The organism is Nocardioides sp. S-1144 (genome assembly GCF_005954645.2).
Lineage (GTDB): Bacteria > Actinomycetota > Actinomycetes > Propionibacteriales > Nocardioidaceae > Nocardioides > Nocardioides dongxiaopingii.
The window spans coordinates 1,766,044-1,823,714 of sequence record NZ_CP040695.2; the positions used below are offsets into that span (position 1 = coordinate 1,766,044).

Below are 57,671 nucleotides of genomic sequence, written 5' to 3' on the forward strand. Positions count from 1 at the left end.
GGTGTCGGCCCCCAGCACGCGCACCTCGCGGCGAGCGGGCGGGCGACCTACGTCCCGGTCACCGACAAGGCGGCCATGGAGGCGATGGCCCTGCTCTCGCGCACCGAGGGCATCATCCCGGCCATCGAGTCCGCCCACGCCGTCGCCGGCGTGATGGAGCTGGCCCGCGAGCGCCCCGGGCAGACGATCCTGGTCAACCTCTCGGGCCGCGGCGACAAGGACATGGGCACCGCCCTCGAGTACTTCGGCCTGGGCCGGGCGACGCCGGTCGCGGATCCCCAGAGCGCCACCCCGGAGCAGCAGTGAGCACCGCGCGCGCCTTCGCCAGGGCCCGCGAGGAGGACCGCGCGGTCCTGCTCGGCTACCTGCCGGCCGGCTTCCCCGACGTCGACGGCGGCATCGAGGCGCTGCGCGCCATGGTCGACGCCGGCTGCGACGCGATCGAGGTCGGGCTGCCCTACAGCGACCCGGTCATGGACGGACCGACCATCCAGGCCGCCGCCCAGCAGGCCCTCGAGCTCGGCTTCCGCACCTCCGACGTGCTGCGCACCGTCGAGGCGGTCGCGGCCACCGGCGTCCCGACCGTGGTGATGACCTACTGGAACCCGGTCGAGCGCTACGGCGTGGAGCGCTTCGCCACCGACCTCGCGAACGCCGGGGGAGCGGGCCTCATCACGCCCGACCTGACGCCCGACTACGCCCCGGAGTGGATCGCCGCGGCCGACGAGCGCGACCTCGACAAGATCTTCCTGGTGGCGCCGTCCTCGACCGAGGAGCGTCTCGCCCTGACCACCGCGGCCTCCCGCGGCTTCGTCTACGCCACCGCCGTGATGGGCGTGACCGGGGCCCGCGCCACGAGCAGCGACCTCGCCGGCCCCCTCGTCGCCCGCACCCGCGCCTCGCTCGCCGAGGGCCGCGACCTGCCGGTCGGCGTCGGGGTGGGGGTCGGCACGGGCGACCAGGCCGCCGACGTCGCGGCCTACGCCGACGCGGTGATCGTCGGGTCGGCCTTCGTCCGCACCCTGCTCGACCACGCCGGGGACCGCACCGCCGGGCTGCGCGCCCTGTCGGCGCTCACCGCCGAGCTCGCCGAGGGGGTGCGCCGTGCGCCGGCCCGTGCGTAGCCGCCCGGCCGCCGTCGCGCTCGTCGTCTCGCTCGCGCTGGGCCTCGGGCTGGGCGCGTGCGGCGGTGACGACGACGCCGCGCCGTTCTCGGGCAAGGTGCTCCAGAACCCCTACGACGTGCCGGCCACCGAGCTCGTCGACACCGACGGCGACGCCTACTCGCTGGCCGACAGCACCGACAAGCGGCTGACCCTGGTCTTCTTCGGCTACGTCAACTGCGTCGACGTCTGCCCGGCCGTGCTCACCAACCTCGCCTCGGCGATGACCCGCCTCGACGACGCCGACCGCGACGCCGTCGACGTCGTGATGGTCACCAGCGACCCCGACCGCGACACCCCCGAGGCGCTGCGCTCCTACCTCGACCAGTTCGACGACGACTTCATCGGTCTCACCAGCGACTTCGACACCATCGTCGAGGTCGGCAGGGCGCTCGCGGTCGGGATCGACCGCAAGGACCCCGGTGGCCACACCACCCAGGTGATGGGGGTCGACCCCACCGACCAGGCGCCGGTCTACTGGGACGCCACCACCAGCCCGTCGCAGTACGCCGCCGACATCCACTCGCTCCTCGAGGAATCCTGATGCTGCCGATGACGTTCCCGCACCCGCCCGGCGACGGGGTCTGGAACCTCGGGCCGCTCCCGCTGCGCGGCTACGCGCTGTGCATCATCCTCGGCATCGTCGTGGCGATCTGGATCGGCGAGCGCCGCTGGGTGGCCCGCGGTGGCCGCCCGGGCGACGTCCAGGACCTCGCGGTGTGGGCGGTGCCGTTCGGCGTCGTCGGCGCCCGGCTGTACCACGTGGCCACCGACTGGGAGAAGTACTTCGGCGAGGGCCGGAACCCGGTCACCGCGCTGTACGTGTGGCGCGGTGGCCTCGGCATCTGGGGCGCGGTCGCCCTCGGTGCCCTCGGCGTCTGGATCTGGTCGCGCCGCCGCGGCATCCGGATCACCGCCCTGATGGACACCCTCGCACCGGCGGTGATCGTGGCCCAGGCCATCGGCCGCTGGGGCAACTGGTTCAACCAGGAGCTGTTCGGCAAGCCCACCGACCTGCCGTGGGCCCTCGACGTCACCGACGACATCGCCCGCGACAACGGCTACGCACCGGGCACGACGTTCCACCCGACGTTCCTCTACGAGTGCGTCTGGAACCTCGGGGTCTTCGGCCTCCTGCTGTGGGCCGAGCGCCGCTTCAAGCTCGGCTACGGCCGCGTCTTCGCGCTCTACGTCATGGGCTACACCCTGGGCCGGGGCTGGATCGAGTACCTGCGCGTCGACGCCGTCCAGCTCGACGACGTGCTCGGCCTGCGGTTCAACGTGTGGACCTCGATCGTGCTGTTCGTCGCGGCCGCGGCCTACTTCGTGTGGAGCAGCCGCCGGCACCCCGGCCGCGAGCCCTCGGTCTACCTGCCCGGCCGCGAGCCGGCCCCCGAGGCCGACGAGGCGGGGGAAACCGCCGCGGCCGGCGAGGCCTCCGGCGTCGAGGCGCCCGAGGACGACGAGAAGCCCGCCGACGACGCGGAGCCCGCCGACGCGCAGCCCGCCGACGCGGAGCCTGCCGACGCGGACGGCTCGACCAGGCCCGACCGCCCCTGACGCCGACCCGTCAGTGATCACTGACGGGTCAGCGTTGTCCACGCCCGGGGGACGTCGGCGCGGGCCGCGTAACGCGGTGGTAATCTCTGGACCTCCGCCGCGTGGGCCAACGATGTCCCTGCGTCCACACACGTTCCGCGTTCGCTCCACCGATGCGCGGTACCACCGACGGGAGAACTCCAGTGCCGTACCAGCACGCGTTCCCGCCGCCCCAGGGGCTTTACGACCCGGCGCACGAGAAGGACGCCTGCGGCGTCGCGTTCGTGGCCACGCTTACGGGGGAGGCCTCGCACGACATCGTCGCGAAGGCCCTGACGGCGTTGCGCAACCTCGACCACCGCGGTGCTGCCGGCGCGGAGGTCAACTCCGGTGACGGCGCCGGCATCCTGCTCCAGGTGCCCGACGCGTTCCTGCGCGCGGTCACGGCCGAGGCCGGCTTCGAGCTGCCCCGGCCGTCGTCCTACGCCGTCGGCATCGCCTTCCTGCCCGGCGACGAGGAGCACGTGGCGGACACCCGCGCCCAGATCGAGACGATCGCCGCCGAGGAGGGCCTCGCGGTCCTCGGGTGGCGCGAGGTGCCGACCGACCCGTCGAGCCTGGGCAGCATGGCGCTCTCGGTGATGCCGACCTTCAGCCAGCTCTTCGTGGCCGGCGCCGGCCAGCGGGTCACCGGCATGGCCCTCGAGCGGCTGGCCTTCTGCCTGCGCAAGCGCGCCGAGCGCGAGACCGACGTGTACTTCCCGTCGCTGTCGTCGCGCACCCTGGCCTACAAGGGCATGCTCACCACCGACCAGCTCGACCAGGTCTTCCCCGACCTCGTCGACGAGCGGATGGCCTCCGCGCTGGCCGTCGTGCACTCCCGGTTCTCGACGAACACCTTCCCGAGCTGGCCGCTGTCGCACCCGTTCCGGTTCATCGCCCACAACGGCGAGATCAACACCGTCATGGGCAACCGCAACTGGATGCGGGCCCGCGAGGCGCTGCTGTCCTCGGACCTGATCCCCGGCGACCTCGACCGGCTCTTCCCGATCTGCACGCCCGGCGCGTCGGACTCCGCCTCCTTCGACGAGGTGCTCGAGCTGTTGCACATGGGTGGCCGGTCGCTGCCGCACGCGGTGCTGATGATGATCCCGGAGGCCTGGGAGAACCACACCGAGATGGACGCCAAGCGGCGCGAGTTCTACTCCTTCCACTCGGCCCTGATGGAGCCGTGGGACGGTCCCGCGTGCGTCGTGTTCACCGACGGCTCCCAGATCGGTGCGGTGCTCGACCGCAACGGGCTGCGCCCCTCCCGCTACTGGGTCACCGACGACGGGCTCGTCGTCCTGGCCTCCGAGGTCGGCGTCCTCGACCTCGACCCCGCCACGATCGTCCGCAAGGGCCGGCTGCAGCCGGGCCGGATGTTCCTCGTCGACACCGACGAGCACCGGATCATCGAGGACGAGGAGGTCAAGACCGAGCTGGCCGCCGAGCACCCGTACGGCGAGTGGCTGCACGCCGGCCTCATCCACCTCGACGACCTCACCGAGCGCGAGCACGTCGTGCACACCCACGCCTCGGTCACCCGGCGCCAGCAGATCTTCGGCTACACGACCGAGGAGCTGCGGGTGCTGCTGGCGCCGATGGCCACCACCGGGGGCGAGGCGCTCGGCTCGATGGGCACCGACTCGCCGATCGCGGCGCTGAGCGCGAAGCCGCGGCTGCTGTTCGACTACTTCGCCCAGCTCTTCGCGCAGGTCACCAACCCGCCGCTGGACGCCATCCGCGAGGAGCTCGTCACCTCGCTCAACGGCACCATCGGCCCGGAGGCGAACCTGCTCGAGCCGCAGCCGGCGTCGTGCCGCCAGGTCGTGCTGCCGTTCCCGGTCATCTCCAACGACGACCTCGGCAAGATCCGCCAGATCAACCGTGACGGCGACATGCCCGGCTTCATCACCCACGTCGCCCGCGGCCTCTACGAGGTCGCCGGCGGGGGGACCGCCATGGCCGCGCGGATCGAGGAGATCTGCCGCGAGGTCAGCGGCGCGATCGCCGAGGGGGCCCGCGTCATCGTGCTCTCCGACCGCCACTCCGACGCCGACCTGGCGCCGATCCCGTCGCTGCTGCTCACCGGTGCGGTGCACCACCACCTGGTGCGCGAGAAGACCCGCACCCAGGTCGGGCTGCTGGTCGAGGCCGGCGACGTCCGCGAGGTGCACCACGTCGCGCTGCTCGTCGGCTACGGCGCCGCGGCGGTCAACCCCTACCTGGCCATGGAGTCGGTCGAGGACCTCGCCCGCGAGGGCTACTACGTCAAGAACGAGCCCGAGCAGGCCGTCGCCAACCTCGTCAAGGGGCTCGGCAAGGGCGTGCTCAAGGTGATGTCGAAGATGGGCGTCTCCACCGTCGCCTCCTACACCGGCGCCCAGATCTTCGAGGCCGTCGGCATCTCCCAGGACGTCGTCGACGCCTACTTCACCGGCACGACGTCCAAGCTGGGCGGCATCGGCCTCGACACCATCGCCGAGGAGGTGGCCCGCCGGCACGCGACGGCCTACCCCCGCGGCGGCGTGCTGCCGGCGCACCGCGAGCTCGAGGTCGGCGGCGAGTACCAGTGGCGCCGCGACGGCGAGCCGCACCTGTTCAACCCCGAGACGGTCTTCCGGCTCCAGCACTCCACGCGCAGCCAGCGCTACGACATCTTCAAGCAGTACACGCAGGCCGTCGACGACCAGGCCGGCGAGCTGATGACGCTGCGCGGGCTGTTCCGCTTCAAGGGCGCCCACGTCACCGGCCGCGACCCGATCCCGATCGAGGAGGTCGAGCCGGTCAGCGAGATCGTCAAGCGCTTCTCGACCGGCGCGATGTCGTACGGCTCGATCTCGCAGGAGGCGCACGAGACGCTGGCCATCGCGATGAACCGGCTGGGCGCGAAGTCCAACACCGGTGAGGGCGGCGAGGACTCCGAGCGGCTCCACGACCCCGAGCGGCGCAGCTCGATCAAGCAGGTCGCGTCGGGTCGCTTCGGCGTCACCTCGGAGTACCTGACCAACGCCGACGACATCCAGATCAAGATGGCGCAGGGTGCCAAGCCCGGCGAGGGCGGCCAGCTGCCCGGCAACAAGGTGTACCCGTGGGTGGCGAGGACCCGGCACTCCACGCCGGGCGTGGGGCTGATCAGCCCCCCGCCGCACCACGACATCTACTCGATCGAGGACCTCGCCCAGCTCATCCACGACCTGAAGAACGCCAACCCGGCCGCCCGGGTGCACGTCAAGCTGGTCTCCGAGGTCGGCGTGGGCACGGTCGCCGCCGGCGTCTCCAAGGCGCACGCGGACGTCGTCCTGATCTCCGGGCACGACGGCGGCACCGGCGCCTCGCCGCTGACGTCGCTCAAGCACGCCGGCGGTCCGTGGGAGCTCGGCCTGGCCGAGACCCAGCAGACGCTGCTGCTCAACGGCCTGCGCGACCGGATCGTCGTCCAGGCCGACGGCCAGCTCAAGACCGGGCGCGACGTCGTCGTCGCGGCGCTGCTCGGAGCCGAGGAGTTCGGCTTCGCGACCGCGCCGCTGGTGGTGTCGGGCTGCATCCTGATGCGCGTGTGCCACCTCGACACCTGCCCCGTGGGTGTCGCCACCCAGAACCCGGTGCTGCGCGAGCGCTACAGCGGCAAGGCCGAGTACGTCGTCACCTTCTTCGAGTACGTCGCCCAGGAGGTGCGCGAGATCCTTGCCGAGCTCGGCTTCCGCACCCTCGAGGAGGCGGTCGGCCAGGTCTCCGCGCTCGACACCGTCGAGGCGGTCCAGCACTGGAAGGCCGCCGGTCTCGACCTGTCGCCGATCCTGCACGAGGTCGACCACGCCCAGTTCCCCGACCAGGCGCGCCGCAACACCGGCGCGCAGGACCACGGCTTGGAGCGCTCGCTCGACGTCACCACGCTCGTCCCGCTGGCCGAGGCCGCGCTCGAGCGCGGCGAGCCGGTGCGCGCCCAGGTGCCGATCCGCAACGTCAACCGCACCGTCGGCACCATCCTCGGCCACGAGGTGACCAAGCGGTACCGCGGCGAGGGGCTGCCCGAGGGCACCATCGACCTCACCTTCACCGGCTCGGCCGGACAGTCGTTCGGCGCGTTCCTGCCGCGGGGGATCACCCTGCGCCTGGAGGGCGACGCCAACGACTACGTCGGCAAGGGGCTCTCCGGCGGGCGGATCGTCGTCCGCCCCGACCGGGCGGCGACGTTCAACAGCAACGAGCAGATCATCGCCGGCAACACGATCGCCTACGGCGCGACGTCGGGGAGGGTGTTCCTGCGCGGTGGCGTGGGGGAGCGGTTCGCCGTGCGCAACTCCGGTGCCTGGCTGGTCACCGAGGGCGTGGGCGACCACGGCTGCGAGTACATGACCGGCGGCCGGGTGGTCGTGCTGGGCAAGACCGGGCGCAACTTCGCGGCCGGCATGTCCGGCGGCGTCGCCTGGGTGCTCGACCTGAAGGAGTTCCGCGTCAACCAGGAGCTCGTCGCGCTCGGCCCCGTCGAGGGCGAGGCCGCCGGCGAGCTCGAGCAGCTGGTGCGCGAGCACCTCGAGGAGACCGGCTCGCCGGTGGCCCAGGAGCTGCTGGCCGACTGGCCCGCGGCGCTGGCCCGCTTCACCGAGGTGATGCCGCGCGACTACCGCACCGTCCTGGAGGCCAAGGCGAAGGCCGAGGCCGAGGGACTCGACGAGCAGCAGACCGCCGACGCGATGATGGAGAGTCTCCATGGCTGACCCGAAGGGCTTCCTGAAGCAGGGCCGCGAGGTGGCGGCCCGCCGCCCCGTCGAGGAGCGCGTCCAGGACTGGAACGAGGTCTACCCGGGCTCGGCCGGGCGGGCGCTCCTGCCGATCATCACCCAGCAGGCGGGCCGCTGCATGGACTGCGGCATCCCGTTCTGCCACCAGGGCTGCCCGCTCGGCAACATCATCCCCGAGTGGAACGACCTGGTCTGGCGCGACGACTGGGAGGGCGCCATCGAGCGCCTGCACGCGACCAACAACTTCCCGGAGTTCACCGGACGCCTGTGCCCCGCGCCCTGCGAGACCGCCTGCGTGCTCGGGATCAACCAGGACCCCGTGACCATCAAGAACGTCGAGGTCTCGATCATCGACCGGGCCTGGGAGTCCGGGCTGGTGCGCCCGCAGGCCCCGGAGTGGCTCTCGGGCCGCACCGTCGCCGTCATCGGGTCGGGCCCGGCCGGTCTCGCCGCCGCCCAGCAGCTGACCCGCGCCGGCCACACGGTCGCCGTCTACGAGCGGGCCGACAAGATCGGCGGCCTGCTGCGCTACGGCATCCCCGAGTTCAAGATGGAGAAGAAGCACCTCGACAAGCGGCTCGAGCAGATGCGGCGCGAGGGCACCGTCTTCCGCACCGGCATCGAGGTCGGCACCGAGGAGTCGGGGCTGACCACCGAGAAGCTCCGCGACCGCTACGACGCCGTCGTCCTGGCCATGGGCTCCACCGAGGCGCGCGACCTGCCGGTGCCCGGTCGCGAGCTGGGTGGCATCCACCAGGCCATGGAGTTCCTGCCGCAGGCCAACCGGGCCGCGGTCGGCGACCCGGCGACCACCGACGGCTCCGAGCAGGTGGTGGCGACCGGCAAGAACGTCGTCATCATCGGCGGCGGCGACACCGGTGCCGACTGCCTCGGCACCTCGACCCGGCACGGCGCGGCCTCGATCACGCAGCTGGAGATCATGCCGGAGCCGCCGAGCACGCGGCCCTCGGGCCAGCCGTGGCCGACGTACCCGATGACGTTCCGCGTCTCCTCGGCCCACGAGGAGGCCGGCGAGCGCGTCTACGCCGTCTCGACCAAGGAGTTCCTCGGCGACGCCGACGGCAACGTCCGCGCGCTGGTCCTGGTCGACGTCGTCTTCGAGGGCGGCCGGCTGGTCGAGATCGAGGGCTCCGAGCGCGAGATCCCGGCCGAGCTGGTGCTGTTCGCCATGGGCTTCGTCGGGCCTCAGAAGCAGGGCCTGGTCGAGCAGCTCGGCGTCGACCTCGACGAGCGCGGCAACGTCGCGCGCGACCAGCACTACATGACCTCGGTCAGCGGTGTCTTCTCCGCCGGCGACTGTGGCCGCGGGCAGTCGCTCATCGTCTGGGCCATCGCCGAGGGCCGGGCGGCGGCCGCCGCCGTCGACACCTACCTGACCGGCTCGACGGCGCTCCCGGCGCCGATCCCGCCGACCGCGCGACCGTTGGTGGTCTGAGCCACCCCGGCCGAGCCCGCGAGGCCCCGACCACCGGTCGGGCCTCGCGGGCACGGGCGGCGGGCTCGTGGCGCGCCGGATCGCCCCGCGGTCGCCCCGAGTTTCACGACTCGCCACGATCGCCACCCCGAATCGTTCTTGGATCGTTCCAAGACCGAGTAGGGTAGGCACGTGCGTAGAGCAAAGATCGTCTGCACCCTGGGTCCGGCCACGAGCTCCGAGCGGAGGATCCGTGAGCTGGTGTACGCCGGCATGGATGTCGCCCGGCTGAACATGAGCCACGGCACCCACGCCGACCACGCCGAGTCCTACCGCCTCGTCCGCGAGGCCGCCGACGCCTCGGGTCGCGGCGTCGGGATCTTCGCGGACCTGCAGGGCCCCAAGATCCGGCTGGCGACGTTCGCCGAGGGCTTCGCGATCCTCGAGCGCGGCCAGCGGTGGACCATCACGACCCGCGAGGTCCCCGGCGACGGCGACGTCGGCGGGACGTCGTACCAGGGCCTGCCGGGCGACGTGCGGACCGGCGACCCGATCCTCATCGACGACGGCAAGGTGCGCCTGCGCGTGCTCCAGGTCGACGGCACCGACGTCCACACCGAGGTGCTCGTCGGCGGCCGCGTGAGCAACCACAAGGGCATCAACCTGCCCGGCGTGGCGGTCTCGGTGCCCGCGATGTCGGAGAAGGACATCGCCGACCTCCGCTTCGCGCTCAGCCTCAGCGTCGACTTCATCGCCCTGAGCTTCGTGCGCGACGCCAAGGACGTCGAGGACGTGCGGCGGATCATGCGCGAGGAGGGGCAGGTGCTGCCCGTCATCGCCAAGATCGAGAAGCCGCAGGCCATCGAGAACCTCGACGAGGTCATCGAGGCCTTCGACGGCTTCATGGTCGCCCGCGGCGACCTGGCCGTCGAGTGCCCCCTCGAGGACGTGCCGTTCCTGCAGAAGGAGATCGTGCGCAAGGCCCGGCTGAACGCCAAGCCGGTCATCGTCGCGACCCAGATGCTCGAGTCGATGATCACCAGCCCGGCGCCCACCCGCGCCGAGGCCAGCGACGTCGCGAACGCCGTCCTCGACGGCGCGGACGCGGTGATGCTGTCGGGCGAGACCAGCGTCGGCGACCACCCGATCCACGTCGTGGAGACGATGGCCCGGATCATCACCTCCACCGAGAACCACGCGCTCGAGCAGGTCGAGTCCGGCCAGATCACCGCGATCGCCTGGGACCCGCACACCCGCGGCGGCGTGATCGCCAAGGCGGCCGAGGAGGTCGCGGCCCGCGTCGGCGCGAAGTACGTCGTCGCCTTCACCCAGAGCGGCGACTCGGCCAAGCGGCTCGCCCGGCTGCGCAGCGCGATCCCGACCCTCGCCTTCACCCCCGAGAACCGGGTGCGCTCGCAGCTCTCGCTCACCTGGGGCGTCGAGACGTTCCGGACCGTGGCGGTCGACCACACCGACGAGATGGTCCGTCAGGTCGACGAGCAGCTGCTCGCGATCGGCCGGGTCGAGGAGGGCGACCTCGTCGTCATCGTCGCGGGTAGCCCGCCCGGCATCCCCGGCTCCACGAACGCGCTGCGCATCCACCGGATGGGCGACGCGATCAACGAGGCCGCCCCGGCCTACCGCCGCCAGGGCTGACCCCGGCTGCCGGCCCCGCGAGGGACCGTCAGGGCGCCCAGTCGAGCGTCGAGTCGTAGGCCGCGACGTCGCACAGCGCGTCGGGCGGCTGCACGAGCAGCGGCTGCGCCAGCGTCCTCTCGTGGGCGCCGCCGGCGTCGGTGTAGCGCACGACGACGCCGTCGAGGTGCCCGGCCGCGGCGGGGTCGGTGAGCTGCACGGCCACCAGGACGGCGTGCTGCCCGTCGCCGGGTGCGAGTCGCAGCCCGGGCAGGTCGCGGCGGGTCTCCCAGGTGGCGAGCGAGTCGGCGAGATCGGCGTTCGGCAGCGGGGGGTAGTCGAGGACGACGCCCTGCACCGTGCTCCGGCCGGCGAACGCGACGGCGGACTGCTCGATCACCTCGAGCCCGACGGAGCGGTCGAGGTCGACGCCGTCGAGCACCGTCGCGCTGCTCGGCGTGAGGCTGCCGGGCAGGAGGATCAGCTGGCCCTCGGGGTCGGCGACCGCGCACTGCGCCCGCTGACCCGGTCCGGACGGCGCCGCGGTGGCCGGGTCCGGCGGCGACCCGGTGCCGTCGTCCGCGGCACAGGCCGCGAGCGCCAGCAGCGACACCACGGCGACGGCGACGGTGCGGTCCACCGCGCCAGCATAGGAGCCGGCGGTCACGCCGCGTCAGGTCTTCGGGCCGATCAGCTCGTCGAGCCGCGCGACCGCCTCGCGCCGCGAGACGCTGATGCAGTTCCAGCGACTCTGCCGCCACGGCACCTCGACCAGGTCCAGGCCCCAGCAGCACAGCTCGCGGATGTCGGCGCTCACGTTGGTGAACTGCCAGCGCGGGTAGTCGTAGCGCTTGAGCCCACCGGCCACCGGACGTGTCGCCCAGTTGCGCACACGGCAGCCGTCGGAGTGGAAGAGGCCGCGGAGGAAGGCAGCAGGGTTCGCCTCGACCACTCGTCTTTGCCAGTCGTCCAACACGATCGGCCGGTCGTGCTTGCGGCCTGGTCCGTGCTGCGGGAACAGGCACGGCCAGTGCTTCCAGGACACTGTCGTCACCACGGCGCCGGGGACGTCCCGGGTGTGGGGTCGCCCGCCGGGTTTGACGATCGACATGATGTCGCGCAACCGAGCGTTGTCATCCCGGTACTGACGGTCGTTGACGACGTGCAGGTTGTGGACGCCACGTCGGCCGAGGGTGATGTGACCGTCGCCGAGGTACCAGCCCAGCAGCTCGGCGTACTCCGCGTCGGCCAGGATGCCGTTGCCGCAACGGGGGCAGTCGGGTGCGAGGTGGGTCTGCCCGCGCAGCTGTCCCTGGCGCTGGTAGAGCCGTCGCCACCTCCGGATCGTCTTGACGGCGACTCCGTGCTTGGCGGCGTTGTCGGCATCGCGCATGCCAGCATCGGAGTCGCGAAGCGCCGACTCGACGGTGGACCAGGGGCGAACGTGGGGCACACGTCGATGGTGGCTGGCACCACCGACACTGGTGCCGGGTGCGGGACTTGAACCCGCACGCCCAGAGGGCAACGCCTTTTGAGGGCGCCGTGTCTGCCGATTCCACCAACCCGGCCAGCGCACGAAACCCTAGCCCACGGCGGTCGGGCCCGGCGCATTGCTCAAACACGATTAAGTAACTATACTTTGGGACTCCATCACCAGACCGCCGGGAGCACGCCGTGTGGAACCTCTTGGGCTGGGCCGCGGCCAGCAACGAGCACGCGATCGAGAACGCCCGGGCCGGAGCCACCGCGTGCGGACGGCGCCGGGTCGAGCGGGCCGAGGTCGCGCACTACCTGGCCTCGCGGACGCCGCCCGCCGGGCCCCACGTCGGGACCTACGGGTCGGAGCACCCGGCCTGAGGCCGCGCCGACCCCGACCACCGATAGGTTGGGGCCGTGAACCAGCCCACCGTCGTCATTGCCGAGGACGAGACCCTCATCCGGATGGACCTCGCCGAGATGCTGACCGACGAGGGGTACGCCGTCGTGGGTCAGGCCGGCGACGGGGCGCGGGCCATCGAGCTCGCCACCGAGCACCGGCCCGACCTGGTCATCCTCGACGTCAAGATGCCCGTCCTCGACGGGATCGCGGCCGCCGAGGCGATCGCGGCGAAGCGGATCGCCCCGGTCGTCATCCTGACCGCGTTCTCGCAGCGCGAGCTCGTGGAGCGCGCCCGCGACGCCGGGGCGATGGCCTACCTGGTCAAGCCGTTCACCCAGTCCGACCTGGTGCCGGCGATCGAGATGGCGCGGAGCCGGTTCGCCGAGCTGTCGCTGCTGGAGGCCGAGGTCAGCGACCTCACCGAGCGGCTCGAGACCCGCAAGGCGGTCGACCGCGCCAAGGGCGTGCTGCAGAAGGAGCTCGAGCTGTCCGAGCCCGACGCCTTCCGCTGGATCCAGAAGACCGCGATGGACCTGCGGCTCTCGATGCGCCAGGTCGCCGACGGCGTCGTCGAGCACGGAGTTCCGGGCCGTTCCTGACCCTCGACGGCAACTTGTCCTGCCTCGGGCGCTTCGACACGGAAAGATCACGAATCCGACAAGCCGTGGCGACGTGCTGCGCACGGGGGCGCTGCCGTAATAGGTTGTGCCTCGTCGTCGGCATGAGCCACGACCTGTGATGACTCCGGAGGCCCCATGAAACCCCTTAGCAAGAAGGCGCGACTCGGGATCGTCGCCGTTGCCAGCACGCTCGTGCTCGCCGCGTGTGGCGGCGAGGACGACAGCGACGGCGACGACACGCCGTCCGGCGGCGAGTCGAGCTCGAGCGCGGGCGGCGAGTCGAGCGCTCCGCCGGCCGAGGCGGCGGGGATGCAGCTGTACTTCGTCGACGGCAACACCGCCAACTACACCGAGGACTTCGACCCGGGCACCCTCGAGGGTGTCAAGGCGACCTACCCGGGCGCCGAGCTCGGCGACGACTTCCGCCAGCGGCTGCTCGGCGTCGACAAGAAGCTCAAGGACTTCACCTACGGTCCGGAGTCCTACGACGCCACGATCGTGGCGGCCCTCGCCGCGATCGCCGCGGGCGACGACTCCGGCACGGCGATCGGCTCCAACATGGCCGACGTCACCGGCGGTGGCGAGAAGTGCACCGAGTTCAAGGCGTGCGCCGACCTGCTCGCCGACGGTACCGACATCGACTACGACGGTGTCTCCGGCCCGATCGACCTCAACTCGACCGGCAGCCCGTCGGCCGCGACGATCGGCATCTTCGAGTACGGCGCGGACAACAACTACGCGCCCGTCAACTTCGTGACCGGCCAGATCCCCGACGCGGCCGACGTGAAGCCCGACCAGGAGATCGCCAGCGTCAAGAAGGGCGACGGCAAGTTCGTCGTCGGCATGCTGCTGCCCTCGAGCGGTGACCTCGCCTTCCTCGGACCCCCGGAGTTCGCCGGCGTCGAGCTGGCGGTCAAGGAGATCAACGAGAACGGTGGCGTCAACGGGTCGCAGGCGACCTCGATCCGCGCCGACTCCGGTGACGGCACGCCGAACATCGCCCCGTCCGAGACCGACAAGCTCCTCTCCGGTGGCGCTGACGTCGTCATCGGTGCGGCGTCGTCCTCGGTCTCGCTGTCGGTCATCGACAAGATCACGCAGGCCGGTGTCGCCCAGATCTCGCCGGCGAACACCTCCACGGCCTTCGACACCTACGCCGACAGCGGCCTGTACTTCCGTACCGCGCCGTCCGACGTGCTCCAGGGCCAGGTCATGGCCTCGACCCTGATCGAGGACGGCAAGCAGAGCGTCGCGATCCTGGCTCGCCAGGACTCCTACGGTGAGGCGCTGGCCGAGAACGTCCGCTCGTTCTACGAGGAGGCCGGCGGCAGCGTCGTCTCCTACCAGCTCTACTCGCCGGAGGCGGCCAACTACAACGCCGAGGTCCAGGCGATCGCTGCGGAGGACCCCGACGCGATCATCCTGATCAGCTTCGACGAGACCAAGAAGATCGTCCCGGCGCTCATCCAGGCCGGCCTCGGACAGGGCGAGTGACCTCTCCGCGGTAGACACACCTTCTGAGGAGGGCCCCGGGTGCTTCGGCACCCGGGGCCCTTTCTCGTTCCCCGGGCCCGGAGATGGCCACGGGGAGCCCCCAGGCGCTGCGCGGCCCGGCCACGGGACCGCGGTGCCCGCACCGGCGACCCAGGGGCGCCGTTCCAAGAGCGGGTCGCCGGCCGGCGACCCGCTCCGGTGGCCCGGGGCTCGGGGCCCTGGAACGGCAACAGGCCCCCGGTGCAACCGCACCGGGGGCCTGCTGGGTGGTCGCGCTGCGCGGGCAGCCGACCGGGGTCGAGCGGGTTACTTCTTGGCCAGGGTCCCGAGGTAGAGCTCGATGACCTTGGGGTCCTTGGCGAGCTCGGCGCCGGTCGCGGTGTAGGCGTTGCGACCCTGGTCGAGGACGTAGCCGCGGTCACAGATCTGCAGGCACCGGGCGGCGTTCTGCTCGACCATGACGACGCTGACGCCGGCCTTGTTGATCTCGCGCGTCTGCAGGAACACCTCGTCCTGCATGGCGGGGGAGAGCCCGGCCGACGGCTCGTCGAGCAGGAGCACCGACGGCTCCATCATCAGGGCGCGGCCCATCGCCACCATCTGCCGCTCGCCGCCGGACAGCGACCCGGCCCGCTGCCCGCGACGGGCTCCGAGCTGCGGGAAGATGTTGGTGACGAACTCGAACCGGCTGGAGTACTTCGAGGGGGCCTGGTAGCAGCCCATCTGGAGGTTCTCGGCGATGGTCAGGCTCGGGAACACGTTGTTGGTCTGGGGCACGAAGCCGATGCCCTTGCTGACCAGCGAGTCGGCCCGCTCGTTGGTGACCTCGTCACCGCGCAGCGTCACCGAGCCGGTGTGCACCTTGACCAGGCCGAAGAGCGCCTTGAGCAGGGTCGACTTGCCGGCGCCGTTCGGGCCGATGATGCCGACCAGCTCGCCGGGGTGGCAGTAGAGGTCGGCGCCGTTGAGGATGTTGACGCCCGGCACGTACCCCGCGATGAGGTCGTCGGCACGCAGGACGGCGCCGTCGGCGGCCGCGAGGTGCTTGGCCCGCGCCTCGGCGGCGCGGGCGTCGGCGTCGGTCTGCTTCTCGAGAGCCATGCTCATCGCTCCAGTTCTTCGGTGGTGGAGGCGCCCGCGGAGCCGTGCTCGGCCTCGATCTCGGCCTCGACCTCGAGCGCGACCACCTCCGGGTCGAGCTCGGTGATGTCGACGTCGTGGTGCGCGCCGAGGTAGGCGTCGATGACGCGCTGGTCGGCCATGACGGCGTCGGGCGGGCCCTCGGCGATGATCTGGCCCTGGGCCATGACCACGACCCAGTCGGAGATGTCGCGGACCATGTCCATGTCGTGCTCGACGAACAGGACGGTCATGCCCTCCTCGCGCAGCGACTTCACGTGCCCGAGCAGCGACTGCTTGAGCGCGGGGTTCACCCCGGCCATCGGCTCGTCGAGCATGACGAGCTCGGGGCCGACCATCAGGGCGCGGGCCATCTCGAGGAGCTTGCGCTGACCGCCGGAGAGCGCGCCGGCGAAGTCGTCCTCCTTGGCGTCGAGCTTGAACCGGGTCAGCAGCTCACGGGCACGCCCGGTGACCTCCTTCTCCTGGTCGCGCCAGAGGAAGGGCAGCCAGCCGGCCCACATCTTCTCGCCGAGCTGGCCGGTCGCGCCGAGGCGCATGTTCTCCAGGACGGTGAGCTTCGAGAGCACCTTGGTCAGCTGGAAGGTCCGGACCATGCCGAGTCGGGCGACCCGGCTGGCCGAGACGCGCTTGAGCGAGCGGCCGTTGAACCAGCGCTCGCCGGCGTCGGGTCGGTCGAAGCCGGTCAGCAGGTTGAAGAACGTCGTCTTGCCGGCGCCGTTCGGGCCGATCAGCGCGGTGATGACACCGCGCTGGATCTCCAGGTGGGCGACGTCGACGGCCTTGAGGCCGCCGAAGGTGCGGGTGATCCCCGTGGCCACCAGGATCGGGTCGGGCTTGGCCACCCCGGGGTCGGTCGACAGCCCGGCCAGTCCGGCCAGCCCTGCCTTGGCGTCGCCCGCCGCCCGGTGGGACGGGGTCTTCCCGAGCGGGTCCTTCTCGGGCGAGTTCTTGTCGAGCGTGCGCTCGTCGCGGTCAGCGGGCATCGATCGCGATCTCCTTCCGGTCTCCGAAGAGTCCCTGCGGGCGGTAGATCATCAGCAGCATCAGCACCAGGCCGACCACTGCGAAGCGGATGTTGCCGATCCGGTTGCTGTCGAGCAGGTCGCCCGGGACGATGTCGGACAGCTCGGAGAGGGCCACGGACATGAACGACAGCACGCCCCAGAAGAGCACGGCGCCGACGGCGGGGGAGAGGACCCGGGCCGCACCACCGAGGATCAGCATGGTGAAGGCGATGAAGGTGAAGTCGGTGTTGAAGGTGTCGGGCTGCACCGAGGCCAGGCCGAGGGCGCCGACGAAGCCGCCCATCGCCCCGATCATGCCGCCGAGCACGAGCGCCTGCATCTTGTAGCCGTAGACGTTCTTGCCGAGCGAGCGCACGGCGTCCTCGTCCTCGCGGATGCTCTTGAGGACGCGGCCCCACGGGCTGCGCATCAGGAGGAAGACCAGGGTGCTGACCAGCGCGACGATGATCCAGCCGACGATCATGACCCACAGGTCGTTGGCGCTGAAGGAGAGGAAGGTGCCCTCCATGTCCTGGAACGGGTTCCAGGACCGGAAGGTCCCGGTGAAGCCGCTCACGCCGTCACGGGCGTGGAAGTACTCCTTGAACGAGGTGCTGAACAGGAGCCGGAGGATCTCGGCGACCGCGATCGTGACGATCGCGAGGTAGTCGGCCCGCAGGCGCAGGGTGGGCACACCCATGACCAGCGAGAGCACGACCGAGGCGGCGAGCCCGAGCAGGATCGCGGGGATGAACGGCACGCCGAAGGAGACGATCATGACCGCCATGGCGTAGGAGCCGGCGGCCGCGAACGCCGCCTGGCCGAAGTTGAGCAGACCCGTGTATCCATAGTGGATGTTGAGGCCCATCGCCGCGAGCACGTAGGAGATGGCCACAGGGGCGAAGGCGTCGTGGAGCGGTGTGGTGATGAGGTCCATTGCGTTCGTCCTTTCGCCTCAGCCGACCCGTTCCCGGCGGCCGAGCAGGCCTTGGGGACGCACGAGCAGGATGACGATGAGCAGGAGCAGGGCTCCGGCGTTCTTGAGGTCGGAGGGGATGACGAGCGTCGACAGGTCGATCAGGACGCCGATGATGAGGGCGCCGAGCAGCGCGCCCCAGACCGAGCCGAGGCCGCCGACGCAGCACGCGGCGAACAGCAGCAGCAGCACGAGCTGCCCGATCTGGTAGGTGACACCCAGGGTGAAGCCGAGGAAGACACCCGACAGGGCGGCCAGCGCCGTGCCGACGATCCACACCAGCGAGATGACGCGGTCGACGTTGATGCCGGTGGCCGCGGCCAGCGCGGGGTTGTCGGAGACGGCGCGGGTGGCCCGGCCGATCCGGGTGAACTGGAGCACCAGGAGCACGACGGTGAGCACCACGATGCAGGTGATCGCGATGGCGATGTCGCGGTTGGTGTAGGTGAACAGGCCGAACGCGTCCTTGCCCTCGGGCGTGTAGTAGTCCTGGTAGGTCTCGGTGCGCGACCCCGTGAGGTAGGCGTAGACGTTGCGCAGGAAGAACTGCAGGCCGATGCTGACGATCATCGCCGCGATCAGGCCGACGCCGCGCTTGCGCAGCGGCTGCCAGAGCACGGTGTTCTGGAGCCAGCCGAACCCGAGCGCCAGGACGACCACGGCCGGCACCGCCCAGATGAACGGCAGGCTGATGTCGTTGTCGGTGAAGGGCAGCGGGATGCCGGTGCTGACGAAGAACGCGGCCATCGCGCCGAAGGTGACGAGCTCGCCGTGGGCGAAGTTCGTCAGCCCGGTCGTGCCGAAGACCATCGAGAGCCCCAGGGCGGCCATCGCCAGGATCAGGCCGAACAGCAGACCGCTGTAGACCAGCCCGGCGACCCGGTCCCACTTGGTCTCGACGTTGCGCCCGTCGGGTCCGATGAGGAACGTCGTGTTGAGCTCGGTGAGCGAGCCGGTCAGGGTGTTGGTGGTGCTGGCCCCGTCACGCATCTCGACGCCGTCGGGCAGGGTCTCGGGGTCGAGGGCGACGGTGACCGGACCGATGCCGGCCTCGAAGTCGATCGTGAACGCGCCCGACTCGTCGGTCTCGCCCTCGAACTCGACGCCGTCGCAGTTGGTGACCGTGATCGCCACGCCGGGCACGGGTGCGCCGTCGTCGGCGGAGTTCACGAGGACACCCGACATCGTCTTCGGGATGGCGGTGCCGTCGCAGGCCGCGGACGCCGGCGAGGCCGGGCCCGCCAGCACGAACAGCGCGAGGAACGCGCCGAGCGCCACGACGGCGGCAAGTGGTCGAGCGAGAACGCCCCGGGACGGGGTCTGACGGTTCGGCATGTGGCTCCTGTCAGCGGGTCGGGTGGGCCCGACGAGCTGGTCCCTGGTGTGGTGGGTCGGCGGATCATATCCATGGAACGCCCGCGCGTCGCCCGACCGAGGGGCCACGTTACCCACCTCGGGGCCACAGGGTGACCAGTTCGAGGTAACGGCACGGGCACGGTCCGGTCTCGGACCAGCGGGTCCGGGGCCGGCGAGGAGGAGTCTGACAAGGGGAGCGCGGGGGGCGTAGTGTTCGTCAGCGTCCCCGGGGAGGGGTCAGGCGTCGGGCAGGACGCCGGCAACCGCGTCGACGACGACGCCATCAGGAGGTCGGCGTGTCGCGCTCGCTCATCACAGTCCGTCCGGCCACCCAGACCGACGCCGGGTTCCTCACCGACCTGTGGTGCGACGCGCTGCGTCGCGCCGAGCACCACGAGCGCGTCGCCGACCTCGAGCAGGTGGTCAAGTCCGCCGAGGCCTCGCCCGAGCAGCGCCTCCTCGTCGCCGAGTACGACGGGGAGCCGGCCGGGGCGGTGCTGCTCCGCATCGGCACGGTCACCGCGCTCAACCTCGAGCTGGCCGTGCACGTGGTCTCCCCGACCGTGGCCCCCGCGTTCCGCCGCCACGGTGTCGGCCGCACCCTGATGGAGTGCGCCGCGGCCTTCGCCGAGGAGGCCGGCGTCCCGCACGTGTGCGTCGGCGTGGCGTCCGGGTCGCGCGACGCGAACCGGTTCATGGCCCGCCTCGCGCTGGGTCAGGTCGGCACGTTCCGGGTCGCGCCGACCGCGGCGGTCCGGGCACGGATCACCGCGCAGCGACCGACCCGGTCCTCCTCCGGCGCCGGCGGCCGGCAGCTGACCCGGGTGCTGGCCGCGCGCCGCTCGGCCCGGCGCGCCGACGTCCCCGGGCCGGCCGAGGTGCCGAGCGAGCCGCCGCCTACGGCGTGAGGGCGTCGCGGGGGATCAGCGCGCAGGTGATGCGCGCGGTGCACACCCGCTTGCCGCGCTCGTCGGTGACCACGACCTCGAACGACGTGCTCGAGCGGCCCAGGTGCACCGGCGTCGCGACGCCGGTGACCAGCCCCGAGGTGGCCGAGCGGTGGTGGGTGGCGTTGATGTCGACGCCGACGGCGACCTTGTCGAGGCCGTGCGCGTGCAGCGCCGAGCCCATCGAGCCCAGCGACTCCGCCAGCACCACCGACGCCCCGCCGTGCAGGAGGCCGTAGGGCTGGGTGTTGCCCTCGACCGGCATCGTGGCGACCACCCGCTCGGCCGACATCTCGACCAGGGTGACCCCCAGCTTGTCGTTCAGCGCGCCCATCGGCATGGTGGCGAGGAACTCCTCGACCGACGTCTTCTCATCGCTCATGGACCCCATCCTGCCGCGCGCCGCCGCGTGCCGCGGTGTCGGCGGCGACGGCTAGGGTCGGGCGCGTGACCGAGGCACCCACTGCACCCACCGGCGACCGCCCGCGACTGCTCCTGCTCGACGGCCACTCGCTGGCCTACCGCGCCTTCTTCGCGCTGCCGGTCGAGAACTTCTCGACCAAGACCGGGCAGTTCACCAACGCGGTCTTCGGGTTCACCTCGATGCTCATCAACGTGCTGCGCGACGAGCGGCCCACCCACCTCGCGGTCGCCTTCGACGTGTCGCGGCAGACCTTCCGCATGGAGGAGTACGCCGAGTACAAGGCGAAGCGCCAGAAGTCGCCCACCGAGTTCAGCAGCCAGCTGCCGCTCATCGAGGAGGTGCTCGACGCGCTGCGCATCCCGTTCCTGAAGAAGCCGGGCTTCGAGGCCGACGACATCATCGCCACCCTCGTCACCCAGGCGCTGGCCGACGACATGGACGTGCTCGTCCTCACCGGCGACCGCGACGCACTCCAGCTGGTCACCGAGCACTCCACGATCCTCTACCCGACCCGCGGTGTCTCCGAGCTGGCCCGGATGACCCCCGAGGCCGTCGAGTCCAAGTACGGCGTCACGCCCGACCGCTACCCCGAGCTCGCCGCCCTGGTCGGGGAGGACTCCGACAACCTGCCCGGCATCCCGGGGGTGGGGCCCAAGACCGCCGCCAAGTGGCTGGCCCTCTACGACGGCCTCGACAACGTGATCACCCGCGCCGACGAGGTCAAGGGCAAGGCCGGGGAGAACCTGCGCGCCCACCTCGCCGACGTGATGCGCAACCGGCGGCTCAACGCGCTGGTGCGCGACCTCGAGCTCGACCTGCTGCCCTCGCAGATGGCCCGCCAGGCGTGGGACCGCCAGGAGGTGCACACCCTCTTCGACGGCCTCGAGTTCCGGGTCCTGCGCAACCGGCTCTTCGAGGAGATCGAGTCCACCGAGGTGCTCGAGGAGGGTGGCTTCGAGCTCGAGGGGCAGGCCCTCGAGCCGGGCGCCGTCGCGGCGTGGCTGGCCGAGCTCGGCGGCGAGCGCACCGGGCTGCACGTCCGTGGGGCGTGGGGCGCCGGCACCGGCCGGGTCGACGGGATCGGGTTCGCCACCGCGACCGGCCGCTCGGCCTACGTCGACGCCACCGCCCTGACCCCCGACGACGACGCCGCCCTGGCCCGGTGGCTCACCGACGCCGACCGGCCCAAGGTCCTGCACGACGCGAAGGGCCCCGAGCTGGCCCTCGCGGCACACGGCTGGGCGCTGCGCGGCGTGGTCAGCGACACCGCCCTGGCGGCCTACCTCGCGCGCCCCGACCAGCGCTCCTACGACCTGGCCGACCTCACCGTGCGCTACCTCAAGCGCGAGCTCAGGCAGGAGCTCGACGAGACCGACCAGGGCCTGCTCTTCGACACCGGCACCGACGTGGCCGGGCCGGCCATGCTGCACGCCCGCGCCGTCCTCGACCTCGCCGAGGCCCTCGACGTCGAGCTTGAGGAGCGCGGCGGCACCCGGCTGCTCGCGGAGGTCGAGCTGCCGCTGGTGCACCTGCTCGCGCACATGGAGCAGACCGGCATCGCCGTCGACGGCGACCACCTCGAGACGCTGCAGGGCGAGTTCGACACCGAGGTGCGCGCCGCCGCGCAGGCCGCCTACGACGTCATCGGCCGCGAGATCAACCTCGGCTCGCCCAAGCAGCTGCAGGTGCTGCTCTTCGACGAGCTCGAGATGCCGAAGACCAAGCGGACCAAGACCGGCTACACCACCGACGCCGACGCGCTGCAGCAGCTCTACGTCAAGACCGAGCACCCGTTCCTGGCCCACCTGCTGCGCCACCGCGACGTGATCCGGCTGCGCCAGACCATCGAGGGGCTGCTCAAGACCGTCCAGCCCGACGGCCGGATCCACACCACGTTCAACCAGACGATCGCGGCCACCGGCCGGCTCTCCAGCACCGACCCGAACCTGCAGAACATCCCGATCCGCACCGAGGAGGGACGCCGCATCCGCGAGGGCTTCGTGGTCGCCGAGGGCCAGGAGTGCCTGATGACGGCCGACTACAGCCAGATCGAGATGCGGATCATGGCCCACCTGTCCGACGACCAGCTCCTCATCGAGGCGTTCCGGTCCGGTCGCGACTTCCACTCGATCACCGCGGCCCGCGTCTTCGACGTCCCGGCCGACGAGGTGAGCGTCGAGCAGCGCGCGAAGATCAAGGCGATGAACTACGGGCTGGCCTACGGGCTGTCGGCGTTCGGGCTCGGTCAGCAGCTCGGCATCGAGCCGGGCGAGGCCCGGGGCCTGATGGATGAGTACTTCGAGACCTTCGGCGGCATCCGCGACTACCTCCAGGGCGTCGTGGGCCAGGCCCGCAAGGACGACTACACCGAGACCATCATGGGGCGCCGGCGCTACCTGCCCGACCTCAACAGCGACAACCGGCAGCGGCGCGAGATGGCCGAGCGGATGGCGCTCAACGCCCCGATCCAGGGCTCGGCGGCCGACCTCATCAAGGTCGCGATGCTCCGCACCCAGGCCGCGATCGAGGCCAGCGACCTGCGCTCGCGGATGCTGCTGCAGGTCCACGACGAGCTCGTCTTCGAGGTCGCCCCTGGCGAGACCGAGGCGCTCGAGGCGCTGGTCCGCGCGCAGATGGCCGGCGCCGCCGACCTCACCGTGCCGCTCGACGTCTCCGTCGGCACCGGCCACTCCTGGCACGACGCGGCGCACTGACGAGGGGCGCGCGAGCCTGCGCGCGCGTGGCGAGACCGCGCAGGCGACCTCGCGGTGCGGTGTCCGCGAGGGGCTACCGGCCCCAGTAGACGGCGCCGGCCGCGGTGACCAGCCAGGTCGCCGCCAGGACCTGCAGGACGCGGTCGGTCAGGGCGATGTCCTCGGGCTCGCCCGCCGTGCGGGCGTCGATCGCCAGGGCGTAGCGCAGGACGGCGAGGACGAACGGGGCGATCGAGATCACCGTGAGGGTCGACCCGCCGGGCTCGTCGTCGATCTCGAAGGCCCACAGGCTGTAGACGATGATGAGCAGGCCCGCCGACATCGTCCACACGAAGCGCAGGTAGGACGTCGTGTAGCGCACCAGCGACTGGCGGGTCCGGCCCGAGCCCGCGAGGTCCAGGTGCGCCTCGGCGTAGCGCTTGCCCGCTGCCATGAACAGCGAGCCGAAGCTCGCGCACAGCAGGAACCACTGCGAGAGCGGGATCCCGGAGGCGACGCCGCCCGCGACCGCCCGCAGCAGGAAGCCGCTGGCGACGACGGCGATGTCGAGCACGGGCTCGTGCTTGAGGAACAGCGAGTAGGCCAGGCTGATGACCAGGTAGCTCGCGACGACCGCCGCCAGCGGCAGGCCCGAGACGAGGGCGGCCCCGACGGCCAGGACCTGGAGCACGGCGCCGCACGCGATCGCCGTCCGCACCCCCAGGTCGCCCGAGGCCACCGGGCGCAGCCGCTTCACCGGGTGCCGCCGGTCGGCCTCGACGTCGAGGGCGTCGTTGACGAGGTAGACCCCCGAGGCTCCGAGGCAGTAGGCCACCACCGCGACCAGCGAGTTGACGAGCACGTCCCGCTCGTCGAGCCGGCCCGCCATCAGGGGCGCGCCGAGGACCAGGAGGTTCTTGCTCCACTGTCGCGGCCGGACGCCGGCGACCAGCGCGCCCACGCGACCGCGGGTGCCCGGAGCCGGAGGTGCGTCGGTCACCGGACCGGTGCGGGTCGCACGGCCGGGACCCCCGCGGACCGGTGGGCGGCACGGTCCACGGGCAGACAGCCAGGACCGAGGATCACGGGCGCACACTACCGGGTACCGTGTGCCCTCGTTCACACGAAGGAGAGCGACATCGAGGGCCGAACCAGGTCGCGGGAGGTTCGTCGGCGTCTCGCCGATGCCTGGCCCCTGTACCTGACCCACGCCTGGCTGATGGCGATGTCGTTCCTCCAGCAACCGGGGTCGACCACCTTCGACACCAAGTTCGACCTCACCGCCGACCCCGGGGCGTTCCTCGCCCGCAGCACCACGTTGTGGAACCCGGGATCCTCGTTCGGGGAGCTGCAGAACCAGGCCTACGGCTACCTGTTCCCGCAGGGGACCTTCTTCCTCCTGGGCGAGGTCGCGGGTCTGCCCGACTGGGTCACGCAGCGCCTGTGGAGCGGACTCGTGCTGGTCGTCGCCTTCGAGGGCTGCCGGCGGCTGGTCGGCGCGCTGATGCCGGGCTGCTCGGCCTGGGCCGCCTGGCTCGGTGGCGCCGCCTACGCCTGCGCCCCGCGGATCCTGGGCCTCGACGGCGTCCTCACCGGGGAGGTCCTGCCCACTGCCGTCCTGCCGTGGGTGGTGCTGCCCGTCGTGCTGGCGCACCGGGGTCGTCTCTCGCCGAAGACGGCCGCCGCCGCCTCGGGTGTCGCGATGCTGTTCCTCGGTGGCGTGAACGCGGTCGGGAACCTCGCCACGCTCCCCGTGGTCTTCCTCGTCGTCGTCGCCGGGGTCCGGCTCCCCGGCGGCCGGGACCTCCTGCGGTGGTGGCTGGGCGCCGTCGTGCTCGCGAGCGCCTGGTGGGCCCTCCCGCTGCTCGTCCTCGGTCGGTTCAGCCCACCGTTCCTGGACTACATCGAGACGTCAAGCGCCGTGGTCCGACCCCTGGGCTGGACCAACGTCACCCGCGGTGCCGACCACTGGGTCGGCTACTTCGACGTGGCCGGCGAGCCCTGGTGGCCCGGCGCCTACGACATCGCGCTGTCACCCCTGCTCATCGGGGCCACCGCCGTCGTGGCGGCACTGGGCCTGTGGGGCCTCACCAGGTCCACGATGCCGTTCCGGCGGGCGTTCCTGGCCAGCTTCCTGCTGGGAGCGCTGTGCCTGACGCTGCCGCGGGACGGCTCCCTGGCCTCACCGCTCCAGGGGCCCGTGCAGGTGCTGCTGGACGGCTCCCTGGCCATGCTGCGCAACGTCCACAAGGTCGACCCGCTCCTCCGTCTCCCGCTCGCCCTGGGGCTGGCCCACCTCGCGGCCCGGTGGACCGACGTCCGCGTGCCGCGCCTGGCGACCTTCGCCCCGCTCGCGAACGCCCTCGTCCTGGTCCTGCTGCTCGTGTCGGCCCAGCCGCTGTGGACCGGTCAGATGAGGAAGGACGGCTGGGAGGCGGTGCCGGACCCGTGGTTCGAGACGGCCGCCTTCCTCGACGGGGTCGACGGGACCGGGAGCGCCCTGATCCTCCCCGGGTCCGGCTTCGGGCTGCAGACCTGGGGAGAGACGATCGACGAGCCGATGCAGGGGGTGGCCCGGACGCCGTGGGTGACCCGCAGCCAGGTGCCGCTGACGCCGGGGCCGACCATCCGGCTGCTCGACGCCGTGCAGGAGCGGGTGGCCGACGGGCGCGGTTCGCCGGCGCTCGCGGAGCTGCTGGCCCGCTCCGGCATCGAGTACGTCGTGGTCCGCCGCGACCTCGACCCGGCCGCCGGGGGCATCACGGACCTCGGGCGGCTCGACCTCGCCCTGAGCCGGTCGCCGGGCCTGCGCAAGGTCGCCGGGTTCGGCAGCACCGGAGACCTCGGTGGGCAGTCGCTGATCGACGTGCTCGAGGTCGAGCCCGAGGCGAGCCGGGTCGTGACGGTGCCGACGGCGCAGGTGCCGACCCTGTCCGGCAGCTCCGAGGACGTCCTGACCGCGATGGAGGCCGGCGTCCTCGACCCGGAGACGCCGGTGGTGGTGGAGGGGGAGCGCGGCTGGGCCGCGGACCACCCGGACATCGTCGGCGACGGGCTGCGCAAGCGCGAGCGCGGCTTCGGTGCGCTGGAGGCGACCGGTCCCGTGATGACCCTCGACGAGCCGCACCGGTATCGGCGGGCCGCCTACGACTTCGCCGGTCCCGAGTCGACGCCGCTCGTCCACGCCGAGTACGGCGGCGCCTTCTCGACCATCACCGCGTCCTCGTCCTCGGCCTACAGCGACAGCTTCGGCGAGTCCCGCCCGGACAACGCCCCGTACCAGGCCTTCGACGGGGTCGACGCGACCTACTGGCAGTCCGCGCCGCTGCTGGAGCCCGAGGGACAGTGGGTCGAGGCGCGGTTCGAGCAGCCGGTGGCCGCCTCGAGCGTCACCCTCAGCACCCGCCCGCTCGACACCGGCGGCGTCGACCTCCTGCGGGTGCGCGTGACCGCGGGGGACAACGACGTCACCATCCCGGTCGACCCGGAGACGGGGATCGCCGCGGCCCGGCTGAGCGGCACCTTCGACCGGCTGCGGGTGACGGTGGAGGAGACCCGCGGCGACGCCTCGCAGGGCGGCCAGGGCGTCGTGGCCATCAACGAGGTGGCGCTCCCGGGTCTCGTGGCCGACCGCTCCCTGGTGCTGCCCGACACCGGGGCGGACGGCGACACGACCTTCGTGCTCAAGGCCCGGGCCCACCGACGCACCTGCCTGGACGCCGGCCTGGGCAGCAACTGCTGGCCGGTCACCGGCAGCCGGACCAGCGACGAGGAGTCCGGGCTGTTCCGGACCCTGAGCCTCGACGGAGCGGCCTCGTGGCGCGTGTCGGGCACCGTGGTGGCCCGCACGACCGAGGGCGCCCAGCGGCTGCTCACGCCGTTCGGTGGCGTGCAGGCCTCCGCCTCGTCGGTCTACCTCGGCGAGCCGGGGGTCGCTCCCCAGCTCGCCGCCGACGCCGACCCCGCGACGTTCTGGGCCGCGGGCCAGGGCGACGACGAGCCCACCCTCCGCCTCTCCTGGGGCCGGCCCGTCCTGCTCGACGAGCTGCGCGTGGTCGCCGCCCCCGACAGCATGGCGCCGCCGACGACCGCCACCCTCGTGGCCGGCGGCGAGACCCGGGAGGTCGACCTCAGCCGTGGGATCGCGGAGTTCGAGCCGCTGCGAGCCCGGTCGGTGGAGGTGCGCTTCGACGCCCAGCCGGACTCGACGCGCCCCCTCGGCGTCGCCGAGGTCACCGCGCCGGCACTGCAGTCGCTGGTCGAGCCCCTGGACCGCACGAGCCCGACCGGAGCCATCTGCGGCCTGGGGCCCGAGGTCGTCGTGGACGGTGTCGTGCACCCGACCCGGGTCACCGGGGTGATCGGCGACGTGGTGGACGGCACGGCCCTGCGCCTGGAGTCCTGTGGCGCACCGATCCCCGTCGACGCCGGCACCCACCGGCTCGGCGTCGTCTCGACGGCGCAGTTCGCCCCGGCCTCGGTGGTGCTGCGACCCAGCGCGCAGCCGGACACCGCAGCGACGTCCCAGGCGGACCGGCCGGTCGTCGGCTCGTGGGGGAGCACGAGCCGCACGGTGCGACTCGACCCCGGACCCGAGCGGCTGCTCGTCGTCAACGAGAACTTCAACCCCGGCTGGGCGGCCTCGCTGGACGGGACCGCCCTCGAGCCGGTCCGGGTCGACGGGTGGAAGCAGGGCTTCGTCGTGCCCGCGGGCGACGGCGGCGACGTCGACCTGGACTTCGGGCCCGGCACCACCTACCGCCTCGCGCTGCTGGCCGGGCTGCTCGGCGCGCTGGCGCTCGTGCTGGCGCTGGTGCGGGGGCTGCGGGCCGACCGGCGCCGGTCCGTGAGGACCCGCAGCGAGGTCGCCGAGCGGACCGCGGTGCTGACGGTGGCAGACCAGCACCGCCCACGCACCGCCTGGGTGGTGGCCGGCGCCGTGGCGCTGGCGGTGCTCGGTGGGCCGGCGCTCCTCCTCGGCCTCCTCGTCGGCGTCGTCGCTCGGCGGTTCCTGGGGGACCCGGGCCTCGTCGGTGCGCTGCTCGTCGGTGCCGCGGGGGTCGCCGCGGGGTTCGTCGCGACGACGACCCCCGGGCTGCCGCCGCTGCTCTGCGACGTCGTCGCCGGCGCCGGGGTCGGCTGTGTCGGGTTCGCGCTGCTGGTCGGCCCGGGCCGTCGCCGGCCGGAGCCGCGCGCGAGCGAGGAGGTGGACCGTGTCCTGGTTCCGTGAGCGGCTGCCCGCGCCGTGGCGCGACGCCGCCGGACTCATCGCCCTGGCGATGGTCGTCGTGCAGACGACCTGGCGGGGCGTGCTCCTCGCCGACGGCTTCCTGACCCAGGACGACTTCCAGATGACGCGGATCGGCCGGGCGCCGATGTCGGCCGAGATGCTGTTCCAGGAGTACTCCGGCCACGTGTGGCCGGGCAACTTCGTGCTGGCGTGGGCCAACGCCCGGCTCGGGCCCCTCGACTGGCCGGTCTTCGCCGTCGAGATCATGCTGATGCAGCTGGTGGCGGCGGTGCTCGCCTGGCTCGTGCTGTGCCGCCTGGTCCCGGGGTCGTCCCTGCGGCTGCCGGTGCTCGCGGTGGCCCTGTTCTGCCCCCTGACCTGGTGGCCGACGGCGTGGTGGGCGGCCGCCATCGGCTTCCTGCCGACCAGCATCGCCGTGCTCGGCGGCACGTGGGCCCTCCTGGTGCACCTGCAGGACCGGCGGCGGTGGGCCCCGGTCGTCATCGTGGTCGCGCTCGTGGTCGGCCTGCAGTTCCAGGAGCGGGCCGCCCTGCTCCCGCTGGTCCTCGGGTTCGTCGCGGCGGCCCACGCACCCTCACGGGGGCGGCGCGCCGTGGCCGAGGCCTGGCGCGCACGCCGTGGGCTGTGGCTGGTCCTGATCGCGGTGGTGCTCGCCTACCTCGTCGCCCACCGGGCGCTCGCGCCGATCGAGACGAGCGACGTCGGGTCGTCGGGCGGTGCCGTCGAGCTCATCTGGAACTTCGTGGTGCGGACCGCGATACCCGGCCTGGTCGGCGGGCCGTGGACGCCGGACGTGCTCAGCGACGTGATCCTGCTGCCACAGGTGTACGCCGTCGTGGTGGCGTGGCTGGTGCTGCTCGCCCTCGTGGTCTGGTCCCTGCGTCGCGGTGGCCGCTCGGTCGGCTGGGGCTGGTTGCTCCTCCTCACCTACGTGGTCGCCGACGTCGCCGTCCTGTTCGCGGGGCGCACGGCGCTGGGCGCCGCCCTGGCGCTGTCGCCGCGCTACGCCGCCGACATCGTCCCGGTCCTCGTCGTCGCCCTCGGGCTCGTGCTGCGTGAGGTCGAGCGGGCGCCCGAGGTGGACCGCCCGCCGGCTCGGCCGTCGCGCCGGCGTCGGGGGGCGGTCGTGCTGGTGACCGCCGCGTACGCGGTCTCGGCCGTGGTGACGATGGACGTCATCGCGCCGCACACCCTCAACACCGCCGACCGGGGCTTCGTCCAGACCCTCCGCCAGGAGATTCGGAGCCAGCCGGACGCGGTGATCGTGGACACGCCCCCGCCGGACGACGTGATGACCTTCTGGTTCGGCAGCGACGCGCGGGTCTCGACCGTCGTCGGTCTGGCTCCCGAGCAACCGCTGTTCAACCTGCCCAGCCACGACCTGCGGATCGCCGACACCGACGGCCGGCTCCAGCCCGTCGAGCTCCTGGGCGGTGAGTCGATGCGCCCCGCGGCGGCCGACGACGCCTGCGGGTACGCCGTCGGCGAGCGGCCGGTGCGGATCCCGCTCGAGGACGAGGTCGACGGCGAGACGATGGTCGCCCGGATCTCCTACTTCACCTCGGTGCGGGGCACCCTCGGGATCAGCGGCGGCGACACGAGCGTGGCCGGGCCGCTCCGGGCGGCCGGCGTGCTCCAGGTCGTCCTCCGCGGGGAGGTGGACGCGGTGACCCTGAACCTCGAGGAGGAGGTCTCCTCGACCGGCGCGGTGGACGGGGCCGAGCGACCCGCGGGCACCGTGTGCGTCACGGGCCTGGCCGTCGGGTTCCCGGTGGCGCGCAGCGGCTCCTGACCCGGGCCGCCGCGGTAGGGTGCCGCGTCCTGTACCCCTCGACCCCTGGAGTGCCACCGTGCGCCCGTTCAAGCGCGACCGGCCCGCCGGTCCGGACTCGGTGCGCGACGCCCAGGAGGTCGTCGGTCTCTACGGCGACCCCGACACGACGTGGGGGATCTGCGTCGAGGTGCGCCTGCTCGCCCCCCTAGAAGCCGACGACGTCGCGCGGCGGGTGGCCGACCTGTGCGCCCGCGAGCCCCACCTCGGCGCACCGCCGCCGGTGTCCGGACACGACACCGCCGCGTGGGCCGCCGCGCGGGCCGAGGTCGCGGCGGCCCCCTACGGACCGGGGGCACCCCTGGTGCGGCTGGCGCTGACCGCGGACGGCACCGGCCTCGTCGTCGGTGCCCACCACGGGGCCGTCGACGGGCTCGGCCTCCTCGCCGTCGCCGGTGCGGCCCTGGGTCGGGACCTGCGCACCCGGGCCCGCGGGATCGGCGACCGGGCAGCGCCGCACGGCTTCCTGGCGTCGAGCCTGCGCCGGCTCGGCGAGGCCGTCGTGGACCCGCCGAGCCGCTTCCCGGGAGTCGGTGACGCGACCTCGGCGGCCGAGGACCTCACCGCGGTCACCCGACCGCGCGTCGCTCGGGGCACCTCCGACCTGGCTCGCGCGGTGCTGGCGGCCCACGACGACGCGCCGACCCGCGACCGTCGCCGCTCCGTCGTCGTCATCGGGGCCTCGCGACGCACGACCGACCTGCCCACGGCCGACCGGCAGACGGCCTACCTGCGGCTGCGGGTGGGTCCCGGGCACGACCGCACGGCGCTGGGCCCGCTCATCGCCAGCCTCCGGCCGGAGCCCGACTTCCCCGAGACGTCGGCCAAGGGTGCCGGCCCGGTCGTCGCCCGGCTGCTCCGCAAGCGGCTGGGCTCGACGGCCATCCTGAGCAACCTCGGCCTCGTCGAGGCGGACGGCGTCGCGTCGCTGGCGATGTACCCCGCCACGAGCGGTCCGCGGGCGGTCGCCGTCGGTCTGGCCTCCACCGACACCACCACGACCCTCTCGCTGCGGACGCGGCGCCGCGAGCTCGACGCGCAGGAACACGCGGGGCTGCTCGCCGCGATCGCCGACAGGTTCTTCGCCTGAGCCCTGCGCCTGAGCCGGACGCCTGAGCCGGACGCCGGGGTCCTGCGCCGGAGTGCGGTGCCGGGCGACGGCCGCGCGGCGGTCGGGGTCAGTACGGGTCGTACGGCGAGTCGTGGCCGACGAGACGGGCCACCGGACGCAGGCGCAGGCGCAGCAGCACCTTGATGCCGACGTTGCGCAGCCACCACGGCACCTCGCGCACGATGCGCACCCGGTCGGCCAGGCGCGGCCGAGCCGTCCGGAACAGCGCCATGGACCCCTCACGCCGCACGTAGGTGAGGTCACGGGCGAAGAGCACCCGCACCAGGATGCCGAGGGTGACGCCGATCGAGGAGTAGGCGTCGTGCACCAGGACCGAGGCACCGCGCGGGAGGAACGAGCGCCAGCGCAGGTCGTCGCTGAAGGTCCAGAAGTCGTGCTTGCCGTCGATGTAGAGGTAGTCGAAGCCCTCGTCCCAGCCGGGGCGGGCCCGGGTGGAGTAGTCCTCCACGTGCCGGACGACGTCGACGACGTCGGCCTCCTCGAGGTGCCGGAGGAACTTGGTCCTGGTCGGTGTGCCGCCGAACAGGCGGCCCTCGACGAAGGGGTCGATGGCGATCACGGTGCCGCCCCCGGCACGGGCGACCTGGCCGAGCACGACCGTCGAGCGGCCCTGGTGGCTGCCGATCTCGAGCATCGTCGCCCCGGGGGGAAGCCTCAGCGCCTCGTCGTGGAGCAGCCTGGCCTGCTCGCGGGTCAGCCAGCCGGGGATCTTGTCGGCCACCGCCCAGGCGTGCTCGAACTGCTCGTCAGGCGCAGGGACGGGGACGACACGGGAACGACGCCTGGGGATCACAGGCGGCAGGCTACCGGTCGGCGCGGCGGCCCGGTTCAGTCGAGCCGCGACGGGTCGCCGGCCCGGTCGGGGCGGCTGACCTCGCGCAGCGCCAGGGCCGTCAGGACGACGACCAGGACGGCGTCGACGGCGCCGACGGCCGCCGCCAGCCCGGTCAGGCTGCCGGCGAGCATGCCGGCGACCACGATGACGGCGACGCCGGCCCAGATCAGGTACGTCGAGCGGTGGCTCTGGCGTCCGAGCGCGGAGTAGACGAGCAGCTGCAGGGTGGCGAGCAGGATGCCGAGCAGCGCGAAGAGCCACAACCGGGTCTCGACCTCGGCGTACTCGGCGCCGCCGACGAACACCAGGGCCACCGGGCTGAGGAGGTAGCCGCCGAGGGTGCACACGACGCCGGTGCCGGCCAGCACGAGCAGCCCGCGCACGAGCGCGGCGCGGCGCGAGGCGTGCGCCGACATCGACGGGAAGAGCACGACGATGACGAACTGGGGGAGGAACAGCACCGCCTTGGTGACGATCAGGCCGCCGGCGTAGAGCCCGGCGGTGTGCTCGTCGAGGGTGCGGCGGGCGATGAGGATGTCGACGTTCTGGAGCACGAAGAACGCGAGCAGCACCACCGAGCTGGTGGCGATCTCGGCCAGCACCCGGCGGGCGGGCGCGGCGTCGGCGTCGGGCTCGGTGCCCGCGCGGGGCCGGCGCAGCGCGACCGTGCCGACGGCGACCGGGGCGAGCAGGCCGACCAGGACGGCGAGCATCGCCGCGGTCGCCGTGGGGCTGACCGCGACGAACACGCAGCCCAGGACGAGCCGGGGGAGCCCCATGGCCAGGTAGAGCAGCCCGAGCGAGCGCCAGCGCCGCTCGCCCTGGAGGACGCCGGCCTGCCCGCCCATCACCGTGAGCGGGCCGGCCGCGAGGGCCACCAGGACGGCGGGCCAGAGGCTGTCGAGACGCAGCAGGTGCGCCACCAGCGGGGTGGCGGCCAGGGCGGCCAGGCTGATCACCAGCGCGACCCTGTAGGAGAGGCGCAGGATCGACCGCTCGACGGCCTGGGCGTGGTCGTCGTCGGCGGCGATGCGGCGGGCCGCGGTGGCCTGCAGCCCCAGCTGCGGCACCGACAGCACGAGCAGGAACGCCATCAGACCGGCCACCGCGCCGTACTCGGCCGGCCCGAGGAGACGGGCCGAGACGACCTGGAAGCCGTACGTCGCGACGTTCATCACCAGCATCGCGACCGCGATGCCGGCGCTGCCGCGCAGGCCGGTGCCACCGTCGGTGGTCGCGGGACTGGGCACCGGTGGACCCTAGGCCATCGTGTCGTGCGCCACGCGCGCGCCACGGCACCGGACCCGTGGTTGGATCGCGCTCGTGGCCAGACACGTGCGGCGGGGGGCGCTGGTGCGCGACGTCCTGCCCCACGCCTGGTCGGTGGTGCTGGCGCTGCTCATGCTCGGTCCGGCGCTCGGCCGGGGGTTCGTGCTCACCTACGACATGGTGTGGGTCCCCGACCTCGTGCTGCGCGCGGACTTCCTCGGCCTCGCGAGCGGGCTGCCGCGCGCGGTGCCGAGCGACGCGGTGGTCGCCGTCCTCGACGAGGCCGTGCCCGGCGAGCTCCTGCAGAAGCTCGTGCTGCTCGCGGCCCTGGTCGGCGCCGGCACCGGGGCCGCGCACCTGCTCGCGGGGCTGCCGCTGTCGGGCCGGCTCGTCGCCGTCAGCGTCTACCAGTGGAACCCGCTGGTGGTCGAGCGCCTCCTGATCGGGCACTGGCCGGTGCTGCTGGGCTACGCCGCCCTGCCGTGGATCGTCGTGGCGGCCCGGACCTGGCGGCGCACGGGGCGGCTCCCGGTGGTTCTGTGCGTCCTGCTCCCGGTGGCCTCGCTCAGCGCCAGCGCCGGGGTCGCGGCGGGCGTCGTCCTGGTGCTGGTCGCGGCGACCCGGCGGCCCGGGCACCTGGTGCGGGTGGTGGCGCTGGCCGCGGCCGCCAACGCCCCGTGGTTCGTCGCCGGGCTCCTGCACGCCGCGAACGCGACGACGGCGGGCAGCGGGGCGGAGGCCTTCGCGCTGGCCGACGAGGGCAGCGTCCCCGCCCCGGTCGCCGCGCTCACGCTGGGCGGCATCTGGAACTCCGAGGTCGTGCCCGACGCCCGCGCCGGCCTGCTCGGCTGGGTCGCCACCGTGGCGCTGCTGGTGCTGGCCGCGGCCGGTGCGCGGCGCTGGTGGCGCACCTCCGAGCGCCGGGACGCCGTGGCCCTCGTGGTGATGTGGGGCCTGGGCTTCGTGCTCGCCGTGTCGACGTGGGCGGCGCCGGACGCCGCGGGCTGGTTGTTCAGCACCGTGCCCGGGGCCGGCCTGTTCCGTGACGGCGCGCGCGTGCTGGTGCTCTGCGCACCCCTCCTGGTGGTGCTCGTCGCGCACGGCACCGAGCCCGCCCTGCGGGTGCTGGCGCCCGAGCCGGGCTCACGCGTGGTGTTCGCACCGGTGCTCGTGGTGCTGCCCGTCGTCCTCCTGCCCGGTGCCCTGCTGGGCGCCGGGGGGCGGCTCGGCGCCGTCTCCTTCCCGGAGTCCTACGAGGCGGCCCGGGCGGTGACCGGCCCCGGGGCTGCGGACGGGGCCGGCGACCTCGTGAGCCTGCCGCTGTCGAGCTACCGCCAGCCGTCGTGGAACGAGGACCGCAAGGTGCTCGACCCGGTGTGGCGCTACCTGCCCCGCAACTACGTGGCCAGCGACGAGCTGGTGGTCGGCGGGACGACGCTGCCGGGGGAGGACCCGCGCGTCGCCGACGTGCGTCGCGCCCTGGCGCAGGAGACGCCGGAGGAGCGGGCCACCGCACTGGCCGGGGAGGGGATCGGCGTGGTGGTCACCGACACGACCGCCGTCGGCGACGCCCCGGAGGTCGCGGGTCGCGTGCTCCTCGACGGCGACCTGCGGGTCGTGGCCCTCGACGAGCCCGCCGACCCGGTGCGACGCACCACGTGGGACGTCGGGATGGGGGCGGCCTGGGCCGCCTTCCTGGGCTGCCTGGCCACCGGACTCGTGCTGGTGGCCGCCCGCCGACGCGGTCCCCGCACACCGACCGTGGAAAATCCCGGTCGGGACGGCGCGCGGTGCTACGGTGAGCCTCCGACTAGGAGGGCATCACGTGGGAACCAGCAGCATTGTGACTCTGATCGCGACGATGGTCGTGGGCGGCGCCGTGGGCGCGGCCGGGATCGTGGGACTCGTCAGCAGCCAGACGGCCGCGCCTGACAAGTCGCCGGTCAGCGTGGAGAAGCCCGTCGTCGAGTACGGCGAGTAGCACCCGCTCCACCACCACTGGTCGTCCGACGCTCAGGCCCCCTCGTCGGGGTCCTGAGCGTCGATTACGCGTCCCTCCAGGGCGGCGAGGACCACGACGCCGAACGACTCCTGTGCGTGCTCCCACGTGTAGGAGTGGCTCATCGCCAGCGCCGCCGTGCCGAGCCGGGCCCGCAGGTCGTGGTCGCGCACGAGCCGGTCGATGGCCGCGGTGAGCCCGTCCTGGTCGTCGACGAGGAGGCCGGTCACGTCGGCCCGCACCGACTCGCGGGTGCCGCCGGCCGAGGAGTAGGCGACCGTCGGCGTCGCGTGCATCGCGGCCTCGCCGATGACCAGGCCCCAGCCCTCCTTGATCGAGGGCAGGGCGAGCAGCCAGGAGCGGGCGTACACCTCGTGCTTGGTGTGCTCCTCGACGTGGCCGTGGAAGGTCACCAGGTCGCGCCGCGCTCGGCGACGTACTCGTGGAGGTTCGCCTCCCAACCACCCGTTGCCGACCACCTCGAGGTGGATGCCGGGGTGCTCTGCGCGCAGCGCGACCACGGCGTCGACGGCGTGCTCGACCTGCTTGTGGGGCACGAGCCGCCCGACGACGGCGATCGTCGGCTCGGGCGCCTTGGTCTCGTCCACGCGGACGACGCGGTCGGTGCCGTTGTGCACGACCGCGACCCGGCGCGGGTCGACGCCGAGCTCGGCGAGCTCCGCGCGGGTGGCCCGCGAGACCGCGACGTACTGGCAGCGTCGGTAGAGCCAGGGCGCGAAGCGCCGCTCGATCCACCACCCGACCCGGGCCATCAGGGGGCCGAACAGTACGCCCCACTGCTCGCGGTGCACGTGGTGCACGAGCACCACCACCGGCGCCCGCGTCACCAGGCGCGAGAAGAACGGGAGCCCGTTCTGCACGTCGACGACGAGGTCGACGCGGCCCAGGCGGCGGGTCGCCAGGGCGAGCATGCCGCGCAGGTAGACGGTGATCTTCGAGCCCCGGCGCACGTAGTGGACGCCGTCGACGGTCTCGTCGGGCGGCGCGGCGGCGTGGGCCGCGCACAGGATGGTCACGCGGCACCCCAGCGCGGCCAGGCCGCCGGCGACCTTCTCCAGGTAGCGCTCGGCGCCACCGCCCTCGGGGTTGCGGGTGTCGCGCCAGCTGAGGAACACCACGTGCTTGCCGGCGAGGTCGTCGAGCGGGTGCATCCGCGAACCGTAGGGCATCACCACCTAGTCTTCGCGGCGTGAGCTGGATCCCCGGGCGCGCCACGTCGCCGACGAGACGTCGCTCCACCCTGCGCCGCTCGGTGGCGCTGCTGCGCGCGTTCCGCCACGAGCAGCCCGACCCGCCGCGGTTCTACACCGCGCTGGCCCGCGACTCGGTGGAGCAGCTCAGCGGCTACGCCGACCTCGACGGCGCCCTGCTGCTCGACGTCGGCGGGGGACCGGGCTACTTCCGCGACGCCTTCACCGCGGCCGGGGCCCGCTACGTCGCCCTCGACGCCGACGTCGGCGAGCTCTCCGGGCTCGGCGAGATGCCACCCGGCACGGTGCTCGGCAGCGGGATGGCGCTGCCGTTCCGCGACGCGAGCCTCGACGTGTGCTACTCCTCCAACGTCCTGGAGCACGTCAGCGACCCGTGGCTGATGGCCGAGGAGATGCTGCGGGTGACGCGGCCGGGCGGCACGGTGTTCCTCAGCTACACCGTCTGGTTCGGCCCGTGGGGCGGGCACGAGACGGCGCCCTGGCACTACCTCGGTGGGCGCCGGGCGCGCGCCCGCTACCGGCGCAAGCACGGCCGGGAGCCGAAGAACAGGTACGGCGAGTCGCTGTTCAAGGTCACCGTGGCCGAGGCCCTCGAGTGGTCGCGCCGCCAGGACCTCGCCGACGTCGTCGAGGTGCTCCCGCGCTACAACCCGGCCTGGTCGTGGTGGCTGCTGCGGGTGCCGGTGGTGCGCGAGCTGGCCACCTGGAACCTGGCTCTCGTGCTCCGTCGGAGGTAGACCGGCGCGGCATCCCCGGTTCCATGTACTTGCCGGTAGGGATGCGTTACGGTTCGGCGACATTCGTGTGACGCGTGAGGAGACATTAGGTGCGCACCATCCTTGGTCGAGTGCTGATCGCACTCGGCGGGTTCCTGCTCGTGGCCGGTCTGGTGGCCCTCGTCTGGGCCCCCGGCGTGGTGAAGAAGACCCCGGTCGACGTGGACTCGGTGACCCACCTCTCCGGCGAGGGCGGCCGGGTCGACACCGCCACCGGCCAGATCACGGTCGGACCGGTCGTCGCCTCCAGCATCACCAAGGTCGACACCGACGCCTCCGACGACGACGTCGCGGTCTTCGTCAGCACCTCCTGCCTGATGAAGGACGAGGGCGACGTGCCCGACTGCCTCGACGGCGACGACGACCGCCTCCTCTCCGCCAGCACCAGCCTGTTCGCCACCGACCGCGACACCGCGCTGTCGGTCGACAACGGCAGCTACCTGCCCGAGGGCAGCCCGCAGCCGCGCGGCCTGCAGAACAAGTGGCCCTTCGACGCCGAGAAGAAGGACTACGAGTACTGGGACGGCACCGCCGGTGTCTCGGTCACGGCCGCCTACGACCGCGAGCAGGACATCCTGGGGCTCAAGACCTACGTCTACCGCGTGGTCGTCGAGGACGCCCCGATCGAGGTCGCCGAGGGCGTCGAGGGCACCTACAGCAGCACCAAGGAGATCTACGTCGACCCGGTGACCGGCGCGATCATCCACCAGACCGACGACCAGGAGCGCTACATCGGCTCGGGCGCCGAGGCCACCCAGGCCCTCGAGCTGCAGCTGGCCTTCACCGAGGACCAGCAGCAGACCAACGTCGACGACGCCGAGAGCAACGCGACGTCGCTGGCCCTGGTGACCAAGTGGATCCCGATCATCGGCCTGGTCGGCGGGCTCCTGGCCCTGGTCGCCGGCATCCTGCTCGTCCTGCGCGAGGGGCGCCGCACCGACCACGCCGTCGCCGACGACGTCTACGCCGACAAGACGACCACGGACGCCTGAGCCCGGCTCCTGTCCGGGAGGGAGCTCCACGGTGACACTCAGCCCTGACCAGGCGTCGCGGTTCCAGCGCGTCTTCACCGACGTCGTCGACAACATGGGGCTGGCGCTGCTCGGCAAGGACCGGGTGGTCCGCCTCGCGGTGACCTGCCTGCTCGCCGAGGGCCACCTGCTCCTCGAGGACCTCCCGGGCACCGGGAAGACCATGCTGGCCCGCGCCCTGGCCAACTCCGTCGAGGGCAGCCACGCGCGGATCCAGTTCACCCCCGACCTGCTCCCGACCGACGTCACCGGGGTGACGGTCTACGACCAGCACAAGGGCACCTTCTCCTTTCACGAGGGGCCGATCTTCCACGACATCGTGCTCGCCGACGAGATCAACCGGGCCTCCCCGAAGACGCAGTCGGCCCTGCTCGAGGTGATGGAGGAGGGTCACGTCACCGTCGACGGCACCACCCACGACGTGCCCCGGCCGTTCATGGTGATCGCCACGCAGAACCCGATCGAGCAGGCCGGCACCTACCAGCTGCCCGAGGCCCAGCTCGACCGCTTCCTCATGAAGACCTCCGTGGGCCACCCCGGCGCCGAGGCGACCGAGCAGCTGCTCATGGACGCCGGGGTCCGCGACCGCGCGAGCCTGGTGAAGCCGGTCCTCAGCCGCGCCGACGTCGCCGACCTGGCCGCCGCGGCGGCCGAGGTGCACGTCGACCGGTCGCTGATCCGCTACGTCCGCGAGCTCGCCGAGGCCTCCCGCGAGGCCGACCAGGTCAAGCTCGGGCTCTCCGCGCGCGGCTGCCTGGCCCTCATCCGGGTGACCAAGGTCTGGGCCGCCGCCGCCGGCCGGACCGCCGTCGTCCCCCAGGACATCCACGACCTGGCGCACCCCGTGCTCTGCCACCGGGTCCTCCTCGACGCGCACGCCCAGTACGGCGGCGTCCACGTCGACGCCGTCATCGACCGGCTCCTGCGCGACGTGCCGCCGCCTCGCGACCGTGCGTGAACCGCTCCGACTCCTGGGGTCGCTGACCTCGTCGGTCTCCCCGGCCGGCTGGACGGTGGGCGGGCTCGGCGTGCTCGCCGCGGTCGCGGGCCGGGTCGGCGGGTACGTCGAGCTCCAGGTCCTCGCCGTGCTGTGCGGGCTGGTGCTGCTGGTCAGCCTCGTCCTGCTGGTGGTCGCGCCCGGGCGGGTCGAGGCGAAGCTCGAGCTGCGGCCCGCCTCGACCGTCGCCGGGACGCCGGGCCGGGCCCTGCTGCGGGTGACCAACCGGGGCCGGTGGTCGGTGCGCCACCCGGTGGTCACGGTGCCGGTCCGGGCCGGTGCGGTCGTCGTCGAGCGCGGCTTCGTGCGGCTGCCGCGGCTGCGGCCCGGGGTGCAGCACCAGGAGGAGGTCGTGCTGCCGGCGATGGAGCGCGGCATCGTCCAGGTCGGCCCGGTCGGCGCCCGGCGCACCGACCCGCTCGGCCTGTTCCGGCGCGACCGCGACTGGACCGGCGTCGCGGACCTCGCCGTGCGTCCCCGGATGACCCCGATCGAGACGATGGCGCCCGGTCACGTCCCCGACCACGACGGGACGCCGAGCGAGGAGGTCTCGATGAGCGACCTCGCCTTCCACGCCCTGCGCGAGTACGTCCCCGGCGACGACCTGCGGCACGTGCACTGGCGCTCCTCGGCCCGGGCGGGGGTGCTCCACGTGCGGCAGTACCACGACACCCGGCGCAGCCACGTCGTGATCGTGGTCGACCGGCACGAGGAGTCCTACCCCCGCGCCCAGGACTTCGAGCTCGCGCTGTCGATCGCGACGTCGGTCGCCGTCCGGCTGACCGAGGAGGGCTACACCCTCACCTTCGTGTGCGGCCCCGACGTCGGTGCCGACGCGATCGGCGTCGTGCTGGACGCCTCGTGCCGCGCGGTGCTCGGCCCCGACGACCTCGAGGAGAGTGCCCGGACGGCGTCCCGCATGGCGCCCGGCTCCAGCCAGCTCGTCGTGGTGTCGGGGGTGCTCGGTGCCCCGCAGCGCGTGCAGGGCTGCCGCGCGGCGTTCGCCGACGACGTCCGGTTCCTCGGGCTGGCGACCGGGCGGGTGCCGGGCGAGTCCCGCGACGACCCGCCGCGCGACCTCGGCGCGGGCCCCGCGCGGATGCTGCGGGTCCGGCGGATGGCCGAGCTGCCCGGCGTCCTGGCGGCCAGCGTGCTGGGGGAGGGCCGGTGAGCGGGGCACGGCCGGTGAGCGGGGCACGGCCGGCGAGCACCCCCACCCGCACCGACGGCGTCCTGGCCGACGCGGTGCTGGCCCTGCTCGCGAGCGGCGTCGTGCTGCTGGCCTGGCAGCCGACCTACGCAGGCTCGGGGTGGTGGATCGCCGGCCTGTCGGCCTCGTTCCTCGCCGTGATGGTCGCCGTCGCGGTGCGCGACGCCGGGGGCGGCGGCGAGGTCGTGACGCTCGGGCTCTTCGCGGGCTACCTGGTCGTGGCGGGCCCGCTGGCCCGCGGCAGCCTGGCCGTGGAGGGCTGGGACACCGTGACCGACGGCATCCGCGGCTCGTGGGAGGTGTGGCACCAGCTGCTCACGACGCACCCGCCGGTGACGGCCGCAGGTCCGACCCTGCTGCCGCCGATCCTCACCGGGCTGGTGAGCGGGGGCTTCGCGGCGACCCTCGCGCTCGGGTCGCGGCGCCCGGCGGTGCCGCTGGTCCCGGTGGCGCTGGCGCTGGGCGCGGTGCTCCTGGTCGGGCAGCACCAGGCGGCGTCGGTGCTCGGCGTCGGCGTCGGGGCCGGCGCGGTGGCCGTCGTGTGGCTGCAGGTGCGCGCGGCCCGGCTCGAGGCCGAGGAGATCGGCCGGGACCCGGCTCGGCGGCGGCGCACCGTCGTCGCCCTGGTCGTGGTCGCCCTGTGCGGGGCGGCCTCGTTGCGCCTGGTCGGCGGCGACCCGGTCGAGGACCGCTACGTGCTGCGCGACGGGGTGCGCCCCTTCGCGGTCTCGGGCATCGTCACGCCGCTCGACTCGTTGCGCGACCTCGTCCTGTCGGACCGCAAGCTGCTCCAGGTCGACGGCCTGCCCGCCGGCCACCGGCTGCGGTTCGTGGCCCTCGACCGGTACGACGGGCAGAGCTGGACGGCCGACAACGACACCGACCCCGTGCGTGACGACGACCGGTTCCTCCACGTCTCCGAGACCGTCGAGAACCCGGCGGCGGGCGAGGTGCGCGAGGTCACCGTCCGCGCCACCCGGTACTGGGACCGCCCCTGGGTGCCGACGGTCGGGGCGGTGCAGTCCCTCGGGTTCCAGGGCTCCGACGCCGACCTCGGCTCGGACCTGCTCTACAACCCGGCGACCCAGTCGGCGCTGCTGCCGGGGGGCCTCGACGCCGACGTGCGCTACGCCTTCACCGCCATCGACACCGACCGGCTCGCCGACCGCCGGGTGGAGGGGTCGGCCGCCTACGACGAGGAGCTCCGCGACCGTCTCCAGGTCCTCGACGAGGTCGTGTCCTACTGGTCGATCGGCGCCTACACGCCGATGGACGCGCTCTCCAAGGTCGCCGAGGGCATCCGCAAGGTCGGTCGCTACAGCCACGGCGTGGAGCCGTGGGAGCAGCGGTTCGAGAGCGGGCACGACCTCCGCCGGCTGACCGACGAGTTCCTGCTGACGGTGCCCACCGTCGGCGACGAGGAGCAGTACGCGGCCGCGATGGCCCTGCTCGCCACCCGGATGCGGATCCCGGCCCGCGTCGTCGTCGGCGCGGTCGTCCCGCGCGACGGCGCGGTCCGCGGCTCCGACGTGACGGCGTGGGTCGAGATCCGCGCCGAGGACGGGACCTGGCGCACCATCCCGGCCGAGGTCTTCATGAGCCGCAAGCCCCCTGACCGGCTCACCGCCGGCGGGCCGGTCGACCGCGACTACCAGCCGCCGAGCGACGTCGAGCCGCAGCTCCCCGACGCCCGGCCGGAGCAGCCCGCCGACCGCGAGGACGGCCCCGACGCCGACCGCGACCGCGGCGCCGCGTGGTGGCTGCTGCTGCCGTCGGTGCTCCTGCTCCTGGTGGTGGCGGTGCCGGCGGCCAAGTGGGTCCGCCGTCGACGACGCCTCCGGTCGCGGCGGGTCAGCGCCCGCTACGCCGGTGCCTGGGACGAGCTCGTCGACCACGCCCGCGACCTCGGCGTCGACGTCCCGGTGTCGGCGGCGCGACCGGGCCAGGCCGCCGTCCTGGAGGGGACGCTGCCGCTCGCGCTCGAGGCCGACCGGCGCATCTACGGAGCCGGCGACCTCGACCCGGGTGACGCCGACGCCTTCTGGGAGCTGGTGCGCGCCGAGCTCCGGGAGATGGACGCCGCGGTCCCGCGGTGGCGCCGGGTGCTCGCGCTGCTCGACCCCCGTACCCTGCGCTGAGCCGATCAGGGGCTCCCTCCACGCCTGCCTGCGGGACAAAGAGGTCGGCCCCTGCGCGACGTGAGGGTCAGCGCAGATCGGCGCCCAGGATCGCGGTGCCCGGCGTGATCGCCCCGCGGACGCCGGACCAGCCGCCCCACACCCGGTCGTGACCGGCGGGCCACTCCGGCTCGAGCAGCGTGGTGAGGACGAAGCCCGCGCCGGCGAGCAGGGAGACCCAGTCGCCCAGGGTGCGGTGGTGCTCGACGTAGGTGACCTCCCCGGTGGCGTCGTCGACCTCGACGTACGGGGTGCGGTCCCAGTACGACTGGCTCGCGGTCAGCCCGGCCGCGGACGGGTCGTCGGGGAACATCCACCGCGTCGGGTGGGTGATGGAGAAGGCGAACCGGCCGCCCGGCCGGAGCACCCGGGCGGTCTCGGCGACGGCGGCGTCGATCTCGCGCACGAACTGCAGGGCGCCGAAGGAGGAGAAGACGACGTCGAACGACGCGTCGGCGAACGGCAGGTGGGTGGCGGTGCCGAGCACCGACGGGACGCGGACGCCCGTCTCGTCGTCGATGCGCCGCGAGTGCTGGAGCTGGCGGTGCGACAGGTCGAGCCCGACGGCCCGGCCGCCGCGGGCCCGCACCCACCGCGAGCACTGGCCGGCGCCGGAGCCGACCTCGAGGACGTCGCGACCGGCCAGTCCGGCGGGGTCGCCGAGCACCCCGGCCTCGGCCTCGGTGAGCCCCTCGGGTCCCCACACGAAGCCGACGTCGCCCAGGAAGGCGCCGTGGGTGGCCTGGTACTCGTCGGCGTAGCGGTCCCAGTCGGGGCCGTTGGCGCGTCGTGACTGCTCCTCGGTGACCGGACGGCGGACCGAGCGCACCGAGTCGGGCAGGTCGGGGTGGTGCCGCGAGTCGGGGGCGTGGGGATCGGCGCCGGGCATGGCAGAACCGTAGCGAGCCGGGCGGCCCGCTCCCGAACACGGCGCCGGTACCGTGACCCGGTGCTCGACGACGACTTCGCCTCCCTGAGACCGCTCGAGGGCGACCGCTCGGGGGAGACGTTCGTGGCCGAGGTCGGCGGCGAGCGACAGGTGGTCCGCGTCTACGCGCGCGACCCCGCCCGGGCCGAGGTGGACGCCGCGCTGCTGCGACTGGTGCGCGGACTGGTGCCGGTCCCCGACGTCCTCGAGGTGCGGCCGCCGCGCGGGGACCTGCCGGCGCTGCTGGTCACGTCGTTCGTGCCGGGGGTCAGGGGCGACCTGCACCTGGCCTCCCTCCCCGACGACCTGAGTGGCGGCTTCGCCTGGGCCCTGGCCGAGGTCGCCGCGACGCTCGCCGGGATGCCGACGCTGACCCGCGGCGCCCTGACCGGCGCCGGTCTGCGGATCGAGCCGCTCGACGGCGGCGCCGACGGGCTCCCGGCGCACGTCGAGGCGCGCCGGCCCGACCTGGCGCACTGGTCGTCGGAGGAGCTCGCCGGCCTCGACGAGGTCGCCGGGACCGCGCAGGCCCTCCTCGACACCGTCGACCGGAGCTGCCTGGTGCACGGCGGGCTCGAGCCCAGGAACGTGGTCGTCGACCCCGTGACCAGGTGGATCACCGCGGTGGTCGGCTGGGAGCACGCGCACGCCGGGCACCCGTTCGCCGACCTCGGCAGCGTGCTGCGCCTCGACCGTGGCCCCGCCTACGTGGAGGTCGCGCTGTCCGCGTTCGAGGACCGCCACGGGGTGCCACCCGACGAGGCGCTCGCGCTGGCCCGGGCCGCCGACCTGTGGGCACTCACCGACCTCGCCGGGCGCCGTCGGCAGGACCCGGCGGCGCAGCGTGCCCACGACCTGCTCCGGGGCATCGCCGCCTCGCGCGACCTGGGTTGGACTCTGCCGGAAGCGCCCGCGTAGACTTGGCCCTTGCGCCAGGTCTCTGTCGTCGTCCCATACGGAGCGGACCTCGAGAATCTCGGATTCCCGGCGTGCCCACACGACTTCTGTCCACCCTAGGATCCCATCCACTTATGACCATTGCCTTTCTCCCGGATTACGACGCGCCCCAGGTGGCGATCAACGACATCGGGTCCGAAGAGGACTTCCTTGCCGCCATCGACCTGACGATCAAGTACTTCAACGATGGCGACATCGTTGAGGGCACCATCGTCAAGGTCGACCGTGACGAGGTGCTCCTCGACATCGGTTACAAGACCGAGGGCGTCATCCCGTCCCGCGAGCTCTCGATCAAGCACGACGTCGACCCGTCCGAGGTCGTCTCCGTCGGCGACAAGGTCGAGGCCCTCGTCCTCCAGAAGGAGGACAAGGAAGGCCGGCTGATCCTGTCCAAGAAGCGCGCCCAGTACGAGCGCGCCTGGGGCACCATCGAGCAGGTCAAGGAGGAGGACGGCGTCGTCGAGGGCACCGTCATCGAGGTCGTCAAGGGCGGCCTCATCCTCGACATCGGCCTGCGCGGCTTCCTGCCGGCCTCCCTCGTGGAGATGCGTCGCGTCCGCGACCTGCAGCCCTACGTCGGCCAGGTCCTCGAGGCCAAGATCATCGAGCTCGACAAGAACCGCAACAACGTGGTCCTGTCGCGCCGTGCCTGGCTCGAGCAGACCCAGTCCGAGGTCCGCCACGGCTTCCTCACCCAGCTGCAGAAGGGCCAGATCCGCAAGGGTGTCGTGTCCTCGATCGTCAACTTCGGTGCGTTCGTCGACCTCGGCGGCGTCGACGGTCTGGTCCACGTCTCCGAGCTGTCCTGGAAGCACATCGACCACCCCTCCGAGGTGGTCACCGTCGGTGACGAGGTCACCGTCGAGGTGCTCGACGTCGACATGGACCGCGAGCGCGTCTCGCTGTCGCTGAAGGCGACCCAGGAGGACCCGTGGCAGCACTTCGCCCGGACCCACCAGATCGGTCAGATCGTGCCGGGCAAGGTCACCAAGCTGGTGCCGTTCGGTTCGTTCGTCCGCGTCGAGGAGGGCATCGAGGGCCTGGTGCACATCTCCGAGCTGGCCGAGCGCCACGTGGAGATCCCCGAGCAGGTCGTCCAGGTCAACGACGACGTCATGGTCAAGATCATCGACATCGACCTCGAGCGTCGCCGGATCTCGCTGTCGCTGAAGCAGGCCAACGAGACCGCGACCGCGACCGACGTCGACGAGTTCGACCCCACGCTCTACGGCATGGCGGCGACCTACGACGAGCAGGGCAACTACGTCTACCCGGAGGGCTTCGACTCCGAGACCGGCGAGTGGCTCGAGGGCTTCGACGACCAGCGCGCCGTCTGGGAGGAGCAGTACGCCAAGGCGCACGCTCGCTGGGAGGCCCACGTCAAGCAGCAGGCCGACGCCAAGACGGCCGACGCCGAGGCCGGCGAGGCCACCTCGTACTCCTCCGGTGGCGACGACGTCGACACCGAGGGCGACGGCGGCTCGCTCGCCTCGGACGAGGCGCTGCAGGCGCTCCGCGAGAAGCTCACGGGCGGCCAGGCCTGACCTCACGGTCGGGTCCCCACCCCTAGCACGCACGAAGGCCCGGTCCCCTCGCGGGGGCCGGGCCTTCGGCGTTCCCGGACCGGACCTGGTCGGCCCGTTCCGGCTCGGGCGGGCATGGATCAGGCCGCGCGGTCGAGCGGGGCCTGGTCGGAGGGCGGCAGGAAGCGCGCGTCGACGGCGCGGGAGCGGGGCGGGCGCACGGGCGCGCCGTCGTGGATCAGCACACGCAGGGTCTCGACCATCCCGAGGACGGAGAGAGCCGCAATCAGCCACAGGAACCACATGACGCCATGATGCGCCCGATCCGCGGGCCGCGCCAGGCTCGCAACTGGCAGAGATCGCCGGGTGGGTCGATTTCCTGCCAGGTCGGCGCTAGGGTCGTCGGGTGCAGAAGGTCGCGGTCATCGTGCAGGACGGGGCGGAGCCCTTCGGGCTCGGCTCCCTCGTCGAGGTGTGGGGCGAGCCGTACCACGCCGACGACGACAACCCGGTCTTCGACTTCCAGGTGTGCACCCCGCGACCGGGACGGGTCACCGGGCGCGCCGGCTACGACCTGCTGGTCGACGTCGGGCTGGAGGCCGCGGCCGACGCCGACCTGGTCTGCCTCTCACCCAAGTACGACTTCCTCGACCACGACCCCGCGGTCCTCGAGGTCGCCCGCGCCGCCCACGACCGCGGCGCCATCGTCTACGCCCACTGCAGCGGGGTCTTCGAGCTCGCCGCGGCCGGGCTGCTCGAGGGCCGCGAGTGCACGACGCACTGGCGCTACACCGACCGGCTCGCGCGGATGTACCCGGACGCGATCGTGCGGCCCGACGTCCTGTACGTGCAGTCGGGCAACGTGCTCACCGGCGCCGGCAGCGCCGCCGGGATCGACGCCTCCCTGCACCTGCTGCGCCAGACCTTCGGGGCGCGCGTGGCCGCCACCACCGCCCGGCGCATCGTCGTCCCGCCGCACCGCGACGGCGGCCAGGCGCAGTTCATCTCCCGGCAGGTCGTCGACTGCCAGGCCGAGACCCTCGGCGCGGTGCTCACCTGGGCCCTGGAGAACCTCGCCGAGCCGCTCGACGTCGACACGCTGGCGCGCAAGGCCCACATGTCGCCGCGCACCTTCGCGCGACGCTTCCGCGACGAGACCGGGACGACGCCGCACGCCTGGGTGACCGCCCAGCGGCTCCAGCTCGCCGAGGAGATGCTCGAGCGCACCGACAACTCCGTCGACCACATCGCCGCCGAGGTGGGCTTCGGCAACGCCGCCACCCTGCGCCACCACTTCACCCGGGTCCGCGGCGTCAGCCCGCAGGTCTACCGCCGCCAGTTCGCGTGTTGACCTGACTGCCCGAGCTTGCGAGGGCCAGTCAGGTCGGTGGTCGTCGAGCGAGCGGCGCGGCTGAGGAACGAAGCCGCGACCCGCGTGTCGAGACGTCGTAAGTGATCTCGGGCAGCCAGGCGCCCGAGCTTGCGAGGGCCAGTCAGGTCGGTGGTCGTCGAGCAAGCGGCGCGGCTGAGGAACGAAGCCGCGACCCGCGTGTCGAGACGTCGCAAGTGATCTCGGGCAGCCAGGCGCCCGAGCTTGCGAGGGCCAGTCAGGTCGGTGGTCGTCGAGCAAGCGGCGCGGCTGAGGAACGAAGCCGTGACCCGCGTGTCGAGACGTCGTAGGTGGCCTCGGGGACGCGAGCGAGGGGCGGGAGCACGAGGCCGGGAGGTTTCGTCGGCGCTCGCTGGCGCTCGCTTGCTCAACCTCCGGTGGTGGTCGGCTCCGGTTTCGTCGGCGCTCGCTGGGGCTCGCTTGCTCAACCTCCGGTGGTGGTTCGGCGGAGGTCCTGGAGGCGGACCTTGCCGGTGAGGGTGCGCGGGAGGGTGTCGAGGAAGGTCCAGGTCTTGGGTCGCTTGGGTGGGGCGAGGCGCTCGCGGGCGTAGGCGGCGAGCTCGGCCTCGGACGCCGTGCCGACGACGGCCGCGCAGACCCGCGCGCCCCAGTCGGGGTCGTCGACGCCGTACACCGCGACGTCGTCGACGCCGGGGTGCTCGCCGAGGACGAGCTCGACCTCCAGCGGGTAGACGTTGACGCCGCCGGTGATGACGAGGTCCTCGCGGCGCCCGTCGAGGTAGAGGTAGCCGTCGTCGTCGAGCCGCCCGAGGTCACCCACGCTGAAGCGCGCCACCCCACCGTCGGTGCGCCAGGCCGCGGCGGTCCGGGCGTCGTCGCCGAAGTAGGAGAACCGCGCGTACGCCGGCACCGCGCACCAGATGGTGCCGTCCTCGTCGAGGCTGAGGGTGCGGCCAGGGCGGGCGCGACCGACGGTGCCGGGTCGCTCCAGCCACTCCTCGCTGCGGCAGGCGGTGAACTGGCCCTCGGTGGAGCCGTAGAACTCCCACGTCGAGCCGGCCGGGAACAGGGCGACGAGGCGGCGCTTCACCTCGGTCGGGCACGGCGCGCCGGCGTGCGCGACCAGCCGGAACGACGTCAGGTCGGGCACCCCGACGACGTCCCAGTGCGCGAACAGCCGCTGCAGGTGGGTCGGCACGCAGAACATCGTGGTCGGCCGGTCGCGCTCGATGGCGGCGGTCACCGCGGCCGGGTCGAAGGGACCGGGGACGCTCAGCCGGCCGCCGGCAAGGATGGTGCCCATCGCGAACCGCAGCGGCGCCGAGTGGTAGAGCGGGCTGAGCACCAGGTTGACGTCGTCGGCGGCGAAGCCCCACAGGTCGCGCTCCTCGGCGACCAGGGCGGCGGCGTCCGCGTCGTCGAGCAGGCCGGACCACACGCCCTTGGGGACGCCGGTGGTGCCGCTGGTGCAGTGCATCGGCCGGGCCCGCGGGAGCCCGTGCCCCCGACCGGGGACGCCGCCGGCCGTGACCGCCGCGAGCTCGTCGACGGTGGTCACGACCACCTCGGGGGCGAGCGGCGTCAGGATGCGGCACCGCTCGGTCTCGGTGAGCCGCGGGTCGAGGGGGATCGGGACGACGCCGCGGGCCAGCAGCGTCAGCACGGCGTCGACGTAGGCGCGCGAGCCCGGCACGAGCAGCGCGACCCGGGATCCCTCGTCCAGCTCCACGTCCCGACCCTAGACGGCCACGGCCGTCAGATCGGGGTGCGCACCACGGCGCGCTGCCCCTCGAGCCGGGCCCCGAAGGACGACTTGAGCTCGCCCTTGCCCTTGCCCAGCACCAGCGTCGTGCTGGCCGCGGCGTAGGACAGCTCGACGATCCGGCGGGTGCAGTCGTAGTAGAGCCCGCGCCGGTCGGCGGCCCCCTCGTAGTCGGCGCCCCACGACAGCCACCGCGACACGCCGCGGTGCGTGGACATCAGCCCCACGGCCGACAGCACGCCGCGGTCGCGGTAGGCGACGGCCTGGAGGTCGTGGTCGGCCATCGCGACGTCGAGCCACGCGGCGGGGGCCGGGCGGTTCATCAGCGGGTGGCGGCGCGGGTTGTGCTTGCTGAAGTTGGCGTCGAGCAGCGGCGCGACCTCCTCGCCCTTGGCCACCTCGGCGAGCGGGCCCTGGGTGACGTCGAGGTCGACGTCCTCGGCGAGCCGACGTCGGAGCCGGCGCAGGTCCTGGCGCCGGGAGCGGCCCAGCGACTGCAGCCAGGCCTCGGCGTCGGCCCGGTCGAGGTCGACGACGCCGAGCGGCAGCGTCGTCTGCTGCACGAGCCGGCGTCCGGGGAGCCCCGACGCCACGTCGTCGTCACCGACCTGGCGCCACAGCAACGCCGGCATCCGCGGGCCGAGCCGACGCCGGAGGGCGCCGACCAGCAGCGGGAGGGCGCCGCGGTGGCCGGGCTCGCTCCAGTACGACGGCTCCGAGCCGGAGTGCGGGTGGTGCACGTGGCCGATGCCGCCGGCGAGGAGGACCCGCTCGAGGAGGATCCCGGCGACCAGGGCGTCACCGGCGGGTCCGGACCGGGTCGCGACGGCGAGCCAGACCCGGTTGCGGGTCTCCTCCTCCATCGCCGACAGCGCCTCGACCCGCCACAGCGGCCCGCGGGACGTCGCCAGGTGGGCCGCCAGGACGGCGTCGCCGCGCAACCCGGCCAGGTCGACGACGCGGACGTCGTACGGGACGTCGTCCGGGCCGGCGTCGGAGTCGCTCACGAGGGCACCGCGGTGGGGGCCCGGTCGTCCGCGGCGTCGTCGGTGCCGGCGCCGGGCCTGGACCGGCGGCCCGGGATCGGCGCGAAGATCACGACGGCGGCGAGGACGAAGTGCGCGGCGATGAAGGCGAACGCCTCGTTCTGGCTGGCGACGTGGCCGCCGAGGCGGACGGTGATGTGCTCGGCCCACTCCCACCGGTCGGGGATGTCGTTGCCGCGCCAGACCTGGAACATCAGGTCCTCGATGCCCGACAGCATGACCAGCAGCGCGGCGTACGACGCGCGGCGCACGGTCGCACCGGTGGCGCCGCCGAGCCGCAGCGCGAAGACCAGCCCCAGGATCACGAACGGCACCAGCATCCGCATGATGCTGTAGAAGCGGTCGAAGTCCTCGTCGACGAACGCCCCGAACATGAGCGGGGCGAAGCCGCCCATCACGGCGAGGAAGACCGCGGAGACCATCAACGGCGCCATCCAGCGCGCGCCGGCCCAGGCCCGAGGGACCCGGGCGACGGCCTCCGTGGCCAGCACGAACGGCACCAGCGCGAACAGCAGCGACACCAGCGTCTCGACGTCGTTGGCCACCCAGTGGTGCACCGCCCAGGCCGTGACGGCTGCCGCCGCACCGAACCCGAGGGTTGCGATTCCCTGCTTCATCCCGCCATCAGCTCCTTGGTCATGTCTTCGCCGGCGCCGTCGCCGGCGTCAGTGGTGATGTCGAACGTGAGCCCCCCGACCGCGTCGAGGGCCCGCTGGCGGGCCTCGCACACGGTGGGTGCGGTGGTGAGCACGTAGCCGAGCTGGTCGGCCAGGCAGGCGCCGCCCTCGACGCGGTCGCCCTGCTGGGCCCCGATCCGGACCCGCTCGACGCCGGGCAGCATCGCGGCCGGCCCGGCGCCACGGACGCCGGCGACGGTGCCGACGGCGTCGGGCAGGATGATCCGCCCGACCGCCGCGCTCGGACGGCGGCGCCGGCCGAGGTCGAAGGGCAGGCCCACGGCCGCGCGCACCGCGTTCTCGACCGTGTGGACGCCGTGGGTGAGCCGGACCAGCTCGCCGAGCGGGTCGCCGCCCACCCGGGCGCCGATCTCGACGATCCGGACGGTGTCGTCGGCGCCGAGCACGAGGTCGAGCATCATCGGTCCGCGCCGGTAGTCGAGCGCCCGGCAGAGGGCGTCGACGAGGTCGTGGACCTGGTCGACGACGTGGCCGGGCAGCTCCCCGGACATCGCGTGCTCGGTGGTGATGGCCCGGGGTGCCCGCGTGATGGTCCGGGCGCTCAGGCCGAGGAAGGCGGCCCGCGAGTCCTCGACGATGCACTCGGCGCTGAGGTGCTGGCCGAGCATCTCCTCCTCGACGATGACCCGCCCGGAGTAGGAGAACGCCGCGGCCTCGGCGATCGCGGCCGTCAGGTCGTCGCCCTCGCGGCAGCGGGACACGCCGCGGCTGCTCTGCGCGTCGGCGGGCTTGACCACGACGGGCAGGCCGAGTCGCTCGGTCTCGCGGAGCAGCGGGGGGCCGGGGACGCCGGTGGCCCACCGGCACGTCGGCAGGCCGAGGTCGTCGCAGACCTGGCGCAGGTAGGTCTTGTCGTGCGAGGCCCGCACCGTCGCCGCCGACAGGCCGCAGGGGAGACCCAGCCGCCGCGAGAGCCGGCGCTGGGCGTCGAGGGCGACGTCCGAGGCGGGGGCGACGACGCCCCGCAGGTCGTCGCGGCCCAGGAGCGCCTCGTGGACGGCGTCCACGTCGCGGGTGCTGATGATCAGCCGCTCGTCGGCCAGGCCGAGGGCCGGGGCGTCGGGCCGCACGTCGACGGCGATGGTGCGCAGCCCCATCCGCTGGGCGGCCCGGTAGGTCTCGAAGACCCCGATCGCGGCTCCGAGGACGACGACGCTGCCGCGGCTGCGGCGCCGCTTCACGACGCCACCTCGACCGGAGCGACGGGCCCGACCGGCCCGACCGCGCCGACCGCGCCGAGCGGACCGACCGGACGCCCGGTCGCCACGGAGCCGAAGGTGTCGGCCGGCAGCACCGGCACCGACGCCTCGCGCACGTAGAACATCCGTGGTCGTGGCTGCCCGGCCGCCAGCACCCCCAGGCAGCGGACCTCGACGGCGATCACGAACAGCGCGATCCCGACCAGCACCACGATGCCGCCCTCCATCACCGGGGCCGGCAGCGCACGGGTCATGTGCAGCACGCCGAGCGCGACCGACACCACCGCGGCCCAGATCGCGGTGAGGATCGCGAACTGCGCGGGGCGGCGGGAGAAGGCGAACCACAGGTCGAGCGCGTGCCCGGCGAGGTGGAGGAACCGGACCCGGGCCGGCCCGTCGGTGCGCGCGCGGTGGGCGATCGGGACCGTGGTGTGGCGGTCGGTGAGCTTCGGCAGGGTGGCCAGGAAGTACGGGCTGCCCAGGCGCAGGTCGACCACGGCGCGCGCGAGCTCGGTGCGGACCAGCCGGAAGCAGGTCGCGTGTCGCGGCAGCTCGATGCCCAGGACGCCGCGGGCGACGAGCTGGTTGACCGTCGAGCCGATCCGCCGCACCAGCGGGTCGTGGCGCTGCACCCGGACGCCGAAGACGGCGTCCATCCCGTCGGAGGCCTCGATCAGCCGCCGGATCTCGCTCGGCGGGAACTGGCCGTCGGCGTCGACGTGCACCAGCCAGGGCTTGCTGGCGTAGAGGTACCCGGCGGAGAACGCCGCCTCCACCCCGAAGTTCCGGGTGAACGAGAGGTACTGCACCCGGGGGTCGGCCGCCGCGCGCCGCCGCAGCACGTCGAGCGTGCCGTCGCGGCTGCCGTCGTCGACGCAGACCACCTCGACGTCGAGGCGGGGCTCGCGGTCGAGCTCGTCGAGGAGCTCGTCGAGCACGTCGTCGAGGCCGCCCGCCTCGTTGTAGCAGGGCATCACCACGCTGAGACCCGTCGCGCAGGGGTCGTCTTCCCTCATGTCCATCTCCCCGAGATCGGCTGTGGAACACGGCGCCCGGATGCGCGCCGAAGCAGGAGTCGCAACGCCGTGGCGTTGCAGAGCTGGGCGGCCACCAGGGCGCCCATGGCGGCGAGCGCACCACCGCGCGCGGTGCACGCCAGCAGCACCACCGACGCCGCGAGCAGGCCGCAGGCGGAGGCGCCGACGTTGCCGGGCAGCCACCGGCTGCGGGAGTTCTCGACCAGGTTGGCCGCGACCGTGCGCTGGGTGAAGACGACCACCTCGCCGAGGGTCAGCAGCGCCAGCGTCGCCCACCAGGGCGCCCCGAGCAGGTGGGCGCCGACGGCGAGCGCCGCGGTGCCGGCGCCGGCGGTGGTCGCCCGCGCGAGGATGCGCCGGGCGGCGTCCTCCCCGGCGGCGGCGCCGGAGCCGCGCAGGCGCAGGGAGACGTCGGGCTGGTGCAGGCGGACGACGACGGTGGTGGTCGCGCCGAACACGCTGGCGACGGTGACGGCGACGTAGTAGCGGACCGCCTCCTGCTCGGGGGCGAGGGCGGCCACGGCCCAGAAGCCGGCGCTGACGCTGACGATCGAGAGCACCTCCGGCAGCCCGAGCAGGAGCAGCGAGCGACGCAGCGGTCCGACGGCGGCCCGGCGGCCGACCCCGCGGAAGGTCTCCCGCGGCACGGCGGCGAGCCCGGCGGCGGCGACGGCGAGCAGGAGGACCAGGCAGGTGACGACCCAGGCGACCGGGCGCAGGTCGAGCGCGACGGTCACCCCCGTCGCCGTCAGGAGCGCCAGGGCCCCGGACGCGAACAGCAGCGCGTCGGCACCGGGGCGGTGCGCCAGCCGGTGCAGCGCGGCGACGACCTGGTAGGCGGCGCCGGTCAGCCCCCAGCACAGCCCCCACAGCAGCAGGGTCGGCCCGGCGCCGGTGAGGGTCGAGAGGGTCGCCGCGCCCAGGGCGCACCCGAGCGGGACGAGGACCGTCGCCACCGTGCGGCGCGAGACCTGGCCGGCCAGCCGCGGCAGCCGCGGCACCTGCTTGAGCAGCGTCTTCTCGGCGGTGGCGAACAGGATCGCCAGCCAGCCGAAGCCGCCGATGACGGCGACCGTGCGCCCGAGCTCGTCGGCGGTCCAGGTGGTGGCGAGCAGGAGCGGGGCGACCATCCAGAGCGCGCGGAAGCCGGCCCGCCCGGCGAGCACGACACCGGTCGAGACCCACGACGGCGCGTAGGGCACCGACGTCGTCGGTGCGGCAGCGATGCTCATGCGAGCCTCAGCCCAGGAACGGGCGGGGGACACCCACGAACGAGAGCGGCGTGACGTCGAAGCCGACGCTCACCTTGTCGTCGACGAAGCCGCGCCCCGAGGACAGGGTCTCGGCCCCGGAGTCGATGGCGTGGCGGGCGTAGCGCAGGAAGTGGTCGAAGTACAGGTGCGGGACGCCGCCGTCGCGGGGGTGGACCATCGCCCAGTAGGAGCCCCACGGGTGCCGCGGGTGCTCGAGCAGGGTGCCGACGGCCACCAGCCGCTCGCCTTGGTGGTAGGTGATCGTGCGGACGTCGTCGCGGGCCATCAGCGCGGCGAAGTAGGCGGCCGGCATGTGCGGGCGGGGGTCGACCCGGAGTGGGGCGTTCCGCTCGATCATGGCGACGAGGAGGTCGGCGACGGCCTGCGGGTCGACGTCGGTGCGGGCGTTGCCGAACTCGACCCGCACCTGCGACTCGATCATCGGCCCGAGCCTGCGCAGCGACTTGCGACGCTTCTTGCTGAGCCCGGCGAACCACTCCTCGAAGGTCGCGGGCAGCGGCATCACGGTGCCCTGGCCCTGGGCCTGGGAGACGACGGCGCCGCGGCGGCGCAGGTCGGGCAGGTCGTCGTCGGTGACGTTGCGGTAGGCGATCCCGGCCAGCCGGGTCCGGCCCAGGGCGCGCACCACCCCGCGCTCGAAGGCCCGCACCACGTCGGCCCGCTGGGGGCGGGTCAGCCCGCTGCGGAAGGCCCAGGAGGCCTCGTGGCCCTGGCCGGGCATCCGCATGTCGACGAGCACCGGTTCGAGGCGGGACGGCGCCGCGTGCGGACGCACGCCGCGGTAGCTGCCGACGAAGGCGCCGACGATCGTGTCGCCGTGGCGGACGGCGGCGGTGAAGGTCGGGCACCACGGGGTCGGGGACAGCGCACTCAGCTGCAGCAGGTCGTGGTCCCAGAGGGCGACCAGGCCCTCGTCGCGCACGAGCTCGGCCCACCCCGGCTGGTCCTCGCCCGAGCCGGCGAGGGTGACGCGGGTCGTGAGGGCGTGCGTGGATCCAGGCACCAGCAGCATTGTGTGAGCTCCCCGAGAGTGGCGCGCAGGGTCGGAGCACAGACCGAACGCGATCGAACCGCCACGAGTGTGACCTGGAACACCCTACGTACGGACGGTCAAACGTCAATCCTTTCGTGGTGGGCGACTTCCGCCGCAACTCCTCCGGGGCCGGTGCGGGCCGGCCGGCGTCAGGTGAGCCCGAGGTCGGCCCCGAGCTGGTCGACGACGGTCGCGAAGTGGGTGTCGTAGTCGAGGACGCCGCGGTGCAGGTGGCCGAAGAGCTCCAGCGACACGTGCCCGAAGAGGGTGGCCCAGGCGGTCAGGCCGCGGACCGCGAAGGCCGGGGAGAGCGGGGGGTCGACGAACGCCATCACGGGGCCGAGCGCGGCCTTCTCGGCGGCCGGGACCCGCGCCGGTCCCGCGGCCGGCGTCCGGCCGGCCGCCTGGGCGTCGCGCAGCACCGTCAGCAGCGCGAGGGTCACGCGGGTGGCCGGCACGACGGTGTCGACGGGGGCGGCGTAGCCGGGGACCGGGCTGCCGTGGGTGAGGGCGTACCGGTGCGGGTGGCCCACGGCCCAGTCGCGGACCCCGTGCGCGACGGCCCGCCAACGGCCCCGGAGGTCGCCGCGACGCACGGCCCGCTCGGCGGACTCGACGGCGGCGCCGAGGTCGTCGTAGGCCTCGATGATGAGCGCGGTCAGGAGGGCGTCACGGCTCGGGAAGTAGCGGTAGACCGCGGACGACGCCATCTCGAGGTCGCGGGCGACCGCTCGCACCGAGAGGGCGGCCGGGCCGACGTCGGCGAGCTGGGTCGCGGCGCTGTCGAGGATGGCCCGGGTGAGCTCGGCGCGGGCGGTGGCGCGGGCGGTGCGGGGAGCGGCTGGCACGGACCTGATCCTGCCGCGGAACGAGAGCAGTGGCAACAAAAGTGAGCAGTGCTCTTGTATTCGTGCGGCGAGCGTGGCAGGTTCGAGGAACTGAGAGCGGTGCTCTCACTTTGACCGGCGATGAACCGACGAGGAGATGGTGACGATGGGCAGGCACGTGGTGGTGGGAGCGGGGCCGGTGGGTCTGGCGACCGTGCGGGAGCTGGTGGCGCAGGGGCACGGGGACGTCCTCCTGGTGAGCCGTTCGGGTCGCGGGGACGACGTCCCGGGCGTGCGCCGGGTGGCGCTCGACGTGGCCGACGCGGAGGCGCTGACGACCCTCGCGGAGGGGGCGGGCGCGCTCCACAACTGCGTCAACCCGCCGTCCTACGACGTGTGGTCGACCTGGTGGCCGCCGGTGGCGAGGGCCTTCCTCGTCGCGGCCGAGCGGACCGGTGCGGTGCTGGTGACCGCCTCCTGCCTCTACCCCTACGGCCCGACCGACGCGCCGATGACCGAGGGGCAGGCCGACCGGGCCGCCGGGGTCAAGGGCGCCCTGCGCGCCACGATGTGGGCCGACGCGAGAGCGGCCCACGAGGCCGGGCGGCTGCGTGCGGTCGAGGTGCGCGGCTCCGACTACGCGGGGCCCGGCGTGACGACGGCGCACCTCCCGACCGTGGCGCCGCGGGCGCTCGCCGGACGGTCGGTCCGGGTCTTCGGCCGCGCCGACGTCGCGCACTCCTTCACCGACGTCCGCGACATGGCCCGCACCCTGGTCGCCGTCGCGGGCCGCCCGGACACCCACGGCCGCGTCTGGCACGCCCCGACCAACCCGCCGCGCACCCAGGCCGAGGCCGTCGCCGACGTCTGCCGCGCCGTGGGGCGCGAGCCGGTGCGGGTCCGGCCCTGGCCGCGCGCGCTGCTCGGCGTCGGCGGGCTGGTCGTCCCGCTCCTGCGGGAGATGCGCGAGACCGTCCACCAGTTCGAGCGCCCCTACGTCCTCGACTCCTCGCTCACCCAGCGCGAGCTCGGGCTGGCACCGACCCCGTGGGACGACGTCTGCCGGGCGACCGCCGAGACCGCGCTGGGCGGCGTCGTACCGGGCACCGAGGTGTCCCGACCCGCCTGAGGCGGGTGGCGTGGCGGCGGTGGGAGGCCGGCGCGTTGCCGGGAACCGCGGCGCCGGTGCGGACATGAGGAA

46 protein-coding genes and 1 tRNA gene (1 of these 47 running past the window's edge) are annotated in these 57,671 nt (G+C 73.3%); 25 read left to right on the forward strand and 22 right to left on the reverse strand.

Annotation, left to right across the window (positions count from 1 at the left end; all coding sequences use genetic code 11):
• The 7 genes from trpB to pyk all read left to right on the forward strand — a co-directional run.
• Positions 1-306: the 3' portion of a tryptophan synthase subunit beta gene (trpB, locus tag FE634_RS08350; RefSeq protein WP_138875611.1), read on the forward strand. It extends 969 nt beyond the left edge of the window; only the last 306 of its 1,275 coding nucleotides appear in the window; its start codon lies beyond the left edge, outside the window; it ends in the stop codon at positions 304-306.
• The gene (gene trpA, locus FE634_RS08355) at positions 303-1,124 is read left to right on the forward strand and encodes a tryptophan synthase subunit alpha (RefSeq protein WP_137292194.1); all 822 of its coding nucleotides are present in this window, start codon (positions 303-305) and stop codon (positions 1,122-1,124) included. Before trpB ends, trpA begins: the two co-directional genes overlap by 4 nt.
• Positions 1,105-1,707, forward strand: a complete 603-nt coding sequence (locus FE634_RS08360) for an SCO family protein (RefSeq protein WP_138875612.1) — start codon at positions 1,105-1,107, stop codon at positions 1,705-1,707. The genes trpA and FE634_RS08360 overlap by 20 nt, the downstream gene beginning before the upstream one ends.
• Positions 1,707-2,723: a prolipoprotein diacylglyceryl transferase gene (lgt, locus tag FE634_RS08365; protein ID WP_138875613.1), complete on the forward strand. Its 1,017-nt coding sequence runs from the start codon at positions 1,707-1,709 to the stop codon at positions 2,721-2,723. Before FE634_RS08360 ends, lgt begins: the two co-directional genes overlap by 1 nt.
• A 152-nt stretch (positions 2,724-2,875) precedes the next feature.
• Positions 2,876-7,465, forward strand: coding sequence for a glutamate synthase large subunit (gene gltB, locus FE634_RS08370; RefSeq protein WP_148240507.1), 4,590 nt, complete (start codon positions 2,876-2,878; stop codon positions 7,463-7,465).
• A complete protein-coding gene (locus FE634_RS08375; RefSeq protein ID WP_138875614.1) occupies positions 7,458-8,945 on the forward strand; it encodes a glutamate synthase subunit beta in 1,488 nt (495 codons plus the stop codon). The genes gltB and FE634_RS08375 overlap by 8 nt, the downstream gene beginning before the upstream one ends.
• Before the next feature lie 171 nt (positions 8,946-9,116).
• Positions 9,117-10,580, forward strand: coding sequence for a pyruvate kinase (gene pyk, locus FE634_RS08380; protein ID WP_138875615.1), 1,464 nt, complete (start codon positions 9,117-9,119; stop codon positions 10,578-10,580).
• A gap of 28 nt (positions 10,581-10,608) precedes the next feature.
• Here the strand turns inward: pyk and FE634_RS08385 are convergent, their stop codons facing one another.
• The 3 genes from FE634_RS08385 to FE634_RS08395 form a co-directional block, all read right to left on the reverse strand.
• A complete protein-coding gene (locus tag FE634_RS08385) occupies positions 10,609-11,199 on the reverse strand; it encodes a hypothetical protein (protein ID WP_138875616.1) in 591 nt (196 codons plus the stop codon).
• A 33-nt stretch (positions 11,200-11,232) separates the two neighbouring features.
• A complete protein-coding gene (locus FE634_RS08390) occupies positions 11,233-11,952 on the reverse strand; it encodes a transcriptional regulator (protein ID WP_262347623.1) in 720 nt (239 codons plus the stop codon).
• An 89-nt stretch (positions 11,953-12,041) separates the two neighbouring features.
• Positions 12,042-12,127, reverse strand: a tRNA-Leu gene (locus FE634_RS08395).
• A 106-nt stretch (positions 12,128-12,233) separates the two neighbouring features.
• On the opposite strand from FE634_RS08395, the gene FE634_RS08400 reads away from it, so the two are divergent.
• From FE634_RS08400 to FE634_RS21590, 3 genes are all read left to right on the forward strand, one after another.
• The gene (locus tag FE634_RS08400) at positions 12,234-12,416 is read left to right on the forward strand and encodes a hypothetical protein (RefSeq protein WP_138875618.1); all 183 of its coding nucleotides are present in this window, start codon (positions 12,234-12,236) and stop codon (positions 12,414-12,416) included.
• Positions 12,417-12,500: 84 nt separating this feature from the next.
• Positions 12,501-13,037 (forward strand): ANTAR domain-containing response regulator, encoded by a 537-nt coding sequence (locus FE634_RS08405; protein ID WP_246060516.1) that lies wholly within the window; start codon positions 12,501-12,503, stop codon positions 13,035-13,037.
• A gap of 156 nt (positions 13,038-13,193) precedes the next feature.
• Positions 13,194-14,552, forward strand: coding sequence for an ABC transporter substrate-binding protein (locus FE634_RS21590; RefSeq protein ID WP_246060504.1), 1,359 nt, complete (start codon positions 13,194-13,196; stop codon positions 14,550-14,552).
• Between the two features lie 306 nt (positions 14,553-14,858).
• Here the strand turns inward: FE634_RS21590 and FE634_RS08415 are convergent, their stop codons facing one another.
• The 4 genes from FE634_RS08415 to FE634_RS08430 are packed head-to-tail and all read right to left on the reverse strand — an operon-like array spanning position 14,859 to position 19,010.
• A complete protein-coding gene (locus tag FE634_RS08415) occupies positions 14,859-15,659 on the reverse strand; it encodes an ABC transporter ATP-binding protein (RefSeq protein ID WP_137292184.1) in 801 nt (266 codons plus the stop codon).
• Positions 15,656-16,678: an ABC transporter ATP-binding protein gene (locus tag FE634_RS08420; RefSeq protein WP_138875619.1), complete on the reverse strand. Its 1,023-nt coding sequence runs from the start codon at positions 16,676-16,678 to the stop codon at positions 15,656-15,658. The genes FE634_RS08415 and FE634_RS08420 overlap by 4 nt, the downstream gene beginning before the upstream one ends.
• On the reverse strand, positions 16,668-17,636 hold the full coding sequence (locus FE634_RS08425) for a branched-chain amino acid ABC transporter permease (RefSeq protein ID WP_137292182.1): 969 nt from the start codon (positions 17,634-17,636) through the stop codon (positions 16,668-16,670). The genes FE634_RS08420 and FE634_RS08425 overlap by 11 nt, the downstream gene beginning before the upstream one ends.
• A gap of 18 nt (positions 17,637-17,654) precedes the next feature.
• On the reverse strand, positions 17,655-19,010 hold the full coding sequence (locus FE634_RS08430) for an ABC transporter permease subunit (protein WP_137292181.1): 1,356 nt from the start codon (positions 19,008-19,010) through the stop codon (positions 17,655-17,657).
• 317 nt (positions 19,011-19,327) lie between these two features.
• Here FE634_RS08430 and FE634_RS08435 point away from each other — a divergent pair, with 317 nt between their 5' ends.
• Positions 19,328-19,939: a GNAT family N-acetyltransferase gene (locus FE634_RS08435; RefSeq protein WP_138875621.1), complete on the forward strand. Its 612-nt coding sequence runs from the start codon at positions 19,328-19,330 to the stop codon at positions 19,937-19,939.
• On the opposite strand, the gene FE634_RS08440 is transcribed toward FE634_RS08435, so the two are convergent.
• Positions 19,929-20,360 (reverse strand): hotdog fold thioesterase, encoded by a 432-nt coding sequence (locus tag FE634_RS08440; RefSeq protein ID WP_138875622.1) that lies wholly within the window; start codon positions 20,358-20,360, stop codon positions 19,929-19,931. The two genes, FE634_RS08435 and FE634_RS08440, sit on opposite strands and share 11 nt — an antisense overlap.
• Before the next feature lie 65 nt (positions 20,361-20,425).
• On the opposite strand from FE634_RS08440, the gene polA reads away from it, so the two are divergent.
• The gene (gene polA, locus FE634_RS08445) at positions 20,426-23,116 is read left to right on the forward strand and encodes a DNA polymerase I (RefSeq protein WP_148240508.1); all 2,691 of its coding nucleotides are present in this window, start codon (positions 20,426-20,428) and stop codon (positions 23,114-23,116) included.
• Positions 23,117-23,189: 73 nt separating this feature from the next.
• On the opposite strand, the gene FE634_RS08450 is transcribed toward polA, so the two are convergent.
• Positions 23,190-24,095 carry a decaprenyl-phosphate phosphoribosyltransferase gene (locus FE634_RS08450; protein WP_138875624.1) on the reverse strand — a complete coding sequence of 302 codons (906 nt, stop codon included), beginning with the start codon at positions 24,093-24,095 and terminating at the stop codon, positions 23,190-23,192.
• 219 nt (positions 24,096-24,314) lie between these two features.
• Between FE634_RS08450 and FE634_RS08455 the strand changes: the two genes are divergently transcribed.
• Genes FE634_RS08455 through FE634_RS08465 form a run of 3 tightly spaced genes read left to right on the forward strand, consistent with a single transcriptional unit; the run spans position 24,315 to position 31,267 of the window.
• Positions 24,315-28,325: an alpha-(1->3)-arabinofuranosyltransferase domain-containing protein gene (locus FE634_RS08455; RefSeq protein WP_148240509.1), complete on the forward strand. Its 4,011-nt coding sequence runs from the start codon at positions 24,315-24,317 to the stop codon at positions 28,323-28,325.
• The gene (locus FE634_RS20975; RefSeq protein ID WP_187366860.1) at positions 28,309-30,138 is read left to right on the forward strand and encodes a hypothetical protein; all 1,830 of its coding nucleotides are present in this window, start codon (positions 28,309-28,311) and stop codon (positions 30,136-30,138) included. The genes FE634_RS08455 and FE634_RS20975 overlap by 17 nt, the downstream gene beginning before the upstream one ends.
• 58 nt (positions 30,139-30,196) lie before the next feature.
• Positions 30,197-31,267 carry a hypothetical protein gene (locus tag FE634_RS08465; RefSeq protein WP_148240510.1) on the forward strand — a complete coding sequence of 357 codons (1,071 nt, stop codon included), beginning with the start codon at positions 30,197-30,199 and terminating at the stop codon, positions 31,265-31,267.
• A gap of 88 nt (positions 31,268-31,355) precedes the next feature.
• Here FE634_RS08465 and FE634_RS08470 read toward each other — a convergent pair whose 3' ends face one another.
• Positions 31,356-32,030, reverse strand: coding sequence for a class I SAM-dependent methyltransferase (locus tag FE634_RS08470; protein ID WP_138875628.1), 675 nt, complete (start codon positions 32,028-32,030; stop codon positions 31,356-31,358).
• 107 nt (positions 32,031-32,137) lie between these two features.
• Entirely contained in the window at positions 32,138-33,394 is a 1,257-nt protein-coding gene (locus tag FE634_RS08475) for a lipopolysaccharide biosynthesis protein (protein ID WP_262347624.1), read from the reverse strand.
• 73 nt (positions 33,395-33,467) lie between these two features.
• On the opposite strand from FE634_RS08475, the gene FE634_RS08480 reads away from it, so the two are divergent.
• Positions 33,468-35,345, forward strand: coding sequence for a hypothetical protein (locus tag FE634_RS08480; protein ID WP_148240511.1), 1,878 nt, complete (start codon positions 33,468-33,470; stop codon positions 35,343-35,345).
• Positions 35,346-35,426: 81 nt separating this feature from the next.
• Here FE634_RS08480 and FE634_RS08485 read toward each other — a convergent pair whose 3' ends face one another.
• A complete protein-coding gene (locus FE634_RS08485) occupies positions 35,427-36,584 on the reverse strand; it encodes a glycosyltransferase family 4 protein (protein ID WP_148240512.1) in 1,158 nt (385 codons plus the stop codon).
• A 38-nt stretch (positions 36,585-36,622) separates the two neighbouring features.
• Between FE634_RS08485 and FE634_RS08490 the strand changes: the two genes are divergently transcribed.
• From FE634_RS08490 to FE634_RS08510, 5 genes are all read left to right on the forward strand, one after another.
• Positions 36,623-37,381: a class I SAM-dependent methyltransferase gene (locus tag FE634_RS08490; RefSeq protein WP_246060501.1), complete on the forward strand. Its 759-nt coding sequence runs from the start codon at positions 36,623-36,625 to the stop codon at positions 37,379-37,381.
• 110 nt (positions 37,382-37,491) lie between these two features.
• Positions 37,492-38,412, forward strand: a complete 921-nt coding sequence (locus tag FE634_RS08495; RefSeq protein ID WP_170981425.1) for a DUF3068 domain-containing protein — start codon at positions 37,492-37,494, stop codon at positions 38,410-38,412.
• A 31-nt stretch (positions 38,413-38,443) separates the two neighbouring features.
• Entirely contained in the window at positions 38,444-39,409 is a 966-nt protein-coding gene (locus FE634_RS08500) for an AAA family ATPase (RefSeq protein ID WP_137292165.1), read from the forward strand.
• Positions 39,402-40,619, forward strand: coding sequence for a DUF58 domain-containing protein (locus FE634_RS08505; protein ID WP_138875632.1), 1,218 nt, complete (start codon positions 39,402-39,404; stop codon positions 40,617-40,619). The genes FE634_RS08500 and FE634_RS08505 overlap by 8 nt, the downstream gene beginning before the upstream one ends.
• A gap of 14 nt (positions 40,620-40,633) precedes the next feature.
• The gene (locus tag FE634_RS08510; RefSeq protein WP_138875633.1) at positions 40,634-42,796 is read left to right on the forward strand and encodes a transglutaminase domain-containing protein; all 2,163 of its coding nucleotides are present in this window, start codon (positions 40,634-40,636) and stop codon (positions 42,794-42,796) included.
• Positions 42,797-42,863: 67 nt separating this feature from the next.
• Here the strand turns inward: FE634_RS08510 and FE634_RS08515 are convergent, their stop codons facing one another.
• The gene (locus FE634_RS08515; protein WP_137292162.1) at positions 42,864-43,724 is read right to left on the reverse strand and encodes a class I SAM-dependent methyltransferase; all 861 of its coding nucleotides are present in this window, start codon (positions 43,722-43,724) and stop codon (positions 42,864-42,866) included.
• A 60-nt stretch (positions 43,725-43,784) separates the two neighbouring features.
• Here FE634_RS08515 and FE634_RS08520 point away from each other — a divergent pair, with 60 nt between their 5' ends.
• The gene (locus tag FE634_RS08520) at positions 43,785-44,681 is read left to right on the forward strand and encodes a phosphotransferase family protein (protein WP_138875634.1); all 897 of its coding nucleotides are present in this window, start codon (positions 43,785-43,787) and stop codon (positions 44,679-44,681) included.
• A gap of 113 nt (positions 44,682-44,794) precedes the next feature.
• A complete protein-coding gene (rpsA, locus tag FE634_RS08525) occupies positions 44,795-46,264 on the forward strand; it encodes a 30S ribosomal protein S1 (RefSeq protein WP_137292160.1) in 1,470 nt (489 codons plus the stop codon).
• Positions 46,265-46,383: 119 nt separating this feature from the next.
• Here the strand turns inward: rpsA and FE634_RS20980 are convergent, their stop codons facing one another.
• Positions 46,384-46,548 carry a hypothetical protein gene (locus tag FE634_RS20980; protein WP_170981424.1) on the reverse strand — a complete coding sequence of 55 codons (165 nt, stop codon included), beginning with the start codon at positions 46,546-46,548 and terminating at the stop codon, positions 46,384-46,386.
• 101 nt (positions 46,549-46,649) lie between these two features.
• On the opposite strand from FE634_RS20980, the gene FE634_RS08530 reads away from it, so the two are divergent.
• Positions 46,650-47,594 (forward strand): GlxA family transcriptional regulator, encoded by a 945-nt coding sequence (locus FE634_RS08530; RefSeq protein ID WP_137292159.1) that lies wholly within the window; start codon positions 46,650-46,652, stop codon positions 47,592-47,594.
• Between the two features lie 463 nt (positions 47,595-48,057).
• Here the strand turns inward: FE634_RS08530 and FE634_RS08535 are convergent, their stop codons facing one another.
• The 8 genes from FE634_RS08535 to FE634_RS08570 form a co-directional block, all read right to left on the reverse strand.
• A complete protein-coding gene (locus FE634_RS08535; RefSeq protein ID WP_138875635.1) occupies positions 48,058-49,323 on the reverse strand; it encodes a class I adenylate-forming enzyme family protein in 1,266 nt (421 codons plus the stop codon).
• Positions 49,324-49,349: 26 nt separating this feature from the next.
• Positions 49,350-50,363 carry a GNAT family N-acetyltransferase gene (locus FE634_RS08540; RefSeq protein ID WP_138875636.1) on the reverse strand — a complete coding sequence of 338 codons (1,014 nt, stop codon included), beginning with the start codon at positions 50,361-50,363 and terminating at the stop codon, positions 49,350-49,352.
• Complete coding sequence (locus tag FE634_RS08545) at positions 50,360-51,019, reverse strand: hypothetical protein (RefSeq protein WP_137292156.1); 660 nt, start codon at positions 51,017-51,019, stop codon at positions 50,360-50,362. Before FE634_RS08545 ends, FE634_RS08540 begins: the two co-directional genes overlap by 4 nt.
• Positions 51,016-52,281: an ATP-grasp domain-containing protein gene (locus FE634_RS08550; protein ID WP_138875637.1), complete on the reverse strand. Its 1,266-nt coding sequence runs from the start codon at positions 52,279-52,281 to the stop codon at positions 51,016-51,018. The genes FE634_RS08545 and FE634_RS08550 overlap by 4 nt, the downstream gene beginning before the upstream one ends.
• On the reverse strand, positions 52,278-53,315 hold the full coding sequence (locus FE634_RS08555; protein WP_222847693.1) for a glycosyltransferase: 1,038 nt from the start codon (positions 53,313-53,315) through the stop codon (positions 52,278-52,280). The genes FE634_RS08550 and FE634_RS08555 overlap by 4 nt, the downstream gene beginning before the upstream one ends.
• Positions 53,312-54,568, reverse strand: coding sequence for a hypothetical protein (locus FE634_RS08560; protein WP_148240513.1), 1,257 nt, complete (start codon positions 54,566-54,568; stop codon positions 53,312-53,314). The genes FE634_RS08555 and FE634_RS08560 overlap by 4 nt, the downstream gene beginning before the upstream one ends.
• Before the next feature lie 7 nt (positions 54,569-54,575).
• On the reverse strand, positions 54,576-55,613 hold the full coding sequence (locus FE634_RS08565) for a GNAT family N-acetyltransferase (RefSeq protein WP_148240514.1): 1,038 nt from the start codon (positions 55,611-55,613) through the stop codon (positions 54,576-54,578).
• A gap of 179 nt (positions 55,614-55,792) precedes the next feature.
• A complete protein-coding gene (locus FE634_RS08570) occupies positions 55,793-56,491 on the reverse strand; it encodes a TetR/AcrR family transcriptional regulator (RefSeq protein ID WP_138875640.1) in 699 nt (232 codons plus the stop codon).
• 145 nt (positions 56,492-56,636) lie between these two features.
• On the opposite strand from FE634_RS08570, the gene FE634_RS08575 reads away from it, so the two are divergent.
• Positions 56,637-57,599, forward strand: coding sequence for an NAD-dependent epimerase/dehydratase family protein (locus FE634_RS08575; RefSeq protein WP_137292150.1), 963 nt, complete (start codon positions 56,637-56,639; stop codon positions 57,597-57,599).
• Positions 57,600-57,671 lie beyond the last annotated feature (72 nt).

Coding starts and splice junctions, on each gene's coding strand:
- lgt (WP_138875613.1), top strand. CDS start 1,707: ATGCTGCCGATGACGTTCCCGCACCCGCCCGGCGACGGGGTCTGGAAC.
- gltB (WP_148240507.1), top strand. CDS start 2,876: ATGCGCGGTACCACCGACGGGAGAACTCCAGTGCCGTACCAGCACGCG.
- FE634_RS08375 (WP_138875614.1), top strand. CDS start 7,458: ATGGCTGACCCGAAGGGCTTCCTGAAGCAGGGCCGCGAGGTGGCGGCC.
- FE634_RS08390 (WP_262347623.1), bottom strand. CDS start 11,952: ATGCGCGATGCCGACAACGCCGCCAAGCACGGAGTCGCCGTCAAGACG.
- FE634_RS08405 (WP_246060516.1), top strand. CDS start 12,501: ATGGACCTCGCCGAGATGCTGACCGACGAGGGGTACGCCGTCGTGGGT.
- FE634_RS21590 (WP_246060504.1), top strand. CDS start 13,194: ATGAAACCCCTTAGCAAGAAGGCGCGACTCGGGATCGTCGCCGTTGCC.
- FE634_RS08415 (WP_137292184.1), bottom strand. CDS start 15,659: ATGAGCATGGCTCTCGAGAAGCAGACCGACGCCGACGCCCGCGCCGCC.
- FE634_RS08420 (WP_138875619.1), bottom strand. CDS start 16,678: ATGCCCGCTGACCGCGACGAGCGCACGCTCGACAAGAACTCGCCCGAG.
- FE634_RS08425 (WP_137292182.1), bottom strand. CDS start 17,636: ATGGACCTCATCACCACACCGCTCCACGACGCCTTCGCCCCTGTGGCC.
- FE634_RS08430 (WP_137292181.1), bottom strand. CDS start 19,010: ATGCCGAACCGTCAGACCCCGTCCCGGGGCGTTCTCGCTCGACCACTT.
- FE634_RS08440 (WP_138875622.1), bottom strand. CDS start 20,360: ATGAGCGATGAGAAGACGTCGGTCGAGGAGTTCCTCGCCACCATGCCG.
- FE634_RS08455 (WP_148240509.1), top strand. CDS start 24,315: ATGGCGATGTCGTTCCTCCAGCAACCGGGGTCGACCACCTTCGACACC.
- FE634_RS08485 (WP_148240512.1), bottom strand. CDS start 36,584: ATGCACCCGCTCGACGACCTCGCCGGCAAGCACGTGGTGTTCCTCAGC.
- FE634_RS08515 (WP_137292162.1), bottom strand. CDS start 43,724: ATGCCCGGCGCCGATCCCCACGCCCCCGACTCGCGGCACCACCCCGAC.
- rpsA (WP_137292160.1), top strand. CDS start 44,795: ATGACCATTGCCTTTCTCCCGGATTACGACGCGCCCCAGGTGGCGATC.
- FE634_RS20980 (WP_170981424.1), bottom strand. CDS start 46,548: ATGTGGTTCCTGTGGCTGATTGCGGCTCTCTCCGTCCTCGGGATGGTC.
- FE634_RS08545 (WP_137292156.1), bottom strand. CDS start 51,019: ATGAAGCAGGGAATCGCAACCCTCGGGTTCGGTGCGGCGGCAGCCGTC.
- FE634_RS08555 (WP_222847693.1), bottom strand. CDS start 53,315: ATGAGGGAAGACGACCCCTGCGCGACGGGTCTCAGCGTGGTGATGCCC.
- FE634_RS08560 (WP_148240513.1), bottom strand. CDS start 54,568: ATGAGCATCGCTGCCGCACCGACGACGTCGGTGCCCTACGCGCCGTCG.
- FE634_RS08575 (WP_137292150.1), top strand. CDS start 56,637: ATGGGCAGGCACGTGGTGGTGGGAGCGGGGCCGGTGGGTCTGGCGACC.